At 72.3% G+C, this 57256-nt stretch carries 50 protein-coding genes and 1 riboswitch (1 of these 51 cut by a window edge); of the genes, 17 read left to right on the forward strand and 33 right to left on the reverse strand.

The window, feature by feature from the left end; translation table 11 throughout:
* Window positions 1-100: 100 nt before the first annotated feature.
* Window positions 101-670: a dienelactone hydrolase family protein gene (locus tag IG74_RS0120945; RefSeq protein WP_030679312.1), complete on the reverse strand. Its 570-nt coding sequence runs from the start codon at window positions 668-670 to the stop codon at window positions 101-103.
* Window positions 671-747: 77 nt separating this feature from the next.
* Between IG74_RS0120945 and IG74_RS0120950 the strand changes: the two genes are divergently transcribed.
* A complete protein-coding gene (locus tag IG74_RS0120950; protein ID WP_030679315.1) occupies window positions 748-1839 on the forward strand; it encodes a mechanosensitive ion channel family protein in 1092 nt (363 codons plus the stop codon).
* A 12-nt stretch (window positions 1840-1851) separates the two neighbouring features.
* Here IG74_RS0120950 and IG74_RS0120955 read toward each other — a convergent pair whose 3' ends face one another.
* The 5 genes from IG74_RS0120955 to IG74_RS0120975 all read right to left on the reverse strand — a co-directional run bounded on the left by IG74_RS0120955 (window position 1852) and on the right by IG74_RS0120975 (window position 6910).
* On the reverse strand, window positions 1852-3438 hold the full coding sequence (locus IG74_RS0120955) for a Na+/H+ antiporter (protein ID WP_030679318.1): 1587 nt from the start codon (window positions 3436-3438) through the stop codon (window positions 1852-1854).
* 90 nt (window positions 3439-3528) lie between these two features.
* Window positions 3529-4011 (reverse strand): GNAT family N-acetyltransferase, encoded by a 483-nt coding sequence (locus IG74_RS0120960; protein ID WP_234334395.1) that lies wholly within the window; start codon window positions 4009-4011, stop codon window positions 3529-3531.
* Entirely contained in the window at window positions 4008-4949 is a 942-nt protein-coding gene (locus tag IG74_RS0120965) for an RluA family pseudouridine synthase (RefSeq protein ID WP_030679324.1), read from the reverse strand. Before IG74_RS0120965 ends, IG74_RS0120960 begins: the two co-directional genes overlap by 4 nt.
* A 69-nt stretch (window positions 4950-5018) precedes the next feature.
* Window positions 5019-5606: a signal peptidase II gene (gene lspA, locus IG74_RS0120970; RefSeq protein WP_030679327.1), complete on the reverse strand. Its 588-nt coding sequence runs from the start codon at window positions 5604-5606 to the stop codon at window positions 5019-5021.
* Window positions 5607-5683: 77 nt separating this feature from the next.
* Entirely contained in the window at window positions 5684-6910 is a 1227-nt protein-coding gene (locus IG74_RS0120975) for a TraR/DksA family transcriptional regulator (RefSeq protein WP_030679329.1), read from the reverse strand.
* A gap of 599 nt (window positions 6911-7509) precedes the next feature.
* On the opposite strand from IG74_RS0120975, the gene ileS reads away from it, so the two are divergent.
* Window positions 7510-10653 carry an isoleucine--tRNA ligase gene (gene ileS, locus IG74_RS0120980; RefSeq protein WP_030679331.1) on the forward strand — a complete coding sequence of 1048 codons (3144 nt, stop codon included), beginning with the start codon at window positions 7510-7512 and terminating at the stop codon, window positions 10651-10653.
* Window positions 10654-10835: 182 nt separating this feature from the next.
* On the opposite strand, the gene IG74_RS0120985 is transcribed toward ileS, so the two are convergent.
* The 16 genes from IG74_RS0120985 to rsmH form a co-directional block, all read right to left on the reverse strand.
* Window positions 10836-11975, reverse strand: a complete 1140-nt coding sequence (locus IG74_RS0120985) for a DivIVA domain-containing protein (RefSeq protein WP_030679333.1) — start codon at window positions 11973-11975, stop codon at window positions 10836-10838.
* A gap of 46 nt (window positions 11976-12021) precedes the next feature.
* Window positions 12022-12306 carry a YggT family protein gene (locus IG74_RS0120990; RefSeq protein WP_030679335.1) on the reverse strand — a complete coding sequence of 95 codons (285 nt, stop codon included), beginning with the start codon at window positions 12304-12306 and terminating at the stop codon, window positions 12022-12024.
* An 81-nt stretch (window positions 12307-12387) separates the two neighbouring features.
* Window positions 12388-13035: a cell division protein SepF gene (locus tag IG74_RS0120995; protein WP_030679337.1), complete on the reverse strand. Its 648-nt coding sequence runs from the start codon at window positions 13033-13035 to the stop codon at window positions 12388-12390.
* Window positions 13036-13160: 125 nt separating this feature from the next.
* On the reverse strand, window positions 13161-13880 hold the full coding sequence (locus IG74_RS0121000) for a YggS family pyridoxal phosphate-dependent enzyme (RefSeq protein WP_030679340.1): 720 nt from the start codon (window positions 13878-13880) through the stop codon (window positions 13161-13163).
* A 6-nt stretch (window positions 13881-13886) separates the two neighbouring features.
* A complete protein-coding gene (gene pgeF, locus IG74_RS0121005; RefSeq protein ID WP_107058986.1) occupies window positions 13887-14597 on the reverse strand; it encodes a peptidoglycan editing factor PgeF in 711 nt (236 codons plus the stop codon).
* A 26-nt stretch (window positions 14598-14623) separates the two neighbouring features.
* The gene (gene ftsZ / locus IG74_RS0121010) at window positions 14624-15850 is read right to left on the reverse strand and encodes a cell division protein FtsZ (RefSeq protein WP_030679347.1); all 1227 of its coding nucleotides are present in this window, start codon (window positions 15848-15850) and stop codon (window positions 14624-14626) included.
* A gap of 276 nt (window positions 15851-16126) precedes the next feature.
* Window positions 16127-16918, reverse strand: coding sequence for a cell division protein FtsQ/DivIB (locus IG74_RS0121015; RefSeq protein WP_030679350.1), 792 nt, complete (start codon window positions 16916-16918; stop codon window positions 16127-16129).
* Between the two features lie 14 nt (window positions 16919-16932).
* On the reverse strand, window positions 16933-18027 hold the full coding sequence (murG, locus tag IG74_RS0121020; protein WP_030679353.1) for an undecaprenyldiphospho-muramoylpentapeptide beta-N-acetylglucosaminyltransferase: 1095 nt from the start codon (window positions 18025-18027) through the stop codon (window positions 16933-16935).
* 6 nt (window positions 18028-18033) lie between these two features.
* The gene (gene ftsW / locus IG74_RS0121025) at window positions 18034-19356 is read right to left on the reverse strand and encodes a putative lipid II flippase FtsW (protein WP_030679355.1); all 1323 of its coding nucleotides are present in this window, start codon (window positions 19354-19356) and stop codon (window positions 18034-18036) included.
* Window positions 19357-19480: 124 nt separating this feature from the next.
* The gene (gene murD / locus IG74_RS0121030; RefSeq protein ID WP_030679358.1) at window positions 19481-20980 is read right to left on the reverse strand and encodes a UDP-N-acetylmuramoyl-L-alanine--D-glutamate ligase; all 1500 of its coding nucleotides are present in this window, start codon (window positions 20978-20980) and stop codon (window positions 19481-19483) included.
* Window positions 20962-22035, reverse strand: coding sequence for a phospho-N-acetylmuramoyl-pentapeptide-transferase (gene mraY / locus IG74_RS0121035; RefSeq protein WP_030679360.1), 1074 nt, complete (start codon window positions 22033-22035; stop codon window positions 20962-20964). The genes murD and mraY overlap by 19 nt, the downstream gene beginning before the upstream one ends.
* A complete protein-coding gene (locus IG74_RS0121040) occupies window positions 22032-23450 on the reverse strand; it encodes a UDP-N-acetylmuramoyl-tripeptide--D-alanyl-D-alanine ligase (protein WP_030679363.1) in 1419 nt (472 codons plus the stop codon). The genes mraY and IG74_RS0121040 overlap by 4 nt, the downstream gene beginning before the upstream one ends.
* 4 nt (window positions 23451-23454) lie before the next feature.
* Window positions 23455-25119 carry a UDP-N-acetylmuramoyl-L-alanyl-D-glutamate--2,6-diaminopimelate ligase gene (locus tag IG74_RS0121045; protein WP_199818870.1) on the reverse strand — a complete coding sequence of 555 codons (1665 nt, stop codon included), beginning with the start codon at window positions 25117-25119 and terminating at the stop codon, window positions 23455-23457.
* 12 nt (window positions 25120-25131) lie between these two features.
* The gene (locus IG74_RS0121050; RefSeq protein ID WP_051855099.1) at window positions 25132-27144 is read right to left on the reverse strand and encodes a peptidoglycan D,D-transpeptidase FtsI family protein; all 2013 of its coding nucleotides are present in this window, start codon (window positions 27142-27144) and stop codon (window positions 25132-25134) included.
* A 5-nt stretch (window positions 27145-27149) separates the two neighbouring features.
* Window positions 27150-27725, reverse strand: coding sequence for a hypothetical protein (locus tag IG74_RS0121055; protein WP_030679369.1), 576 nt, complete (start codon window positions 27723-27725; stop codon window positions 27150-27152).
* A 98-nt stretch (window positions 27726-27823) separates the two neighbouring features.
* Window positions 27824-28783, reverse strand: coding sequence for a 16S rRNA (cytosine(1402)-N(4))-methyltransferase RsmH (gene rsmH, locus IG74_RS0121060; protein ID WP_078868923.1), 960 nt, complete (start codon window positions 28781-28783; stop codon window positions 27824-27826).
* Window positions 28784-29196: 413 nt separating this feature from the next.
* Here rsmH and IG74_RS0121065 point away from each other — a divergent pair, with 413 nt between their 5' ends.
* From IG74_RS0121065 to IG74_RS0121080, 4 genes are all read left to right on the forward strand, one after another.
* On the forward strand, window positions 29197-29760 hold the full coding sequence (locus IG74_RS0121065; RefSeq protein ID WP_030679374.1) for a beta-class carbonic anhydrase: 564 nt from the start codon (window positions 29197-29199) through the stop codon (window positions 29758-29760).
* A gap of 368 nt (window positions 29761-30128) precedes the next feature.
* Complete coding sequence (locus tag IG74_RS0121070; RefSeq protein ID WP_030679378.1) at window positions 30129-31148, forward strand: AAA family ATPase; 1020 nt, start codon at window positions 30129-30131, stop codon at window positions 31146-31148.
* Window positions 31148-32563 carry a DUF58 domain-containing protein gene (locus IG74_RS0121075; RefSeq protein ID WP_030679379.1) on the forward strand — a complete coding sequence of 472 codons (1416 nt, stop codon included), beginning with the start codon at window positions 31148-31150 and terminating at the stop codon, window positions 32561-32563. Before IG74_RS0121070 ends, IG74_RS0121075 begins: the two co-directional genes overlap by 1 nt.
* Complete coding sequence (locus IG74_RS0121080) at window positions 32560-34971, forward strand: transglutaminase TgpA family protein (protein ID WP_030679382.1); 2412 nt, start codon at window positions 32560-32562, stop codon at window positions 34969-34971. The genes IG74_RS0121075 and IG74_RS0121080 overlap by 4 nt, the downstream gene beginning before the upstream one ends.
* A 365-nt stretch (window positions 34972-35336) precedes the next feature.
* Here the strand turns inward: IG74_RS0121080 and IG74_RS0121085 are convergent, their stop codons facing one another.
* From IG74_RS0121085 to IG74_RS0121095, 3 genes are all read right to left on the reverse strand, one after another.
* The gene (locus tag IG74_RS0121085; RefSeq protein ID WP_030679385.1) at window positions 35337-35756 is read right to left on the reverse strand and encodes a DUF3040 domain-containing protein; all 420 of its coding nucleotides are present in this window, start codon (window positions 35754-35756) and stop codon (window positions 35337-35339) included.
* A gap of 301 nt (window positions 35757-36057) precedes the next feature.
* The gene (locus IG74_RS0121090) at window positions 36058-36894 is read right to left on the reverse strand and encodes a methyltransferase (RefSeq protein ID WP_030679388.1); all 837 of its coding nucleotides are present in this window, start codon (window positions 36892-36894) and stop codon (window positions 36058-36060) included.
* 203 nt (window positions 36895-37097) lie between these two features.
* Window positions 37098-37628 (reverse strand): SAV_6107 family HEPN domain-containing protein, encoded by a 531-nt coding sequence (locus IG74_RS0121095; RefSeq protein ID WP_030679391.1) that lies wholly within the window; start codon window positions 37626-37628, stop codon window positions 37098-37100.
* A gap of 308 nt (window positions 37629-37936) precedes the next feature.
* Between IG74_RS0121095 and IG74_RS0121100 the strand changes: the two genes are divergently transcribed.
* The 5 genes from IG74_RS0121100 to IG74_RS0121120 all read left to right on the forward strand — a co-directional run bounded on the left by IG74_RS0121100 (window position 37937) and on the right by IG74_RS0121120 (window position 44118).
* The gene (locus IG74_RS0121100) at window positions 37937-38755 is read left to right on the forward strand and encodes an ATP-binding cassette domain-containing protein (RefSeq protein ID WP_030679394.1); all 819 of its coding nucleotides are present in this window, start codon (window positions 37937-37939) and stop codon (window positions 38753-38755) included.
* The gene (locus tag IG74_RS0121105; protein WP_030679397.1) at window positions 38727-40811 is read left to right on the forward strand and encodes a YhgE/Pip family protein; all 2085 of its coding nucleotides are present in this window, start codon (window positions 38727-38729) and stop codon (window positions 40809-40811) included. The genes IG74_RS0121100 and IG74_RS0121105 overlap by 29 nt, the downstream gene beginning before the upstream one ends.
* Window positions 40812-40840: 29 nt before the next feature.
* Window positions 40841-41458 carry a TetR/AcrR family transcriptional regulator gene (locus IG74_RS0121110; RefSeq protein ID WP_030679400.1) on the forward strand — a complete coding sequence of 206 codons (618 nt, stop codon included), beginning with the start codon at window positions 40841-40843 and terminating at the stop codon, window positions 41456-41458.
* Window positions 41459-41850: 392 nt separating this feature from the next.
* The gene (locus IG74_RS0121115; RefSeq protein WP_030679402.1) at window positions 41851-42465 is read left to right on the forward strand and encodes a DUF4126 domain-containing protein; all 615 of its coding nucleotides are present in this window, start codon (window positions 41851-41853) and stop codon (window positions 42463-42465) included.
* Between the two features lie 90 nt (window positions 42466-42555).
* The gene (locus IG74_RS0121120; RefSeq protein ID WP_030679409.1) at window positions 42556-44118 is read left to right on the forward strand and encodes a phytoene desaturase family protein; all 1563 of its coding nucleotides are present in this window, start codon (window positions 42556-42558) and stop codon (window positions 44116-44118) included.
* A 4-nt stretch (window positions 44119-44122) separates the two neighbouring features.
* Here IG74_RS0121120 and IG74_RS0121125 read toward each other — a convergent pair whose 3' ends face one another.
* The 5 genes from IG74_RS0121125 to IG74_RS0121145 form a co-directional block, all read right to left on the reverse strand.
* Window positions 44123-45046, reverse strand: a complete 924-nt coding sequence (locus IG74_RS0121125; RefSeq protein WP_030679412.1) for a hypothetical protein — start codon at window positions 45044-45046, stop codon at window positions 44123-44125.
* Between the two features lie 42 nt (window positions 45047-45088).
* Window positions 45089-46009: a methylenetetrahydrofolate reductase [NAD(P)H] gene (gene metF, locus IG74_RS0121130; protein ID WP_051855101.1), complete on the reverse strand. Its 921-nt coding sequence runs from the start codon at window positions 46007-46009 to the stop codon at window positions 45089-45091.
* Window positions 46010-46265: 256 nt separating this feature from the next.
* Entirely contained in the window at window positions 46266-46928 is a 663-nt protein-coding gene (thiE, locus tag IG74_RS0121135; RefSeq protein WP_030679419.1) for a thiamine phosphate synthase, read from the reverse strand.
* Window positions 46929-47003: 75 nt separating this feature from the next.
* The gene (locus IG74_RS0121140) at window positions 47004-47369 is read right to left on the reverse strand and encodes an Rv2175c family DNA-binding protein (RefSeq protein WP_030679421.1); all 366 of its coding nucleotides are present in this window, start codon (window positions 47367-47369) and stop codon (window positions 47004-47006) included.
* A gap of 106 nt (window positions 47370-47475) precedes the next feature.
* Complete coding sequence (locus IG74_RS0121145; RefSeq protein WP_030679424.1) at window positions 47476-48696, reverse strand: NAD(P)/FAD-dependent oxidoreductase; 1221 nt, start codon at window positions 48694-48696, stop codon at window positions 47476-47478.
* Between the two features lie 82 nt (window positions 48697-48778).
* Window positions 48779-48891: riboswitch (TPP riboswitch) on the forward strand.
* A 195-nt stretch (window positions 48892-49086) separates the two neighbouring features.
* Here IG74_RS0121145 and thiO point away from each other — a divergent pair.
* The 5 genes from thiO (at window position 49087) to IG74_RS0121170 (ending at window position 54286) form a co-directional block, all read left to right on the forward strand.
* Window positions 49087-50244: a glycine oxidase ThiO gene (gene thiO / locus IG74_RS0121150; RefSeq protein ID WP_030679426.1), complete on the forward strand. Its 1158-nt coding sequence runs from the start codon at window positions 49087-49089 to the stop codon at window positions 50242-50244.
* Window positions 50241-50462 carry a sulfur carrier protein ThiS gene (gene thiS / locus IG74_RS0121155; RefSeq protein ID WP_030679428.1) on the forward strand — a complete coding sequence of 74 codons (222 nt, stop codon included), beginning with the start codon at window positions 50241-50243 and terminating at the stop codon, window positions 50460-50462. Before thiO ends, thiS begins: the two co-directional genes overlap by 4 nt.
* Window positions 50463-50466: 4 nt before the next feature.
* A complete protein-coding gene (locus IG74_RS0121160) occupies window positions 50467-51261 on the forward strand; it encodes a thiazole synthase (RefSeq protein ID WP_030679429.1) in 795 nt (264 codons plus the stop codon).
* Window positions 51262-51352: 91 nt separating this feature from the next.
* Window positions 51353-53356 (forward strand): Stk1 family PASTA domain-containing Ser/Thr kinase, encoded by a 2004-nt coding sequence (gene pknB / locus IG74_RS0121165; protein ID WP_030679430.1) that lies wholly within the window; start codon window positions 51353-51355, stop codon window positions 53354-53356.
* A 66-nt stretch (window positions 53357-53422) separates the two neighbouring features.
* Window positions 53423-54286, forward strand: coding sequence for a deoxyribonuclease IV (locus IG74_RS0121170; RefSeq protein ID WP_030679431.1), 864 nt, complete (start codon window positions 53423-53425; stop codon window positions 54284-54286).
* Window positions 54287-54318: 32 nt separating this feature from the next.
* Here IG74_RS0121170 and IG74_RS0121175 read toward each other — a convergent pair whose 3' ends face one another.
* Window positions 54319-54951, reverse strand: a complete 633-nt coding sequence (locus IG74_RS0121175; protein ID WP_030679432.1) for a sulfite oxidase-like oxidoreductase — start codon at window positions 54949-54951, stop codon at window positions 54319-54321.
* Window positions 54952-55106: 155 nt separating this feature from the next.
* Between IG74_RS0121175 and bfr the strand changes: the two genes are divergently transcribed.
* Window positions 55107-55586, forward strand: a complete 480-nt coding sequence (gene bfr, locus IG74_RS0121180; protein ID WP_030679434.1) for a bacterioferritin — start codon at window positions 55107-55109, stop codon at window positions 55584-55586.
* On the opposite strand, the gene IG74_RS0121185 is transcribed toward bfr, so the two are convergent.
* Together IG74_RS0121185 and IG74_RS0121190 are read right to left on the reverse strand one after the other, a co-directional pair.
* Window positions 55583-55834 (reverse strand): (2Fe-2S)-binding protein, encoded by a 252-nt coding sequence (locus IG74_RS0121185; RefSeq protein WP_030679435.1) that lies wholly within the window; start codon window positions 55832-55834, stop codon window positions 55583-55585. The two genes, bfr and IG74_RS0121185, sit on opposite strands and share 4 nt — an antisense overlap.
* Before the next feature lie 140 nt (window positions 55835-55974).
* Window positions 55975-57256, reverse strand: partial view of a class II 3-deoxy-7-phosphoheptulonate synthase gene (locus IG74_RS0121190; RefSeq protein ID WP_030679437.1) — the 3' portion only. Its footprint extends 71 nt past the window's final position; 1282 of the gene's 1353 nt are visible here — the last part of the coding sequence; its start codon lies off the right edge, out of view; its stop codon occupies window positions 55975-55977.

Below are 57256 nucleotides of genomic sequence, written 5' to 3' on the forward strand. Positions count from 1 at the left end.
AGGCCTCCGTGCGGTGTAGTCACTAGACAGCTCCACCACACCGGAGGTCTTCGCCATGATCAAGCCCGGCAAGCGTTAACAACGCTCGTGAGCAATACAGCTAGAGCGTCTCCAGGAAGCCGAAGGCCGTGCGCCAGGTGGCGTCGGCCGCGTCGGCGTCGTAGTCGTCCAGGTCCGGATCGGTGTACAGGTGGCCCGCCCCGGCGTAGCGGTAGACCTCCACGTCGGCGCCCACGCGGCCCATCTGCAGGTACCAGGAGCTCAGCCAGTCGTCCGTCTCGAACGGGTCGGGCTCGGCGACGTGCAGCTGCACCGGCAGGCCGTCCACCGCCGCGTTCTCGGCGATGTCGCTGGTGCCGTGCAGGAGCAGCAGGCCGCGCGCCTTGTCGTCACCGAGCGCGAGCGTCTGGGCGACCGAGGCGCCGAACGAGAAGCCCGCGTAGACGAGGCCGCGGTCCGAGTACGGCGCGGCGGCCAGAACCGCACGTTTGAGGAGCTCGTCCCTGCCTACCTCTTCCTGGTGGGCCATGCCTTCCTCGACGGTGTCGAAGACGCGCCCCTCGAAGAGGTCGGGGGTCCACACCTGGTGGCCCGCCTCGCGCAGCCGGTCGGCCGCCGCGCGCACCGCGGGCCGCAGCCCGTACGTCGAATGGAAAAGCACGATGTTCATGGAGCCATCGTGCCACCTGGGCCCACCCGTCCCACCTACCCTCGTCCGTCCCACCCGCTCCACCTACCCTCGGAGACATGGAGAACGTCCTGCGTCCGTTGATCGTGGTCGGCGTCGCGCTCGTGCTCACCCTGGCCGTCGGCTGGCTGGTGGACACGGCGCTGCGCCGTGCCGACGCCCTGCAGCCGCAGCGTCCCCTGTGGGGGCTGCTCCGCCGCTGCCGCCTGCCCTTGCAGGTCGTCCTGTGCACCGCCCTGCTGCGCGGCACGTACGCGCGGGCGAAGGTCGCCGAGGACCACTCGGCGGGCATCGGCAGAGCCTTCACCCTGGTCCTGATCGGCTCGGTGGCCTGGCTCGCGGTGCGGATCTCCACGGCGATAGTGGAAGCGTCGTACGCGCGCTACGCCGCCGCCCACCGCGACCCCGCCCGGGTGCGCCGCGTCCGTACGCAGGTGACGCTGATCCAGCGCGTCGTCGCGGCCCTGATCGGCGTGGTGGCGGTGGCCGCGATGCTGCTCACGTTCCCCGCGATGCAGGCCGCCGGGGCCTCGCTGCTGGCGTCCGCGGGCATCCTCGGCATCGTGGCGGGCGTCGCCGCGCAGTCCACGCTCGGGAACCTCTTCGCCGGGCTGCAGATCGCGTTCGGTGACATGGTGCGGATCGGCGACACCGTCGTCGTGGACGGCGAGTGGGGCACCGTCGAGGAGATCACGCTGACGTTCCTCGCCGTGCGCACCTGGGACGAGCGGCGGATCACCATGCCCGTCTCGTACTTCACGTCGAAGCCGTTCGAGAACTGGTCGCGCGGCGGCTCCCAGATGACCGGCACGGTCTTCTTCCAGCTCGACCACACCGCCCCGATCGCGGCCCTGCGCGAGAAGCTGCACGACGTGCTGCGCGAGTGCGCAGCCTGGGACGGCAGGGACTGGGGCCTCGCGGTCACCGACACCACGGTCAGCACGATCCAGGTGCGCGCGCTCGCCACCGCCAAGGACGCCGACGACATCTGGACGGTCCGGGTCACGGTCCGCGAGCAGCTCGTCGCCTGGCTGGCCGAGCACCATCCGTACGCGCTGCCGCGGGTCAACACCGCCTGGGCGGAGCTGCCGCCCGACCGCACGGACCGGCGCCCGGCGCCGCCGCACGCGCCGCGCACGGGCCGGGGCTGAGCGGCGGGCCCGTCAGCGCAGGCTGCGGACGTCCAGCTGGCGCAGCACCCGGTCCACGATCTCCGGGTCGGAGCCGGGCTCGCTGCGCGCGGCGAGGACCGCGTGCCGGGCGGCCGACATCATCTCGCGCTGGATGCGCTGGACCGCCTTGAAGCGGTCGGCGCGCTTGGCGTACCGCTCGCGCCGCTCGTCGTCGACGATGTCCGGGCTGATCCGGGCGCCGATGTCGAAGGCGCCGCGCAGGAGCCGCTCGGACAGTTCCTCGGGCAGCTCCTCGACCTCCTCGATCTCCCGCAGCCTGGCCTTGGCGGCCTTGGCCGCGCGCAGCGCGAGGGCGCGCTCCAGGGCCCGTTCGGCGTCGGTGTCCGCGCGGACGTCGAGCTTCTTCACCAGCCAGGGCAGCGTCAGGCCCTGGGCGACGAGCGTGGCCATGATGACGCAGAAGGCGATGAAGACGACCTCGTCGCGGCCCGGGAACGGCGCCCCGTCGTCCGTCTTGAGCGGGATGGCGAGGGCGAGCGCGACCGAGGCGACGCCGCGCATCCCGGACCACCACATGACGACGGTCTCGCGCCACGTCATCGGGATTTCCTCGTCGTAGTCGCGCCGCTGGTGCAGCCGCTTGGCGAGCCACGTCGCGGGCAGCAGCCACAGCAGCCGTACGCCGACGACGACGGCCACGACCACGGCGCCCCAGCCGAGCATCTGCCACTCGCGTCCCTCGGAGGTGCCGAAGACGTTGTGCAGTTCGAGCCCGATGAGCCCGAAGGCGACGCCGGTGACCAGGGTGTCGACGATCTGCCAGAAGGACTGGCCGGTGATCCGGCCGAGCACGTCGTCGGCGTCGACGGCGTTCTCGGCGAGGTAGAGCGCGGTGGTCAGGACGGCGAGGACGCCGGAGCCGTGCAGTTCCTCGGCGAGTACGTAGGCGACGAACGGCACGAGCAGGGTCAGGCCCGTCTGCAGCGTCGCGTCGGCGAGCCGGCCCATCAGCTTGTTGCTGAGCCAGCCGAGCGCGAGCCCCACGGCCACGGCGACGACCGCGGAGAGCACCAGCTGACCGGCCGCCGACGGCCAGGAGAAGGTGCCGCTGACGGCGGCGGCGATGGCCACGTGGTAGAGCACGATCGCCGTGACGTCGTTGAACAGGCCCTCGCCCTCCAGGATCGACACGAGGCGCCGCGGCAGTCCGAGCGAACCGGCCACGGCGGTCGCGGCGACCGGGTCGGGCGGGGCGACGAGCGCGCCGAGGGCGAGCGCGGCGGCCAGCGGCAGGCCCGGCACGATCGCGTGCGCGACGGCCGCGACCGCCGCGGTCGTCACGAAGACGAGGGCGACGGCGAGCAGCAGGATGGGGCGGATGTTGGCCGCGAACTGCCGCCAGGACGTGCGCTGCACGGCGGCGTAGAGCAGCGGCGGAAGCACCAGCGGAAGGATGAAGTCCGGCGGGACGTCCACGTTCGGCACGAAGGGCAGGAACGCGAGGACGATGCCCCCGAGGGTCATCAGGACCGGCGCGGGAAGGCCGAGCCGATCCCCCAGCGGCACGGTCACCACGGCCCCCAGCAACAGGACGAGCAACAGCGCCAGTTGATCCACGGGTGCCCTCCGGGGGCCGAGGCCTACACGATCAAGACCTCAACCTTGCCACGGAACGCGGCAAATGACGCAAAAGCGGCATCGGCGGCGCTAGCCGTGCAGCGACTTCCTCATCGCCCGGTGCGGAATCCCCGCGTCCGGGAACTCGGGACCGTACGCCACGTACCCGAGGCGCTCGTAGAACCCGAGGGCCTGCGTCTGCGCGTGCAGGTCGACGGCGGCCAGCCCCCGCTCCCTTGCAGCGTCCTCGATGGCCCGCACCAGCGCGGCACCCGCGCCGAGCCCGCGCGCGGAGCGCAGCACGGCGAGGCGGCCCAGGGCGCCCACGGTGGCGTCCCCGCCGTTCTTGACGGCGGCGGCTTCGCCGGTGAGGAGCCGCCCCGTCCCGAGCGGCGCCCCGTCCTCGCGGCGCACCGCGAGGACGTGCACCGCCCCCGCGTCGTACTCGTCGTACTCCAGGTCCTCGGGCACGCCCTGCTCGGCGACGAAGACCTCCTTGCGGACGGCGAAACAGGCGTCCAGGTCCGCCCGGCCCTCCGCGACCCGGCAGCTCACGCCGCCCGCGGCGGTCACGCGCTCTCCGCCCGGACCCGGTCGAGGGCCAGCTGGAGGTCGTCGGGGTAGCCGCTCTCGTACTCGACCCACTGGCCGTCCCCGGGGTGCTCGAAGCCGAGCCGCACCGCGTGCAGCCACTGCCGGGTCAGGCCCAGGCGCTTGGCGATCGTGGGGTCCGCGCCGTACGTCATGTCGCCCACGCACGGGTGGCGGTGGGCGGCCATGTGGACGCGGATCTGGTGGGTGCGGCCCGTCTCCAGCTTGATGTCGAGCAGCGACGCCGAGCGGAAGGCCTCCATCAGGTCGTAGTGCGTGACGGAGGGCTTGCCCTCGGCGGTGACCGCCCACTTGTAGTCGTGGTTCGGGTGGCGGCCGATGGGGGCGTCGATGGTGCCGCTCATGGGGTCGGGGTGGCCCTGCACGAGCGCGTTGTACCGCTTGTCGACCGTGCGCTCCTTGAACTGGCGCTTCAGCGACGTGTACGCCCGCTCGGACTTGGCGACCACCATCAGGCCGGAGGTGCCCACGTCCAGACGGTGCACGATGCCCTGGCGCTCGGCGGCGCCGGACGTCGAGATGCGGTACCCCGCCGCCGCGAGGCCGCCGATCACGGTGGTGCCGGTCCAGCCGGGGCTCGGGTGCGCGGCGACGCCGATGGGCTTGACAATCACGACGATGTCGTCGTCGTCGTGCACGATCTCCATGCCCTCGACGGGCTCGGCGACGATCTGCACCGGCGCGGGCGCCTGCGGCATCTCCACTTCCAGCCAGGCACCGCCGTGCACGCGCTCGGACTTGCCGGCGACCGCGCCGTCGACCAGCACCTTGCCGGCGGCCGCGAGCTCGGCGGCCTTCGTGCGGGAGAAGCCGAACATGCGCGAGATGGCGGCGTCGACGCGCTCGCCCTCCAGGCCGTCAGGCACGGGCAGGGTACGGATCTCGGGAATCGTGCTCACCCCACGAGTATGCAGGAGGGGGCGGACACTCCCGTACCGAAGGCCCCGCGCGCGGCCTCCGTGAACGGGTCAGTCCTTGTGCACGGTCCCGTCCGGGTCGAGCCCGCGGAAGGAGAGCAGCACGATCAGGATGCCGCCGCAGACGATCGCCGAGTCCGCGAGGTTGAACACCGCGAAGCCCTTGGGCGCGATGAAGTCGACGACCGCGCCCTTGAAGACGCCGGGCGAGCGGAAGATCCGGTCGGTCAGGTTGCCGAGCGCGCCGCCGAGCAGCAGCCCGAGCGCGATCGCCCACGGCAGGCTGTACAGCTTGCGCGCCAGGCGGGCGATCACCACGATCACGCTCGCGGCGATCACCGTGAAGATGATGGTGTAGGCCTCGCCCATGCCGAAGGCGGCGCCCGCGTTGCGGATCGCGTTGAAGCGCAGCAGGTCGCCGACCACGTCGATGGGCTCGTGGTGCTCCAGCTTGGCGACCACGATCATCTTGCTGACGAGGTCCAGGGCGTACGCGACCAGGGCCACGCCGAACAGCACGGCGATCTTGCGCTTGCCCCGGGGCGTCCGCTCGCTCTCGGCGTCCTGCCCGCCGCCGTCGGCGCCGTGCTCTGCCTCAGGGATGTCCGGCGTACCGATGATGCGCTCCGCCTCTGCCACGTGAATCCCTCAACCTAGGTACCTGACTGGGACGAGGGTACGACACACGCGTGCGGCCCCAGGTGTCCAGGCCGCGCTCAGGAACGCCGTTCCTGCTTCTGCTTGCACTCGACGCACAGGGTCGCGCGCGGGAAGGCCTGCATGCGGGCCTTGCCGATCGCGTTGCCGCAGTTCTCGCAGAGCCCGTAGGTGCCCGCGTCGAGGCGCTCCAGGGCGCGCTCGGTCTGCTCCAGCATCTCCCGGGCGTTCGCGGCCAGGGCCATCTCGTGCTCGCGCGTGATGTTCTTGGTGCCGGTGTCCGCCTGGTCGTCGCCCGCCCCGTCCCCGGAGTCCCGCATCAGGCCCGCGAGGGACGTCTCGGACGCCTCGATCTCGGCGCGAAGGCGCAGGGTCTCCGTCATCAGCTCGGTCCGCGCCTCGGCGACCTCCGCCGGGGTCCACGGGTCCTCCCCCGGCCGCACCGCGAGTTCGCCGGGCGTGGCCGCGGCCCGCGCCTTCGGTACCGTTCCCGCCTTCGTCGCGGCTCCCGCCTGCTGCGTCGCCGTCGCCGTGCCCGGAGTCTTCTTCGCAACCACCGTCGTGGCTCCCGTCGTCTCCGCGGCCTGAGCCGCATCCTCGGCCGCGGGCGCGACCGTCTTCTTGGCCGAACGCTTGCTGGTCCCTCGGTCCTCCGCCGTGGCCCCCGTCCCCTTCTTGGACGCACCACGCCCCCCGCTCACCTGCTTGCCGGGGGCAGCACCTCCCGCCTCGCCCTCGCTCCCGGCCGCGACCTTCTTGGCAGCTGTCTTCTTGGCAGCCGCCTTCTTCGCCGCGGCCTTCTTGCCCACGGTCTTCGTAGCCGCCGTCTTCTTGGCCGCCGCCTTCTTCGCCGGTGGCGCCTGCTCGGTAACCGTCTCCTCGGACCCGGCCTTCGCGGCGGCCGTCTTCTTGGTCGCCGTCTTCTTGCTCACGGTCTTCTTGGTCACGGTCTTCTTGGCAGCCATCTTCTTGCTCACGACCTTCTCAGCGGTCGCCTTCTTGCCAGCGGCCTTCGTGGTCGCGGCCCCGGCAGCGGTGGCCTTCTTGGCCGCGGTCCCGGAGGCAGCTGCCTTAGGGACACCCTTCTTGGCCGCGGTCTTCTTGGCCGCAGCCTTCGTCGCGGTCTTCTTCGGCTCCTCGGCGGCGGATCCCACCGCTTTGCCCGCCCGTACGGTCTTCACGGCACGGGACGCCTTGCCGCCCCCTCCTCCGGCCGCCCCGTCGGCCCCCGCGGCTGTGGATCTGCTGGACGCCGACTGCTGTACGGCGGTCTTCTTCGCCACCATGGCCGCGGCCCCTTCACATATTGTGATCTTGCACGCGAATCGTGCTGGGACGATAAATCGACTCCAGGCCCGCGGCAACGGGGCACGCCGCCCGATTCGCCCGCCCCACGGGTGCCGCGCGACGAGCCTTCAAGCGTTGTGCCCAGCTCCCCGCCCCGTAATCCGCCGACCGGGGCGCACCGGGACGCGTTGGCGCACGTCTCGCCATTCGGGTCAGTACGGCCCTCCCGGCCCGCACCGCCCGGAGCCCGCCGAAATCCGGTGGGCCACCCCTCCCCGGGCGCCGTACACTGGCCGGAGCGAAAAGCGTGGATGGGGACGAGTAGCGACGTACGCAGCCATGAGCGACCCGGGGACGGTGAGAGCCCGGGGGCGAGCGCGACGTGAAGATCACCCCGGAGCCGCCGGAGGAAAGCCGCAGCCCACAGCCGTACCGGCCGGGCCGAAGCGAGTAGAACCGGTATCGCGACCCCAATGAGGGGGTCGTCAGCAGCGCCACCGGCGCCACGACGGCCAAGGAGGGTGGTACCGCGGGAGCGCAGACAAGCCTCTCGTCCCTCCGACGGAACGGAACGCACGTCCGCCGGAGGAAGCGCGATATGACGCCGCCGCAGTACCGCCAGGTACCCGCCCAGGTCGACCTGCCCGCCCTCGAGCACGCCGTGCTCGACTTCTGGCGCGAGCAGAAGATCTTCGCCAAGAGCCTGGAGCAGTCCGAGGGCCGCCCCGAGTGGGTGTTCTACGAGGGCCCGCCCACCGCCAACGGCATGCCGGGTGCCCACCACATCGAGGCCCGCGTCTTCAAGGACGTCTTCCCGCGCTTCCGCACCATGCGCGGCTACCACGTGGCCCGCAAGGCCGGCTGGGACTGCCACGGCCTGCCCGTGGAGCTGGCGGTCGAGAAGGAGCTCGGCTTCAACGGCAAGAAGGACATCGAGGCGTACGGCATCGCCGCGTTCAACGCCAAGTGCCGCGAGTCCGTGACCCGCCACACCGACGCCTTCGCCGAGCTCACGACCCGCATGGGCTACTGGGTCGACATGGACGACGCGTACCGCACCATGAACCCGGAGTACGTGGACTCCGTCTGGTGGTCCCTGAAGGAGATCTTCAAGAAGGACCTCCTCGTCCAGGACCACCGCGTCGCCCCCTGGTGCCCCCGCTGCGGCACCGGCCTGTCCGACCACGAGCTGGCGCAGGGCTACGAGACGGTCGTCGACCCGTCCGTCTACGTCCGCTTCCCCGTCACCGGCGGCCCCCTCGCGGGCGAGGCCGCCCTCCTGGTGTGGACGACGACCCCCTGGACCCTGGTGTCCAACACGGCCGTCGCCGCGCACCCGGACGTCACCTACGTGGTGGCCACCGACGGCAAGGAGAAGCTGGTCGTCGCCGAGCCCCTGGTGGAGAAGGCCCTCGGCGAGGGCTGGGAGACCACGGGCGAGAAGTTCACCGGCGCCGAGATGGAGCGCTGGACCTACCAGCGCCCCTTCGAGCTGGTGGAGTTCCCCTCCGAGGCGCACTTCGTCGTCAACGCCGACTACGTGACCACCGAAGACGGCACCGGCCTCGTCCACCAGTCCCCCGCCTTCGGTGAGGACGACCTCAAGGTCTGCCGGTCGTACGGCCTGCCCGTCGTGAACCCGGTCCGCCCGGACGGCACCTTCGAGGAGGACGTCCCGCTGGTCGGCGGCGTCTTCTTCAAGAAGGCCGACGAGACGCTCACCAAGGACCTGGACGACCGCGGTCTGCTCTTCCGGCACATCGCGTACGAGCACAGCTACCCCCACTGCTGGCGCTGCCACACCGCGCTCCTCTACTACGCGCAGCCGTCCTGGTACATCCGCACCACGGCCGTCAAGGACCGCCTCCTCCAGGAGAACGAGAAGACCAACTGGTTCCCCGACTCGGTCAAGCACGGCCGCTTCGGCGACTGGCTGACCAACAACGTCGACTGGGCCCTGTCCCGCAACCGCTACTGGGGCACCCCGCTGCCCATCTGGCGCTGCGAGGAGAACCACCTGACCTGCGTCGGCTCCCGCCAGGAACTGACCGAGCTGACCGGCACCGACCAGTCGGACCTCGACCCGCACCGCCCGTTCATCGACGACGTCACCTTCACCTGCACCCACGAGGGCTGCTCCCTCGAAGCGGTGCGCGTGCCGGAGGTCATCGACGCCTGGTACGACTCGGGCTCGATGCCGTTCGCACAGTGGGGCTACCCGTACAAGAACAAGGAACTGTTCGAGTCCCGCTACCCGGCGCAGTTCATCAGCGAGGCCATCGACCAGACCCGCGGCTGGTTCTACACGCTGATGGCCGTCGGCACGCTCGTCTTCGACAAGTCCTCGTACGAGAACGTGGTCTGCCTCGGCCACATCCTCGCCGAGGACGGCCGCAAGATGTCCAAGCACCTGGGCAACATCCTCCAGCCGATCCCGCTGATGGACCAGCACGGCGCCGACGCCGTGCGCTGGTTCATGGCCGCGGGCGGCTCCCCGTGGGCGGCCCGCCGCGTGGGCCACGGCACGATCCAGGAGGTCGTCCGCAAGACCCTCCTGACGTACTGGAACACGGTCGCCTTCCAGGCGCTGTACGCCCGCACGTCGAAGTGGGCCCCCTCGGACGCCGACCCGGCGCCCGCCGACCGCCCGCTCCTCGACCGCTGGCTGCTCAGCGAGCTGCACGCGCTCACCGACCAGGTGACGCAGGCCCTGGAGTCCTACGACACCCAGCGCGCGGGCAAGCTCCTCTCCGCCTACGTCGACAACCTCTCCAACTGGTACGTACGCCGCTCGCGCCGCCGCTTCTGGCAGGGCGACAAGGCGGCGCTGCGCACCCTGCACGAGGTCGTCGAGACGGTCACGCGGCTGCTCGCCCCGCTGACGCCGTTCATCACCGAGCGCGTCTGGCAGGACCTGATCGTTCCCGTCACCCCGGACGCCCCGGAGTCGGTGCACCTCAGCACCTGGCCCGAGGCCGACCTGTCGGCCGTCGACCCGGAGCTCTCGCGGCAGATGGTCCTGGTCCGCCGCCTGGTGGAGCTCGGCCGCGCCTCGCGCGCGGAGTCGGGCGTCAAGACCCGCCAGCCGCTGTCCCGCGCGCTCGTCGCGGCCACCGGCTTCGAGACGCTGGGCGAGGAACTGCGCGCCCAGATCACCGAAGAGCTGAACGTCTCCTCGCTCGCCTCCCTCTCCGAGGTCGGCGGCTCCCTGGTCGACACGACGGCGAAGGCGAACTTCCGCGCCCTCGGCAAGCGGTTCGGCAAGGGCGTCCAGGCGGTGGCCAAGGCGGTCGCGGAGGCCGACGCGGCCGCGCTGTCGCTGGCGCTGCGCGAGGGCACGGCGTCGGTCGAGGTCGACGGCGAGACCGTCAGCCTCGCCCCGGACGAGGTCATCATCACCGAGACCCCGCGCGAGGGCTGGTCGGTGGCGTCCGACTCCGGCGCCACGGTCGCCCTCGACCTGGAGCTCACGGACGAGCTGCGCCGGGCGGGCCTCGCCCGTGACGCGATCCGCATGATCCAGGAGGCCCGCAAGAACAGCGGCCTGGACGTCGCGGACCGCATCGCGCTGCGCTGGACGTCCACGGACGAGGCCACGGTCACGGCCCTCACGGACCACTCCGCGCTCATCGCCGACGAGGTCCTGGCCACGGACTTCGCCTCCGGCGATGCGGACGACAGCTACGGCGAGCCGTTCGAGGACGACTCCCTGAACCTGACGTTCCGCCTCCGCAAGGCGTAACGGCAACGACGAAGGCCCGGTCCCGCCAAGCTGCTTGGCGGGACCGGGCCTTCGTCATGTCCGCGTCGCGGGCCGCGCCCCCAGCGGGGGCGCGCGCACAGTGAGCGCAAAAGGGCGGAGCCCCCGGGAATCCGGGGGCTCCGCCCTGAACGCTGCCGACGCCTATGGCGTGGTGACGCCCGTCAGTTGTCGTCCTCGTCGATGAGGAAGCCACGCATCGGGGACGGAGCCTGCTGCATCGGCGGCTGGCCCTGCGGCCGCACCGGCGCCATCGGCTGCGTCATCGCGGGCGACATCTGCTGCTGGCCGCCGTACGACGGAGCACCCGCGGGCTGGTTGCCGCCCATCGACTGGTTGCCGCCGTAGGACGGGGCACCCGCGCCGGCCGAGGCCATCGAAGGCGCCGGGGACGGCGGCAGCGAGGCGGTCGCCGGAGTGCGCGGCGGGGCGAGCGAGTCGTCGGCCTGGGTCTCCAGCTGACGCAGCTGCGACTCCAGGTAGGACTTCAGACGCGTGCGGTACTCGCGCTCGAAGCCGCGCAGGTCCTCGACCTTGCGCTCGAGCGTGGCACGGGCGGACTCCAGGGAGCCCATCGCGACGCGGTGCTTCTCCTGCGCGTCCCGCTCCAGGGCGTCGGCCTTGGCACGGGCGTCCCGCTCCAGGCCCTCGGCGCGCGAACGGGCCTCGCCCACGATCTTGTTGGCCTCGGAACGGGCCTCGGCGATCGCCTGGTCGGCGGTCTGCTGCGCGAGCGAGAGCACACGGGCGGCGCTGTCGCCACCGGGGCCCTGGCCGGGCTGGGGCATCTGCGGGCCGTGGCCACCCATGGGACCGCCCATGGGGCCGCCCATCTGACCCTGGCCCATCTGGCCCTGACCCATCGGGCCCTGGCCCATGGGACCCTGACCCATCGGGCCGGGACCCTGCGGACCGCCCTGCGGGCCGTGCCCGCTGGGGCCTGCGGGCAGCTGCGGCGCACCGCCGGGAAGCTGCGGCGGGCCGCCCATCGGGCCGCCCATCTGCTGCTGCGGCGGAACCGGCTGCGGACCCGATATTGCGGCGGGCACGGGCGCACCGGGACCTCGCTGGTCCTGGGGGCCGCCCTCGGGGCCCTTGCGCATGTTGCCCTGCTGCTGGTTCTGCGCGGCCGCGCGCGTGGCCGCGGCCAGCTTGGCGCGCAGGTCCTCGTTCTCGCGGAGCAGGCGGGTCAGTTCGGCTTCGACCTCATCGAGGAAGGCATCGACCTCGTCCTCGTCATAGCCTTCTCGGAGGCGGACGGTCGTGAACTGCTTGTTCCGCACGTCCTCGGGGGTCAACGGCATCTCTTCACCTCAACGTAGTCGTCGGCATTCGGCAAGACCGTATCGTTCACAGCTGGCTCACGACGGTGATCAGGATGTAGACGATGATCATCAGTACGAAGAAGGACAGGTCGAGCGCCACGCCGCCGAGGCGCAACGGCGGAATGAACCGCCGCAGAAGCTTGAGCGGTGGATCGGTGACAGTGTAGGTGGCCTCCAGAACGACCACCATCGCCTTGCCGGGTTGCCATGAGCGGGCGAACTGGAAGACGTAGTCCATGACCAGCCGGAAGATCAGCACGATGAGGAAGCACATCAGCGCGATGTAGATCACTTGCAAGACCACGCCCATGTTCGCGTTTCCCTCTCCCCTGCTTCTGGTCGCATCCGCGCTGTATCGGTCCGGTACTGCTGCTGTCTACTGCACTGCGTCTCAGCTCTGGTTGAAGAACCCGCCCTCTGCGATACGGGCCTTGTCCTCCGCCGTGACATCGACGTTAGCAGGCGACAACAGGAACACCTTCTGCGTCACTCGCTCGATGCTGCCGTGCAGACCGAAGACCAGACCGGCGGCAAAGTCGACAAGTCGCTTCGCGTCGGTGTCGTCCATCTCGGTCAAGTTCATGATCACCGGAGTGCCTTCGCGGAAGTGTTCCCCGATGGTACGGGCTTCGTTGTAGGTCCGGGGGTGAAGCGTGGTGATGCGGTAGGGCTCACGCTCGGACACGACCTTGGGCATGATCACCGGTGCGTTCTTCTCCAGGTTCTGGCGTTCAGGTGTGATAGATGCCACGGGGGCGATTCGCGCCGGTCGTACCGATTCAGCGGCAAGCGAAGCGGCTCGCGGCGCCGGGTCGCGCTGCGCCGGTGGTTGTACCACTCGTACCGATTCGTCCCGTTCCAAGTCCCGGTCCGCGAGGTGGGACTGGTGCGACTGGTGCGGTGGTTCGTGCCGCCGGCGGTCGCGCTCGGGCTCCGGCTCGGGCTCGAAATCGTCATCGGGGTCGAAGCCCCGGCCGTCGTAACCGTCGTCCTCCACGAGGCCGAGGTAGACCGCCATCTTGCGCATCGCGCCGGCCATGCTCTGAGTCCTCCGCTCTGTGGTGGATCGAGAGGTCGTCACCAACTTCCCGCGATCCACGAGCCATCCCCGCTCAGGGGCGGGGATGACCATATTTTCTGCTGTGGTCCGACTTCCTGGCGACGTTACCCGAGCCCGCGTCGGACTCCGAGTACCGCTGTACCGACGCGCACATGTGTCGCACCGGCCGCAACGGCCTGTTCGAGGTCCGCACTCATACCTGCCGAGACCATGTTCGCAGCCGGATGGGCCACGCGCAGGGCAGTCGACAAATCCATCAGCCGCTCGAACGCCGCCTGTTGCCGTCCCGCGTATTCCCCGGTGAGCGGCGCGACCGTCATCAGACCGTCGAGCCGGAGCCCGGGGGCGTCGGCCACGAGACCGGCCAACTCTTCGATTCCGCCGGGACCCACGCCGCCGCGCTCCCCGCGACCGCTCTCCCCGGCGTCAAGGGCGACCTGGAGCAGGCAGCCCACCTCCCGCCCGGCCCGGACGGCCGCGGCCGAGAGCGCGGTGACGAGCTTCGGCCGGTCCACCGACTGCACCACGTCCGCGTAACCGACCACGGAACGCACCTTGTTGGTCTGCAGCTGGCCGACGAAGTGCCAGCTGAGCGGCAGGTCCGCGCAGGCGGCGGCCTTGGGGGCCGCGTCCTGGTCGCGGTTCTCGGCGACATGACGCACACCGAGCCCGGCGAGCGCGCGTACGTCGCTCGCGGGATAGGTCTTGGTGACCACGATGAGGGTCACTTCTTCGCGCTTGCGTCCGGCGGCCGCGCAGGCCGCCTCGATGCGCTGTTCCACATTCGCCAGGTTTGCGGCGAGTTCCGACTTACGGTCCGTCATGCCCCATCAGTCCAGCCAGACATAGCCCGCGAGCCGACCGGTGACGCGGTCGCGGCGGTACGAGAAGTGGTCACCCGACTCCAGCGTGCACACCGGCGACTGCTCCCGGTCGCGCACCCCGAGCCGCTCCAGCTGCGCGTGCACCCCGGCGGTCACGTCGACCGCCGGTGTGCCCCAGCTCGTGACGGCGTACGCCGCGGATTCCACGGCGGCGACGTCGGCGCGCATGTCCGCGGGTACTTCATAACAGCGGCCGCAGACGGCCGGGCCGGTGCGGGCCACGATCCGGCCGGGCTCAGCGCCCAGGCCCACCATGGCCTCGACGGCCGCGGGCACCACTCCGGCGACCATGCCCGGACGGCCCGCGTGCGCCGCGGCGACGACACCGGCCACCGGGTCGGCGAGGAGTACGGGGGTGCAGTCGGCGGTCAGTACGGCGAGGGCCAGGCCGCGCTCGGCGGTGACGACGGCGTCGACCGCCGGAATCTCCTGGTCCGCGGGCCAGGGCCCGTCGACCACGGCGACGTCCCGGCCGTGCACCTGGCGCATCCAGACCACCCGCCCCGGGGCGACGCCCAGGGACTTGGCGGCCAGTTCGCGGTTCCGCAGTACGGCGTCGGGATCGTCGCCGACCGCTCCGCCGAGGTTGAGCTCTTCGTACGGAACGGCGCTCACCCCGCCCCACCTGTCGGTGAAGGCGAAGTGCGCGCCGCTCACAGTGCTCGTTCCGGAGCTTTCGCCTATCACTTCAGGAAGTCCGGCACGTCCAGCTCTTCGGCCTGGCTGTCCTGGTGCAGACGGGTCGGCGGGACCTGCGGGGGCGTCACCGGCGAGGCGGGCGCCTCGTTCACCGGGGCCGGTTCGACCGGCTCCGGGGCCGGGGGCTCCTCGCGCGGAGTGACGCTGCCGAGGCCGCCGAAAGCCGGTGCCGGGCGGGACGATTCAGCGGGACGGCTCGCGGGAGCGGGCTCCTCGCGCTTGCTGGAGGCCGATCCCAGGACGTTGTCCCGCTTGGCCGGCGGCTGGCCGCCGTCGAACCCGGCGGCGATGACGGTGACCCGGACCTCGTCGCCGAGCGCGTCGTCGATGACCGCGCCGAAGATGATGTTGGCCTCCGGGTGGGCCGCCTCGCTGACCAGCTGGGCCGCCTCGTTGATCTCGAAGAGACCGAGGTCGGAGCCGCCGGAGATGGAGAGCAGCACGCCGCGGGCGCCGTCGATGGAGGCTTCCAGGAGCGGCGAGGAGATCGCCATCTCGGCGGCGGCCACCGCGCGGTCGTCGCCGCGGGCCGAGCCGATGCCCATGAGCGCCGAACCGGCCTCGGACATGACCGACTTGACGTCGGCGAAGTCGAGGTTGATCAGGCCGGGCGTGGTGATGAGGTCGGTGATGCCCTGAACGCCGGAGAGCAGGACCTGGTCGGCCGACTTGAAGGCGTCGAGCACGCTGACCTGGCGGTCCGAGATGGAGAGCAGCCGGTCGTTCGGGATGACGATGAGGGTGTCGACCTCTTCGCGGAGCTCGGCGATGCCGTCCTCCGCCTGGTTCGCGCGCCGACGGCCCTCGAAGGTGAACGGCCGGGTGACCACACCGATCGTCAGGGCGCCGAGCGAGCGCGCGATGTTGGCGACCACGGGCGCGCCGCCCGTGCCGGTGCCGCCGCCCTCACCGGCCGTGACGAAGACCATGTCGGCCCCCTTGAGGACCTCCTCGATCTCCTCGCGGTGGTCTTCGGCGGCCTTGCGGCCGACGGCCGGGTTGGCGCCGGCGCCGAGTCCGCGGGTGAGTTCACGGCCGACGTCGAGCTTGACGTCGGCGTCGCTCATCAACAGGGCTTGCGCGTCGGTGTTGATGGCGATGAACTCGACGCCCTTGAGACCGACCTCGATCATCCGGTTGATGGCATTGACACCACCGCCGCCGACACCGATGACTTTGATGACTGCGAGGTAGTTCTGCGGTGCTGCCACGTCGAAGGCCTCTCGCCTCGAGTTACGTGTCGCCGTATCACGCTGCCGCGATACGCCGACTGATGCCGAATGGGACGGTCCGAATCGCCGACCCGAACCCTAACGCTGAAGTTTAGGGTTACCAGTGTGTCTGTTCCCTGGACTCTTCCGAACAGGACACTAAGTCGACAAGTGGCGCGCGTTCAACGAACACGCCGAACCTCCCGTTTTTCTTTTCACCCTATGTGATCAGGCGTAGCAATGCCCATCCAGGGTGCTGGCCTGCGCAGATGTACGTCAACTCGCCGATGACGCGGGGGCGGTGGGGACGGTCACGTCGAAGTGCCGTGCCTTGGGGACGGCTTTCATCAGGGCGCTCAGGGCTTCGGCCTTCATACGGCCGTTCTCGCTGCTCCCCCAGGCGACCGTGCGCCCGTCCGCCAACTCCAGCGAGATGGAGTCGTACGACCGGACCTTGACCACGGTGGTGTCGCCTGCCACGGCGCCGGGCAGGTCCGTGGCCACCCGGACCGCCTCCCGGCGCAGCCGGTCGGGGCCGAAGCGGCGCAGGCTGGCTGCCGCGCCGCCGGACTGATGCGGTGTCAGGACAAGGCGCGGGGTGCCCTTCGGGGCCTTGTCGACCGTGGCGAAGCGCACACCCTTGGCGTCCACTTCGACGAACTTCCCGCCCTTCTCGATGAGCAGGGCGGGGGTGCGCTCGGTCACTTTCAGTGTGATTCCGTGGGGCCAGTCGCGGATGACGTCAACCGAGTCAATACGGGGCAATTCTCTCCGCAGCCGCTCCTCGACGGCGTCGGAGTCGACCGAAATCAGCGGTCCGCCGCCGCGGATGCCCGCCACCTCGCGCACCCGATCCGGCTTGAGGACCACGGTCCCGGTCGCCGTGACCCGCTCCACGCGCAGCCAGGGCGAGCCGTAGAGCACCCAGATCGTGGCCCCGCCGATGACGCACAGCAGGGCCGCGAGCAGGATCAGGGTGCGCGACTTCGGCAGCCGGGGGCGGCGCGAGCGCGGGCGGGGCGGGCCGGACTTGGGCCCCTGCCGTTCGGCGGTCTTCTGTCCGGCCACTCTCCCCTGCCTTCTCACGCGCTGCGGCGTGACGCAATCGCCTCGTGCACCATGTTGACCAGGAGGTCGTCGGCGTCCCTGCGCCCGAACTCCGAGGCCGCACGGGACATCTCGTACAGGCGGTGCGGGTCGGCGAGCACGGGAAGGACCTGGGACTGGACCCATTCGGGCGTCAGTTCCGCGTCGTCGACCAGCAGTCCGCCGCCCGCCTTGACCACCGGCTGGGCGTTGAGCCGCTGTTCGCCGTTGCCGATGGGCAGCGGGACGTAGGCGGCCGGGAGCCCGACGGCGGAGAGTTCGGCGACGGTCATCGCGCCCGCGCGGCAGAGCATCATGTCCGCCGCCGCGTACGCGAGGTCCATCCGGTCCACGTACGGTACCGGGATGTAGGGCGGCATTCCGGGCATGTTCTCGACGTACGGCAATTCGTTCTTCGGGCCGACGGCGTGCAGGATCTGGATGCCCGCGCGCTGCAGGACCGGGGCCACCTGCTGGACGACCTCGTTCAGGCGCCGGGCGCCCTGGGAGCCGCCGGAGACCAGGAGGGTGGGCAGGTTCGGGTCGAGGCCGAAGGCGTCCCTGGCCTCCGGGCGCACCCGCGCGCGGTCCAGCATGGCGATGGCGCGGCGCAGCGGGATGCCGATGTAGCGCGAGCCGCGCAGCTTGCTGTCGGGCGTGGAGACCGCGACGGCCGCCGCGTACCGGGAGCCGATCTTGTTGGCGAGGCCGGGGCGCGCGTTGGCCTCGTGCACCACGATCGGCACGCCGCGGCGCTTGGCCGCGAGGTAGGCGGGCAGCGCCACGTAGCCGCCGAAGCCGACGACGCAGTCCGCCTTGGTGCGCTCCAGGACCTGCTCGGCCGCCTTGATGGTGCCGCGCAGCCGCCCGGGCACCGTGATCAGCTCAGGTGTGGGCTTGCGCGGCAGGGGGACGGCGGGGATCAGGGCGAGTTCGTAACCGCGCTCGGGTACGAGTCGGGTCTCGAGGCCGCGCTCCGTGCCGAGGGCCGTGATGCCCACGGTCGGGTCCTGCCTGCGCAGGGCGTCTGCGAGGGCAAGCGCGGGCTCGATGTGGCCGGCGGTCCCCCCGCCGGCGAGTACGACATGCACCGAAATTCACCGCTCTCCGGACGAACGCGCCTTGACGCGCCGTCGCATCGTGTTCCATCTCACCCGAGGTTGCCGCATGGCCAGGGCCGCCTTCGCCGCGGGATCCTGTCGCGCGAAGGCGATGAGGAGTCCGACGGCGAACATGGTCGGCAGCAGGGCTGAGCCTCCGTAGGAGAACAGCGGGAGCGGGACACCGGCGATCGGCAGCAGGCCGAGCACCGCACCGATGTTGACCACGGCCTGGGCCGTGATCCAGGTGGTCACACCTCCCGCGGCGTACCTCACGAAGGGGTCCTCCGTGCGTCCGGCCACGCGGATACCCGCATAGCCTAGAGCCGCGAACAGGGCGAGCACCGACAGAGTCCCCGCGAGACCGAGTTCCTCGCCGGTGATGGCGAAGATGAAGTCGGTGTGCGGTTCGGGTAGTTGACCCCATTTTTCCACACTCGCGCCCAGTCCGGAACCGAAGAATCCGCCCGAGGCGAGGGCGTAGATGCCGTGCACGGCCTGCCAGCAGGAGTCGCCGGGTCCCGGCTCGGTCGCGCCGATGCACTCCAGGCGCGCCATGCGGTTGGGGCTCGTCTTGATGAGGATCACACCGAGGAGGGCCGCGATGCTCAGCACGCCCGCGAACAGCCGTGTGGGCGCACCGGCCAGCCAGAGCAGGCCGAACAGGATCGCGGTGAGGATGATCGCCGTGCCCATGTCGCCGCCCAGCATGATCAGGCCGAGCAGCATGAAGGTGACGGGCACGAGCGGCACCAGCATGTGCTTCCACTGGGTGAGCAGCCGCTTGTCCTGTTTGCGCGCCAGCAGGTCGGCGCCCCAGAGCACGAGGGCGAGCTTGCCGAACTCACTGGGCTGGAGCTGGAACGGACCCCCCAAATAGATCCAGTTCTGATTGCCGTTGACGCTGCGCCCTATCCCCGGGATCTGGACGAGGACCATCAGGAAGACGGACCCCGCGAGGATCGGGTAGGACAGCGCCCGGTGCAGCTTCACCGGCATCCGCATGGCGGCGAGCAGCAGCGTGCCGCCGAGGACCGCGGCGACGAACTGCTTGCGGAAGAAATAGGAGGCGGGCAGGTTCAGCTGCAGCGCCTGGATCATGGACGCCGAGTAGACCATCACCAGGCCGAGGGCGGTGATGAGCAGCGCCGCGCCGAAGATCAGGTAGTACGCGGTCAGCGGCCGGTCCCAGGCCCGCCGGGCCCTGGTGTAGAGCCGTCGCACGGGGCTCTCGCGCGGCACGGGGGTGCTGCGCGGGCGGGGCGGTCGTTTCGGCGTACGCGGGACACGGGGCGTACGGACCGGGGCGCGCCCGGCCATCAGCGCCGCCCCAGACCGGCGCGCGGCCGTACCCGAGAACGCCCCCACACCCACAACGCCGACGCTTTCACGTGCCCTCCTCACGGTGCCGGGTGCCTGACGGCGGCGCCCTCCCGGGCCCGTGTCAGGCGTTCGCGCCGAGTTCGCGAACCGCTTCCGCGAACGCGTCACCACGCTTGTTGTAGTTGGTGAACATGTCCATCGACGCACAGGCCGGAGCCATCAGGACGGTGTCCCCCGGCGCTGCGAGCCGTGCCGCCTGGCGTACCGCCTCGGCCATCGCCCCAGTGTCGGTCCGGTCGAGGTCGACGACCGGCACTTCCGGCGCGTGTCGCGCGAGGGCTTCCCTGATCAGGGCGCGGTCGGCGCCGATCAGGACGGCGCCGCGCAGCCGCTTCGCCGACGCGGCGACCAGCTCGTCGAAGGTCGCGCCCTTGGCGAGGCCGCCCGCGATCCACACGATCGACTCGTACGCCGCCAACGAGGCCTGGGCCGCGTGGGTGTTGGTGGCCTTGGAGTCGTCGACGTAGGCGACACCGGCCACGTCGGCGACGTGCTCGATGCGGTGGGCGTCGGGGCGGAAGGCCCGCAGCCCGTCGCGGACGGCCTGCGGGGCCACGCCGAAGGCGCGGGCGAGCGCCGCCGCCGCGAGGGCGTTGGCGATGTTGTGCGGGGCCGGCGGGCTGACGTCGGAGACCTCGGCGAGCTCCTGGGCCTGCTTCTGGCGGTCCGGTACGAAGGCACGGTCGACCAGGATGCCCTCCACGACGCCGAGTTGCGAGGGGGCGGGCGCGCTCAGCGTGAAGCCGATGGCGCGGCAGCCCTCCTCGACGTCGGCCTCGCGGACCAGATCCTCGGTGGACGGCTTGTCGGTGGCGTCGGCGTTGTAGACGCACGCCACCTGGTTGCCTTCGTAGATCCGGCCCTTGTCGGCGGCGTACGCCTCCATGGAGCCGTGCCAGTCGAGGTGGTCGGGGGCCAGGTTCAGGACGGCGGCGGAGTGCGCGCGCAAGGAGGGCGCCCAGTGCAGCTGATAGCTGGACAGCTCGACGGCGAGTACGTCGTAGGCCCCGTCGCCCTCCCGTCGCCCACCACCCTCGACCGAACGCGCTGCGCGCGCCGCCTCGTCTTCCAGCACGACGTCGACGATCGGCGTACCGATGTTGCCGACGGCGGCGGTGCGCAGGCCCGCGGCGCGCAGGATCGACGCCAGCATCCGGGTGGTCGTGGTCTTGCCGTTGGTGCCGGTGACGGCCAGCCAGGGGGCGGCACCGGGGCCGCGCAGGCGCCAGGCGACCTCCACGTCGCCGACGACGTCGACGCCCGCTTCGGCGGCGGCGAGGAACAGCGGGCTCTGCGGCTGCCAGCCCGGCGAGGTGACGACGAGGCCGGTCCCCTCGGGCAGCGTCTCCGCGTCCCCGAGGCGCACGGTGACGCCCGCCCCGGCGAGCTCCGCGGCCCGCGCCTCGAGCGCGGGGCCCGAGCCGCCGTCCACGACGGTCACCACGGCGCCCAGGCCCGCGAGCGCGCGGGCGGCGCTGACACCGCTGACGCCGAGCCCGGCGACGGTGACGCGCAGACCCTTCCAGGAGTCCTGCCAGTCGCTCACTTCTTGGCTGCCCATCCGGCGTAGAAGAGGCCGAGTCCGACGATGACGCACATGCCCTGGATGATCCAGAAGCGGACCACGACCAGGACTTCGGACCAGCCCTTGAGTTCGAAGTGGTGCTGCAACGGTGCCATCCGGAAGACCCGCTTACCGGTCAGTCGGAAGGAGCCGACCTGGATGACCACCGACATGGTGATGAGGACGAAGAGGCCGCCGAGGAGCGCGAGCAGCATCTCCGTGCGGGAGCAGATGGCGAGGCCGGCGAGCGCGCCGCCGAGGGCCAGCGAGCCGGTGTCGCCCATGAAGATCTTGGCGGGCGAGGTGTTCCACCACAGGAAGCCGAAGCAGGCGCCCATCAGCGCGGAGGCCACGACGGCCAGGTCGAGCGGGTCCCTGACCTCGAAACAGGCGGCCGGGTTGGTGAGGTCCTGGGCGTTGGCGCAGGACTCCTGGAACTGCCAGACACCGATGAACGTGTACGCGCCGAAGACCATCACGGAGGCGCCGGTGGCGAGGCCGTCGAGGCCGTCGGTGAGGTTCACGCCGTTCGACATCGCCAGGATCATGAACAGCGCCCAGACGACGAACAGGACCGGGCCGATCGACCAGCCGAAGTCCTCCACGAACGACAGCTTCGTGGACGCCGGGGTCTGGCCCCGGCCGTCGGCGAACTGCAGCGAGATGACGGCGAAGGCGATGCCGACGATCAGCTGTCCGGCCATCTTCGCCTTGGCACGCAGACCGAGCGAGCGGCGCTTGACGATCTTGATGTAGTCGTCGAGGAAGCCGACCAGGCCCATGCCCGCCATCAGGCCGAGCACGAGCAGACCCGAGATGGTGGGCTCGGCACCCGTGATGATCTTGCTCAGGAAGTACGCGATGAGGGTCGCCAGGATGAAGGCGATGCCACCCATGGTCGGCGTACCGCGCTTGCTGTGGTGCTCGCGCGGGCCGTCGTCGCGGATGTACTGGCCATAGCCCTTGCGTGCCAGGAGCTTGATCAGCAGGGGCGTCCCGACCAGGGTCAGGAAGAGCCCGATCACACCCGCGAAGAGAACTTGCTTCATCATCGGGCGTCAACTCCGCCCGTCGCGGTGCCGGCGGCGGTGTCCGCCACGAGCGTCTGCGCGACGCTCTCGAGGCCCACCGATCTGGACGCCTTCACCAGCACGACGTCTCCTGGGCGCAGCTCGCTGCGCAGCAGGTCGATCGCCGCCTGTGCGTCGGACACGTGCACCGACTCCTCACCCCACGAACCCTCGTTGTATGCGCCCAGTTGGAGCCAGGACGCTTCCCTGCCCCCGACTGCCACGAGCTTGTTCACGTTCAGCCGGACGGCAAGGCGTCCGACCGCGTCGTGCTCGGCGAGCCCCTCGTCCCCGAGCTCGGCCATGTGGCCGAGCACCGCCCACGTGCGGCGCCCCTTGCCCATGGCGGCCAGCGCACGCAGGGCCGCGCGCATGGACTCGGGGTTCGCGTTGTAGGCGTCGTTGACGACCGTCACGCCGTCCGGGCGCTCGGTGACCTCCATACGCCAGCGGGACAGCGTGCCCGCCTCGGAGAGCGCGAGGGCGATCTCGTCCACGGGCATGCCAAGGTCATGGGCGACGGCGGCCGCGGCGAGCGCGTTCGACACGTGGTGCTCACCGTACAGGCGCAGTCGCACGTCGCTGCACCCGGAGGGTGTGTGCAGCGTGAAGGCCGGCTGTCCGTTCTCCGTGAGCCGGACATTCTCGGCGCGTACGTCGGCGTCGGCGGCCTCTCCGAAGAGCAGCACGCGCGCCTGCGTGCGCGAGGCCATCGCGCGCACCAGCGGATCGTCGGCGTTGAGGATCGCGGTGCCGTCCGCCGGGAGGCTCTCGACCAGCTCGCCCTTTGCTTCCGCGATCTGCTCGCGGCCGCCGAACTCGCCGATGTGGGCGGTGCCGACGTTCAGGACGAGACCGACCTTGGGCGGCGTGAGCCCGGTCAGATAGCGGATGTGGCCCTTGCCGCGCGCGCCCATCTCCAGGACCAGGAACCTGGTCTCCTCGGTGGCGGACAGCGCGGTCAGCGGCAGCCCGATCTCGTTGTTGAACGAGCCGGGCGTCCACACCGTCGGCGCCTCGCGCTGGAGCACCTGCGCGATCAGGTCCTTGGTGCTGGTCTTGCCCGCGGAGCCGGTGAGGGCCACGAGGGTGGCGCCGAGCCGGGCGACGACGTGCCGGGCGAGCGCGCCGAGCGCCGTCTGCACGTCCTCGACGACGATGGCGGGCACGCCGACGGGCCGCTGCGCGAGGACGGCCACGGCACCCGCCGCAACGACCTGCGCCGCGTAGTCGTGGCCGTCGACGCGCTCGCCGACGAACGCGGCGAACAGGCTGCCGGGCTCCACCTCACGGGAGTCCCGGACGACCGGCGCGGTGACCCGGACCGACGGATCCGGTATGTCGTACGTCTGCCCGCCGACGACGGTGGCGATCTCGGCGAGGGAGAGGGCGATCACAACTTCATCCCTGGGTTTGCTGGATAGCTTCGCGAAGCACCTGGCGGTCGTCGAAGGGACGGACCACCCCGGCGATGTCCTGGCCCTGCTCGTGGCCCTTGCCCGCGACGAGGACGGTGTCGCCGGGCTCTGCGCGGGCGACGGCCGCGGCGATCGCGGCGGCCCTGTCCTCGAAGACGGCGACCTCGCCGCGCTCGTGGGCGGGCACCTCGGCGGCGCCCGCGAGCATGGCGGCGAGGATCGCGAGGGGGTCCTCGGAGCGGGGGTTGTCGGAGGTCAGTACGGCGGTGTCGGCGAGCCGGGCGGCGGCGGCGCCCATCGGCATCCGCTTGGTCTGGTCGCGGTCGCCGCCGCAGCCGAGCACGATGTGCAGCTTGCCCTCGGTGACCTTGCGCAGCGCGCGCAGGACCGATTCGACGGCGTCCGTCTTGTGGGCGTAGTCGACGACCGCGAGGTAGTCCTGGCCGGCGTCGACGCGCTCCAGGCGGCCCGGGACCCCGGGTACCGCGCCGATGCCGTCGGCCGCGGTCTGCGGGTCGATCCCGGCGACGGCGAGCGCGACGATCGCGGCGAGCGTGTTGGCGACGTTGAACGGGCCCGCCAGCGGCGACTTCGCGGAGACCCGCTCACCCTTGGGGCCGACGGCGGTGAACGTGGAGTCCAGCGGACCCACTTGGACGTCCTCGGCGCGCCAGTCGGCGTCCGGGTGGCCCTCGGCGGAGAAGCTGGTGACCGGCACCTCGGACTCGGCCAGGAGTCTGCGGCCGTACTCGTCGTCGTAGTTGACGACGCCGAGCCGCGCGCGGCGCTCCGTGAACAGCTGCGCCTTGGCCCGGAAGTAGTCCTCCATGTCGGAGTGGAACTCCATGTGCTCCGGGCTCAGGTTGTTGAACACGGCCACGTCGAACACGCAGCCGTCCACGCGCCCGAGTACCAGGGCGTGGCTGGAGACCTCCATCGCGACCGCTTGGACGCCGCGCTCGCGCATCACCGCGAACAGCGCCTGCAGGTCGGTGGCTTCGGGCGTGGTGCGCTCGGACTTGATCCGCTCGTCGCCGATGCGCATCTCGACGGTGCCGATCAGGCCGGTGCTGCGGACCTGCCGCAGCCCGCCCTCCATGAGGTACGCGGTCGTCGTCTTGCCGGACGTCCCGGTGATGCCGATCTGGAGCAGGTCGCGGCCCGGGTGGCCGTACACCGTGGCGGCCAGCTCGCCCATGCGGCCGCGCGGGTCCTCGACGACGAGGACCGGCAGGCCCGTGGCGGCGGCGCGCTCGGCGCCCGTCGGGTCGGTGAGGATGGCGGCGGCGCCGTGGTCGGCGGCCTGGGCGACGAAGTCGGCGCCGTGCATGCGGGCGCCGGGCAGCGCGACGTACAGGTCGCCGGGGCGCACGGCGCGCGAGTCGTGGGTGATGCCGGTGACGCCGGTGGCGCCCGGCGCGGTGCCCGGGACCGCGGCCCCCAGCTGATCGGCGAGCTCCGCGAGAGGGGTGGCGGAGACCTGGGCCGGCCTCGGCGGTCCCGGATAGTTCACGGGAGCGTCCTTCTGGGTGGTTTGGGACTGATCAGCGTGTGGCACGGCGGTGAGCGTACCGGGCGTACCCCCGCTGGGGCCAAAAGGGAGGGGCCCTGGTGTGCGGTTCCCCGGATCCGGGGTGATCGTCGTCACGGCGGATCCCGCTCAGCGGCCCGGCTTGTCGGCGGCCGGGGGACGGCCGGGGGTCTCGGTCTTCCCCGGGGTGAAGGTGACCGGGAGGCGGGCGGGCGTGTGGCCGGTGGGCGGCACCTGGAGGGTCTTCAGGGAGAACTGCATGACCTTCTTGTAGATGGGTCCGCAGATCTGGCCGCCGAAGTAGCTGCCCTTCTTGGCGTTCTGGATGACGCAGTACACGGTGACGCGCGGCTTGTCGGCGGGCGCGAACCCGGCGAAGGACGAGGTGTAGCCGCGGTAGCGGCCGGTCTGCGGGTCGACGCGGTTGGCCGTGCCGGTCTTGCCCGCGACGCGGTAGCCGGGGATGCGCGCCTTCGTACCGGTGCCTTCCTCGTCGTCGACGACGGACTCCAGCATCCGCGCGACGGTGTTCGCGGTCTTCTTGCTGACGACGCGGTTCTTCCCGGGCGCGGACGCGGGCGTGAAGCGGCCGTCGGGCCCCTTGGTGCCGCGCACGAGCGTGGGCTCGATCCGTACGCCGTCGTTGGCGATGGTCGAGTACACGGAGGCCGCCTGCATGGCGTTGATGGACACGCCCTGGCCGAACGGGATGGTGAACTGCTGCGAGGTCGACCACTTGTCGGGCGGCGCGAGGATGCCCTTGGTCTCGCCCGGGAAGCCGAGTCCGCTGGGCTTGCCGATGCCGAACTTCCGCAGGTACGCGTAGAGGGTCCGGTTCACCTGCCGCTGGGTGTTCCCCAGCTCGCCGGTGGCGAGGATCGTGCCGATGTTGCTGGACTTGGCGAGCACGCCGTTGAGCGTGAGGTACCAGGTCGGGTGGTCGATGTCGTCCTGGAAGAGCCGGTCGCCGCGGTGCAGCCGGTTGGGGACGGTGACCCGGGTGTGCGGCGTCGCCGCGTTCTCCTCCAGGACGGCGGCCATCGACATGACCTTGGCGGTGGAACCCGGTTCGTAGGCGTCCTGCACCGCCGCGTTGCCGAGGCTGCCGCTCGCGGCCCGCGACAGGTCGTTGGGGTCAAAGCCGGGCGCGTTGGCCATGGCGAGGACCTCGCCGGTGCGGGTGTCCTGCACGACCACGTAGCCGCGGTCCGCCCGGGACTTCCTGACCTGCTCGGTGATGGCGTCCTGCGCGGCCCACTGGATGTCGCGGTCGATGGTCAGCTCGACGTCCGAGCCGGGCACGGCGGGCTTCTCGTTGGTGCCCGCGGTCGGGACTTGGCGGCCGCCGGACTGGGCGTAGCGGATCTCGCCGCGCTTGCCCGCGAGGTCCTTCTCGAGCTGCTGCTCGATGCCGCCGCCGCCCTTGCCGTCGGCGTTGACCCAGCCCAGTATCCCGGCGGCCAGGTCGTCGTTCGGGTACACGCGCTTGCTGGTGGGCACGGCGAAGACGCCGGCGAGGACGTTGACCGCCTCGGCGTCGGCGTTCGCCTTGTCGGCGAGCGTGGCGCGCAGGTCCTTGATCTGCTTCCACACCTGCGGGGTCTCGCGGCGGGCGAGCAGCGTGAAGCGGGTGTCGGGCGTCCTGAGCTTCTTGGCGAGGACGTCGGTGTCCTCGTCGACGATCGGCGCGAGCAGGGCCGCGGCCTGCTCGGGCGCGTCCTTGATCTTCGTCTCCTCGGCCGTGAAGAGCGTGGGGTCGGCCGTGATGTCGTACGCGTCCACGCTGGTGGCGAGCTCGACGCCCCTGCGGTCGGTGATGGCCCCGCGCTCGGCGGCGATCTTGTGGCTGGAGTACCGGTTCTTCTCCGCCTTGGCGGCGTACGCGTCGGCGTCGACGGCCTGCACCTGGAGGAGCCGCACCACGAACGCCAGCATCACCAGGGTCAGGGCGAGGCTGACCAGGCGGAGCCGCGGCCGGGGGCTGCCCAGGCGCAGCGGCTTGGCCCGGGCCGCGGCCGGGCGCGGGCCGCGGCCCTGCCGCGGGCCCTGCTGGGGGCGGCGCGGCCCGCCGCCGCGCGCGGGCCGGACGGGGCGGGCCGGTCCGGGGACGCGGCGCCGGGGCGGCGGTTGACGGTCCGTCACTTACGTCACCTGCCGGAGGTCGTGGGGGCGGGCTTCGCGGAAGGGGGCGGCACCGCGCCCGGCGCGGTGCCGCTCGCGGGCGGTACGGCGGCGGGGCTGGGCGCCGGGGACGGCACGGCCCCGGGGGTGGGCAGCGCCTCGGGGGCCTGGGGCGCCGGGGCCGCAGGGGGCAGCGGCGCGGGCGGGCGGGCCGCGGACTCGCGCAGGGCGGACGGCCCCGGCGCGGCGCCGGGCACCCCGCGGACGGTGCCGTCGGGGTTCAGGAAGGCCGGGTCGCCGCCGGGGACCATGCCGAGCTCACGGGCGCGGCGCTGGAGCGCCTCCGGGGCGGCATGCTCGTCGACGTCCCGTTGGAGCTGCTGCTCCTCGTCGGTGAGCTCCTGGGTCTCCTTCTTCAACTTGCTGAGCTGGAAGGACCCTTCGTTGAGCGAGGAGTTGAGCAGCAGGAGCGTGATCAGGCCGCCGCCGAGCAGCAGTACGACCAGGAGCATGAAAGGGGTGCGGGCGGCCTGGCTCGGGCCCGCGGGCAGCAGCCGCGCGAGCCGCGCCGCCCTCCCCCGCAGCTGCGGTCTCTTGCTCACGGAGCCACCTCCTTCACGAAGCCACCTCGGTCATGCGGACCCTTCGCCACCGCGGTCCGCGCGGGCGCTCTCTCCCGCGGGCACCTCGTGGACGCCTCTCACCGAGTGACGTCCTCGCGGATGCGCTGCGCCCCGCGCAGCCGCGCGGGCGCGGCTCTGCGGTTCTCCGCGATCTCCTCCTCGGTGGGCAGTTCGGCACCGCGCGTGAGCAGCTTGAGCCGCGGCTGGTACTCCTCGGGCACGACCGGCAGGCCGGCCGGCGCCGTCGTCGCGGCACCGGCCGCGAACACCTGCTTGACCAGGCGGTCCTCAAGGGAGTGGTACGACAGGACGGCGATGCGGCCGTCCACGGCGAGCGCCTTCACGGCCGCGGGGATGGCCCGCTCCAGGACGCTCAGCTCGCCGTTGACCTCGATGCGCAGGGCCTGGAAGGTGCGCTTGGCGGGGTTGCCGCCGGTGCGCTTGGCGGCCTGCGGCAGCGCGTCCCGGATCAGCTCGACGAGCCGGGCGCTGTTGCTGAAGGGCTCCTTGTCGCGCTCGCGCACGACGGCGGACACGATCCGCTTGGCCTGCTTCTCCTCGCCGTACGCGCGCAGGATGCGGACCAGCTCGCCCGGGGGGTAGGTGTTGAGGACCTCGGCGGCGCTCATGCCCGTCGTCTGGTCCATGCGCATGTCGAGGGGCGCGTCCTGGGCGTAGGCGAAGCCGCGGTCCGCCTCGTCGAGCTGCATGGAGGAGACGCCGAGGTCGAACAGGACGCCCTGCACGCGCGGGACGCCGAGCCGGTCGAGCACCTCGGGCAGCTCGTCGTAGACCGCGTGGACGAGGGTCGCGCGCTCGCCGTAGGGCGCGAGCCGCTCGCCGGACAGGCGCAGCGCCTCCTTGTCGCGGTCCAGGGCGATGAGGCGGGCCTCGGGGAAGGCGGCGAGGAGGGCCTCGCTGTGGCCGCCGAGGCCGAGGGTGCAGTCGACGACGACGGCCCCCGGCCGTGCGAGTGCCGGGGCCAGCAGGTCAAGACACCGCTGGAGCATCACCGGGACATGTCGACTGCTGCTCAAGGGGCCCTCTCAGGTCCGGCGGGCGCCGTACGCACCGCCGGGTCCCCGCCCGCTCGACGAAGGGGAACCGGTGTGCCGGCGCCGGGGGGCGGCGTCAGCCGACCGGGAGCGGGAGGAGGCCGAGCCGTACGTACGCGCCACGCACGTGGGGAATTCTGCGAATCTCCGGATGTACCAGCGGGGAGCAGGTCTCCGCTCCCGCTTCGCGTCACTTTAGTCCACCCTGTCTCGCGGTCAATCAACCGGCCTGCGCGGCGCGGCCCGACCGGAATCCCGTCGGCGATCCGCGCGGTTTCACCCGTTCGGCCGCCGCGCGCCCACTCCTGTGGGTTACCTCACAACAACGTTCAATGATGTTCTTTGTCCCCTCTCACAACGGGCCCGCACCCGCTGTGACCACTACCGTCATAGTCATGACGACTTCCGCATCCCTCCCCACTGAGCCCGAAGGCGCCATACCCACCGGCGGTGCGCACGAGGGCGGCACCGTCACCGACCGCCTGGTCGACGCGAACACGCGCTACGCGGCGCGCTTCACCGACCCCGGCATGGACGCCCGGCCCGTCCTCCGGGTCGCGGTCGTGGCCTGCATGGACGCCCGCCTCGACCTGCACGCCGCACTCGGGCTCGAACTCGGCGACTGCCACACCATCCGCAACGCCGGCGGCGTCGTCACCGACGACGTCATCCGCTCGCTGACGATCAGCCAGCGCGCGCTCGGCACCCGCAGCGTGGCCCTCATCCACCACACGGGCTGCGGCCTCGAGTCCCTCACCGAGGAGTTCCGGCACGACCTCGAGATGGAGGTCGGACAGCGGCCGTCGTGGGCCGTGGAGTCCTTCCGCGACGTCGACCAGGACGTGCGCCAGTCGATGCAGCGGGTGCGCACCTCGCCGTTCCTGCTGCACGCCGACGACGTGCGCGGATTCGTCTTCGACGTGCACACGGGCCTGCTGCGCGAGATCGACCCCGCCTGACGCGCTGACGCGTCCGTCCGCCCGAGCGGGACGGTGCCGCCCGGGAGCGGTGCCGCCCCGCCGGTGCGCGGCTCGGTGAGCCGCGTGACCAAAGCGACAGTGTGTGACGCAGAGGTACCGGGTACCGGACAATTTCCGGCACCTGAAACACCGCAAGATCCGACATAACGGCGCCAGTTATCCACAGGCAAGTGACACGAACCGGTATGCCCAACAAGAATGCCTGTGTGGCACCGCGCTGAACCATTCACGCGTGGTGTCCGTGTTTCGGGGTGGGCCGGTCCGCACGCGAGTGTCGGCCCGGGGAACCATGAAAAGAGGTGTCCCTTGCTCCTTGCCGAGCGTGGGGAAGGGCCGAGGAGGGCCGGGTGACGACCTATGACGATCGAGCGAGCCTGACAGATCTGACCGCCACGGCGGAGCGTGTCCGCGGGTCGGTCGAGGGTGTGATCGAGGGCAAGCCGGAGGTCGTACGGCTTTCGCTGACCGTGCTCCTCGCCGAGGGGCACTTGCTCATCGAGGATGTTCCGGGCGTGGGCAAGACCATGCTCGCCAAGGCGCTCGCGCGGTCCATCGACTGCTCGGTGCGGCGTATCCAGTTCACGCCGGACCTGCTGCCGTCGGACATCACGGGTGTGTCCATCTGGGACCAGCAGCGCCGTGACTTCGAGTTCAAGCCGGGAGCGATCTTCGCGCAGATCGTGATCGGCGACGAGATCAACCGCGCGTCCCCGAAGACGCAGTCCGCGCTCCTGGAGTCCATGGAGGAGCGCCAGGTCACCATCGACGGGCAGACGTACGAACTGCCCAGCCCGTTCATGGTGGTGGCCACGCAGAACCCGGTGGAGATGGAGGGCACCTATCCGCTGCCCGAGGCGCAGCGCGACCGCTTCATGGCGCGCGTCTCGATCGGCTATCCGGGCCCCGAGGCCGAGCTGCAGATGCTGGACGTGCACGGCGGCGTCTCCCCGCTGGACGACCTCCAGCCGGTGGCGCACGCGCACGACATCGTGAAGCTCATCGACGCGGTCCGCACGGTCCACGTCGCCGAGGCCGTGCGGCGGTACGCGGTCGACCTGGTCGGCGCCACGCGCAACCACCCCGACCTGAGACTCGGCGCCTCGCCGCGCGCGACCCTGCACCTGCTGCGGGCCGCCAAGGCGTCCGCGGCGCTCAGCGGCCGTGACTTCGCGCTGCCGGACGACGTGCAGGCGCTGGCCGTCGCCGTCCTCGCCCACCGGCTGCTGCCCACGGCCCAGGCCCAGCTGAACCGCCGCACGGCCGAATCGGTCGTCCTGGAGATCCTCCAGCGCACCCCGGTCCCGGCGGCCCAGCAGCCCGGCCAGGGGTTCTTCGGTCAGCAGCCGCCCGGCGCCCGGAGGCTGTGATGACGGCCGGGGGGAGGCCGTCGGAGCGCCCCGACGGCCCCGGCGGCTCAGGGGACGGGGGAGACAGGGGCGAGCGGGGCGGGCTGCGCACGGCGCTCGCCGGGCTCACCACCCGGGGCCGCTCCTTCTTCGCGGCGGGCATCGCCGCCGCCGTCTGCGCCTACGTGCTCGGCCAGGGCGATCTGCTGCGGGTCGGACTGCTGCTCGCGGCCCTGCCGCTGGTGTGCTCCGCCGTGCTGTACCGCACGCGCTACCGCGTCGCGGGCAGCCGCCGGCTCTCCCCCGCGCGCGTGCCCGCCGGTTCGGAGGCGCGCGTGCACCTGCGGATGGAGAACGTCTCGCGGCTGCCCACGGGCCTGCTGATGCTCCAGGACCGCGTTCCGTACGTGCTCGGGCCGCGGCCGCGGTTCGTGCTCGACCGGGTGGAGCCGGGCGGCCGCCGCGAGGTGTCCTACCGCGTCCGCTCGGACCTGCGCGGCCGCTATCCGCTGGGCCCGCTCCAGCTGCGCCTCACCGACCCCTTCGGGATGTGCGAGCTGACCAGGTCCTTCTCCACGTACGACACGCTGACGGTGGTCCCGCGCGTGGAGGCGCTCCCGGCGGTGCGGCTGACCGGCGAGGCCAAGGGGTACGGCGACGGACGGCACCGGTCGCTCGCCCTCGCGGGCGAGGACGACGTCATTCCGCGCGGCTACCGCTACGGCGACGACCTGCGCCGCGTCCACTGGCGCTCCACCGCGCGCTACGGCGAGCTGATGGTGCGCCGCGAGGAGCAGCCGCAGCGCTCCCGCTGCACGGTGCTCCTGGACACCCGCGCGGTGGCCTACCAGGGCGCGGGCCCGGACTCGGCCTTCGAGTGGGCCGTCTCGGGCGCCGCCTCCACGCTGGTGCACATGCTCGAACGGGGCTTTTCCGTACGTCTGTTGACGGACACGGGCAACTCGCTGCCCGGTGAGGGCGCCGACGGCTTCGCGGGCGCGAGCCAGGAGTCGGCGGACTCGGCCGGGCTGATGATGGACACGCTCGCCGTGATCGACCACTCGGACGGCGCGGGCCTCTCGCGCGCGTACGACGTGCTCCGCGGCGGCAACGAAGGCCTCCTCGTGGCCTTCATCGGCGACCTGGACGAGGAGCAGGCCACGGTGATCGCCAAGATGCGCCAGCGCAGCGGCGCGGCGGTCGCCTTCCTCACGGACAGCCACGCCTGGCTGCGGGGCGCGGGCGCACCGCCGTCCGCGCAGGCCGCGGACCGGCTGCGGCTGCTGCACGAGGCGGGCTGGACGGCGGTCGTCGTGCCACCCGGGGTGCCACTGGTCGACCTGTGGCGCCAGGCGGACCACCTGCGCACCAGCGCGGGCGCGGCCCCGGCGGCGGGCACGGCCCCGACGGCGGGCGGAACAGGGGGATGGTCATGAGCGGGCGTACGCGACTCGCGCTGTGCGCGGCCGCCGCGACGCTGATGGCGTCGGGCGCGATGCTGCCGCTCGTCGACGAGTCGGGCTGGCTGGTGCAGGCGGCGATCCTGCTCGCGCTGCAGAGCGGCGTGGGCGGCCTGGCCCGGCGGGTGCCGCTCGCCCGGCCGCTGACGGTGGCCGTGCAGGCCCTGGTCACCCTGCTGCTCCTGACGCTGGTCTTCGGCCGGGAGCAGGCGCTCGCCGGGGTGGTCCCCACCCCCGAGGTGTTCCGGCACTTCGGCCTGCTCCTGGAGGCGGGCGGCGACGACGTCGGACGGTACGCGATCCCGGCGCCGCTCACCGACGGCATCCGGCTGATGCTGGTCGGCGGCGTGCTCGTGGTCGGGCTCCTGGTGGACGCCCTCGCGGTGACGTTCCGCACGGCGGCACCGGCGGGACTGCCGCTGCTCGCCCTGTACTCGATCGCGGCGGGCCTCGCCGAGGACGGCGCCGGGTGGCTGTGGTTCCTGCTCGCGGCCGCCGGGTATCTGCTGCTGCTCCTCGCGGAGGGCCGGGACCGGCTCTCGCAGTGGGGGCGGGTCTTCGGCGGGGCGGCCCGGCCGCCCGGCCGGGTCTCGGCGGGCCTGGACGGCGACGGCGGCGCCCTCGCCCCGGTGCGCACGGGCCGCCGCATCGGCGCGGTCGCCCTGGGCGTCGCCCTGGTGGTGCCGCTCGCGCTGCCCGCCCTCGACGGCGGCCTCCTGGACGACTCGAACGGGCCGGGGGGCGGCGGCCGCGGCGGAGGCGGCACGATCTCCGCGGTGAACCCGCTGGTCGCGCTGCAGGACAGCCTGAACCAGCCGGAGGACCGCGAGGTCATCTCGTACCGCACGAATGCGAAGAACTCGCAGGAGATGTATCTGCGGATCGTCTCGCTCGACCAGTTCGACGGGACGACGTGGAAGACCACCGTCCGGGACATCGAGGACATCCCCTCGCGCCTGCCGGACCCGCCGGGCCTGTCCCCCACAGTCCGCAGGACCGAGATCCAGACGAACATCTCGGCGGCGGAGGGCTACGCGCAGAACTGGCTGCCCATGCCGTACCCGGCGAGCCAGGTCCGCATCGACGGGCGCTGGCGGTACGAGCCCGTGGGCCGCGCCGTGGTCGGCGACCGCGGGCAGACCACGCGGGGCGTGCAGTACTCCGTCAACAGCCTGGTCGTGGAGCCCACGGCCGAGCAGCTCGCGGCCGCGCCCCCGCCGCCCGACGCCGTGAAGCGGGAGTTCACCAAGGTGCCGGACACGCTGCCCGCGGTGGTGGGCGAGACGGCCCGCAGGATCACCCGGGGCACGGCGAACGACCACGAGCGGGCGGTGAAGCTCCAGGACTGGTTCGCCTCCGACGGCGGCTTCACGTACAACACGCAGGTCCGCGCGGGCAGCGGTCCCTCGGCGATCGCGCGCTTCCTGGACCAGAAGGAGGGCTTCTGCGTCCACTTCTCCTTCGCCATGGCGTCGATGGCGCGCACGCTGGGCATTCCGGCGCGCGTGGCCGTGGGCTTCACGCCGGGCTCCGCGCAGGCGGACGGCACCATGTCGGTGGGGCTCCGGGACGCGCACGCCTGGCCCGAGCTGTACTTCGAAGGCGTGGGCTGGACCCGCTTCGAGCCGACGCCGTCCCGCGGTTCCGTGCCGGACTACGCCCGTGACCAGGCGCCGACCGACGACGCCGACGACCCGGCGGCGCCCGAGCCGTCCACGTCGGCGGCTGAGTCCCCGCAGCCCTCGCAGTCCTCGGACTGCCCGCGCGACCAGCGTCAGGCGGGCGGCTGCAACAGCGCGCTGCCGCTGCTCGCGACGGGCTCCGACGACGGCGGGCCGCCGATCGGGATGATCGTGGGCGGCTCGTTGGCGGGCCTGGCCGTGCTCCTGGTGCCCCTGTTGCCGCTGCTGTGGCGGACGCGGGTGCGCGCGGTGCGGCTCGGCGTCGGCGGGCGCACGGAGACGGACGCGGCGACGCGGACCCTCGCGGCCTGGCTGGAGGTCACGGACACCGCGTGGGACCACGGCATCCCGCCGGACGAGTCCCAGACACCGCGGAAGGCGGCGGCCCGGATCGTCCGCGTCGGCGGCCTTGAAGCGGGCGCCGCGGCGTCCGTGCACCGGGTCGCGGCGGCGGTGGAGCAGGTCCTGTACGCGCCGCAGCCGCGGTTGACGACGGGGCTGCCCGACGACGTGCGGCGGCTGCGGGAGGGGCTGCGCGCCTCGGCGAGCCGTTCGGCCCGGCTGCGGGCGACGCTCGCGCCGCGTTCGGCCGCGCGGGTGATGTGGTCCCTCTCGGAGCGCTGGACGGCGCTGCGCGCCCGGTGCCAGCGCCGTCTGGCCAAGCGGTGGCCCGCCCGCCCCGCGGCGCGCGAAGGGGGCTGAGCCCCCGGGTCCGGCCGTCCTGGCCTGGCCCGAAACATGTGTGGGGTGACCGCGTTCCTGCGGTCACCCCACACATGTGTGTGGACCCTTCACCATCAACCGATGTGCGAGTGCACATGCGCGAGCAAACGCCGGAGGGGGCTGGGTCCCGGGCGGGGCCACCAGTGCGCCCACTGGATCTTCGGGGCGTCCGGGGTGGTGGGGCCGTCCGGATCACGGGGGCGCGGGATCGGCGAGTACGGCGGCTGACAGGACTTCGGGCAGGACTCAGCCAGGACGCGGGCAGCGACAAGGCCCGGCGCGCACGATGCGCGACCGGGCCTTGGGCACGACAGAAGTCAGGCGCGGCGGGGAATCATCGGAGGCTATTGGCCGCCTTGCTGCTCGTCCCTGCGGCGCTGCCAACGCTGCTCGATGCGGTCCATCATGGACCGCCGCTGCCTGGGCTGATGCTGCCGCCGCCCGTGCGGGGCAGCGGTTGCACTGGGGGTGCCGGGGGCCTGCTCGCCCGGCTTGGGCGCCTTGCGCCAACCGGTGACGGCGAGCACCGCGCATCCCAGCATGACGAGGAATCCCACCACGCTCACCCAGATCAGCTGGGCGACCATTCCGGCCATGAGAAGGGCGATACCCACCAGGAAGCCCGCGACCGCTTGGTAGACCCGCTTCCGGGTGTACGTACGCAGCCCGCTTCCCTCAAGCGCTGTCGCGAACTTGGGATCTTCGGCGTACAGCGCTCGCTCCATTTGCTCGAGCATGCGCTGCTCGTGCTCCGAGAGCGGCACGGAGTCCTCCTCATCGTGCAGTCGCCGGGGCGACCGGGGGGTCCCCTTCAGGATAGGCAGGGAATCGCCCCCGTGAAACCCGCCCCTCTGCGCCAACTTCGCCAAACCGGACCGTCAGGTCGCTCCGGCTCGCTGAAGCCTGCATTCCCCAGCGGCCGGTCTGTCATGCCGGACGGTGTCCCTCGATCATACGGCGCCCGTAGCCCGTTCGGGGGGCCTGTGGCGTACTCCATGCGCTGCTGCGTCCCTGATCAGCGTGGTAGCCCCAGGTATCACAGGAGTCCCAGCGGCCGGTCGGAGCTCAGGCCCCGCTCGCCTCGGGCGTCTCGCCGAGCACATGCAGCTGGGTGGCCACGGAGTGGAACGCGGACAGCTCGGCGGCCGCCGCCTCCAGCTTCAGGAGGGCTTCCAGGGCGCCGGGCTCGGTGTCGACGAGGACGCCGGGCACGAGGTCGGCGAAGACCCGCACGCCGTGCACGCCGCCCACCCGCAGGCCCGCGCCCTCGACCAGCTCGGTGAGCTGCTCGGCGGTGAAGCGCCGCGGCACCGGGTCGCCCTCGCCCCAGCGCCCGGCCGGGTCCTCGAGCGCCTTGTGGGCCTCGGTGAAGTGACCGGCGAGGGCCCGGGCGATGACGGCGCCGCCGAGGCCCGCGGCGAGCAGGCTCAGGACGCCGGCGGGGCGCAGCGCGCCGACGGCGTTGCGCACGCCTTCGGCCGGGTCGTCCACGTACTCCAGGACGCCGTGACAGAGCACCGCGTCGTAGCCGCCGCGCTCGACGACGTCGAAGAGGCCGTGCACGTCGCCCTGGACGCCGCGCACGCGGTCGGCCACGCCCGCCTCGGCGGCGCGGCGCTCCAGCGCGAAGAGCGCGTTGGGGCTGGGGTCGACGACCGTGACGCGGTGGCCGAGGCGGGCCACGGGCACCGCGAAGTTGCCGCTGCCGCCGCCGGTGTCCAGGACCTCGAGGCCCCCGGGGGCGTCGCCCGCGGTGGCCTTGACCCGGCGGTCGAGGGCGTCCTTCAGGACGTCCCAGACCACGGCGGTACGGAGGGAAGCGCGCGGGCGAGGGGGGTCGGAGCGCAGCGACGCCGTCTGCGGGTGACGGGGGGAGGCGGGCGGGCGCATCGGGTCCGACACGGCAGTTGACTCCTCGGCGCGGCTCCGCCTGGGTGTCGGCGGGCTGTTCGGGTACGGGCGGTCCCACCCTATTGCCTTCGGAGCCGTGCCCCGGCATCCACGGGGGCGGGCGGCGCGGGCGGCCGCTCGCGTCGGCACCCGGGCGCGCCCGGGCCGGGCGCGCGCCGCGGGGCCGCTCACGGGCCGCGTGGCGCACGCCCAGGTCAGCCCGCATCCGGTGACTCCTGGCGCGCTTGCGGAAGGACCGGCTGGAGGACCAGCATCCGCTCGACGATGCGCAGGAACATCGCCGCGTCGCGCAGCAGGTCGTCGGCGTCGCGGACGCTGGCCGCACCCTGGATGCCCGCTTCCGCGCGGGCCCTGCGGGCGGCTCCGGAGGCGAACAGGGCGCTCCACTCGGTCAGCTCGGGGGCTATCTCGGGCAGCACTTCCCAGGCGCTGCGGATGCGCTGCCTGCGCCGGGGGTTGAGCTCGGGGCGGCCGCGGGCGGCGAGGACCGCGGCCGCGGTGCGCAGGGCGGCCAGGTGGGCCGTGGCATAGCGCTCGTTCGGAGGGTCCAGGCGGGCGGCCTCGTCGAGTCCGGCGCGGGCCTGGGCGAGCAGTTCGAGGGCGGCGGGCGGGGCCGTGGCGCGGCGCAGGACGGGGTGCACGTCGCTCGCCGGACCGGTCAGTGAGGGGGCAGGGCCTGCGGCGCGGCGCCGGTGTGCGGCGGCCGCTGCGTGCGAACGGGCCATGACGAACCTCCTGTCGTCTGTGTGACGGCGCAGTGGCCGTATGTGCCCATCGTGGGGTACGCCACTGACAATCGCGCTGACCTGGCCCTTTGCCTCGATCGGGGGTTCGGGCTACCTTTTGTACTGACTGGTCAGTTCAAAAACTCTCGGCTCGGCTCGACTCGGCTCGACGACTCGGCTCGGCCCGGCCCGGCGGCCCGGCCCGGCGTCTCGGCCCGGCGGCTCGGCTCGCCGACTTGCCCGGCCTTTGGGCTTGCCCGGCTTTTCGGCTCACACGCTTCGGACGACGTGGAAAGGCGAGGAAGACCGTGAACGGTTCGCACGGCGCCGCCGTCAGTGCGGCGGACTTCGGACTCCAGGGACCACGGGGCTGGGCGTTCCGTGGCATCGGCTTCACGGCGGAGCCGGGCGCGCTCATCGCCGTCGAAGGCCCCTCCGGGTCCGGCCGCACCTGTCTGCTGCTCGCCCTCACGGGGCGCATGCGGACCACCGAGGGCACGGCGTCCGTGGGCCGCGCCCGGCTGCCCGGGCAGCTCGCCGCGGTGCGCCGGATCAGCGCGCTCGGCCCGGTCCCCGGCGTCAACGACCTCGACCCCGCGCTGACCGTCGCCGAGCACCTGCGGGAGCGCGCGCTCCTGGAGCGGCGGTACGAGGGCTCGCTGCGCGGGCTGCTGCGCCCGCACAGCGAGCGGGCGACCGAGTCCCGGCTGCGGATCGACACCGCGCTCAGGGCCGCCGGGCTCGACGCCGGCGCGCTCCCCAAGGGCTCGCGGACGTCGGTGCGGGACCTGGAGCGCCTCGACGCGCTGCGGCTCTCGGTGGCGCTCGCGCTCATCGGGCGCCCCCGGCTGCTCGGCGTCGACGACACCGACCTCAAGCTGTCGGACGCCGAGCGGGACGCCGCCTGGGACCTGCTGCGGTCCGTCGCCGCGCGCGGGACGACGGTCGTGGCCGTGTGCAGCGAGGCCCCCGAGGGCGCGGTCGTCGTATCGACGGTGGCGGGCAGCACGTCCGGCACCGCGCCCTCCCCCGCCGAGCGGACCGCCCCCTCCAGCCCTACTGACTCCACTGACCCCACCGACGACAAGGAGACGGCGGATGCGCTCCCCGAAGCTCGCCGCGCTTGAGCTCAAGCGCTTCGGCAGGGGCAGGCTCCCGCGCGCGGCACTCGTCGCGCTCCTGCTGCTCCCCCTGCTGTACGGCGCGCTGTACCTGTGCTCGTTCTGGGATCCCTACGGCCGCCTCGACCGGATCCCCGTGGCCCTCGTGAACGACGACAAGGGCGCCACGGTCGACGGCAAGAAGCTCGCGGCGGGCGACGGCATCGTCAAGAAGCTGCGCGACAGCGAGACCTTCGACTGGCGCGAGGTGAGCTCCGCCGAGGCCCGCGAGGGCGTCGAGGACGGCACGTACTACCTCTCGCTGACCATGCCGTCGGACTTCAGCGAGCGCGTCGCGTCGAGCTCGGGCGCCTCTCCGGCGGCGGGGGCCCTCCAGGTCCGCACGAACGACGCGAACAACTACATCGTCGGGCAGATCTCCCGCACGGTGTTCTCGGAGGTCCGCACGGCGGCCTCCACGAAGGCCTCGCGCGGCTTCCTCGACAAGATCTTCATCTCGTTCTCCGACATCCACGGGGCGACGGCGAAGGCGGCCAAGGGCGCCGACAAGCTCGAAGGCGGCATCGGAAAGGCGAAGAAGGGCTCCAAGGACCTCGTCGACGGCCTGAAGAACGCCAAGGACGGCAGCGGGGACCTCGCCTCGGGCATCGGGAAGCTGCACACCGGCGCGGGCGACCTGGAGGACGGCTCGCGCCGCGTCGCGGACGGCACGCGGAAGCTGGCCGACCGCGTCAACGGCGAGGCGGCCAAGGTGCGGCCGTATCTGAAGGACAACGGCAAGACCCTCGGCGACAGCGCGCAGCTCGTCGCCGACTCCTCCAAGGCGGTCCGCCACAACCTGGCCACCCTGGTCGAGCGGGCCCCCAAGGCGGCCGCCGACGCCAAGGAGGCGTCGGCCGCCCTGGACGGCCTCTACGAAGAGCAGTGCCGGCAAGCCCCCGAGGCCCCTTCCTGGTGCCCGAAGCTGAAGAAGGCCAAGGAGGTCGCGGCCGACGTCTCGACCGTCGCCGGGGACGTCGACACGCTGGTCGAGGACCAGAACGGCGACCTGAAGCGGCTCGACACGAGCCTCGCCACGCTCCAGAAGAAGGCCCAGGGCCTCGCCGACCGCGCCCCGCACCTGGACGAGGAGCTGGACAAGACCGTCAGGGACGTCAACGCGCTCAACAAGGGCGCCGGAGACGTCGCCAAGGGCGCCAAGAAGCTGCACACGGGCCTCGGCACCGCCAGGACCGGCGCCACGGACCTGGACACGGGCGTCGGCAAGCTGAAGACGGGCGCGAGCGACCTCGACGGCGGCATGTTCAAACTGGCCGACGGCTCCGAGAAGTTGGCGGGCGGCCTGCACGACGGCGTCAAGAAGATCCCCGACTACGACAAGAAGGACCGCGACCAGCGCACCGATGTCATGGCCGACCCGGTGCAGCTCGCCTCCCAGTCGCTGCACAAGGCGCCCAACTACGGCACCGGCTTCGCCCCGTACTTCATCCCGCTGTCCCTGTGGGTCGGCGCGATGGTGGCGTACATGCTGATCCAGCCGCTCAACCGGCGGGCGCTCGCCGCGGGCGCCGCCGCGTGGCGCGTCGCGCTCGCGGGCTGGCTGCCGGTCGCGGCCCTGGGGGTGCTGCAAGTGGCCGCGCTGATGTCCGTGCTGCACTGGGGCCTCGGCCTCCAGATGACGCGGGCGGCCGGGACCATCGGCTTCCTGACCCTGGTGACGGCCTGCTTCGCGGCCATCGTGCAGTGGCTGAACGCCCGCTTCGGGGCGGCCGGGCGCATCCTCGTCCTCGCGGTCCTGATGCTCCAGCTGACGTCGGCGGGCGGCACGTACCCCGTGCAGACGAGCCCGGGCTTCTTCCGCGCGATCCACCCCTACTTGCCGATGAGTTACGTCGTCGACGCCCTCAGGAGGCTCATCACGGGCGGCGGCCTGGGCCCGGTATGGCAGGCGTGCGCGGTCCTGGCGGCGTTCACGGCGGGCGCCCTCGCGCTCACCGCCGTCACCGCGCGCCGCAAGCAGGTGTGGACACTCGACCGGCTGCATCCGGAGCTGAGCCTGTGAACGGGACGGAACCTGTGAAAATCAGGCACATGGAAAGCAGCGCGAGCAGCACGCGGCGTGAGGCCACCCGGCAGAAGTTGTACGAAGCCGCCGTCACCCTCATAGCGGAACAGGGGTTCTCCGCCACGACAGTTGACGAGATCGCCGAACGGGCGGGTGTCGCGAAAGGCACGGTCTACTACAACTTCGCCAGCAAGTCCGTCCTCTTCGAAGAGCTGCTGCGGCACGGCGTCGGCCTGCTCACCGCCTCCCTGAAGGACGCCGCCGAGCGGACCGTCCTGGAGGGCGGCAGCAAGGTCGACGCCCTGGACGCGATGATCCGCGCGGGCCTCCTCTTCATCGACCGCTACCCGGCCTTCACCCAGCTGTACGTCGCCGAGCTGTGGCGGACGAACCGGGCCTGGCAGTCCACGCTGATGGTCGTCCGCCAGCAGGCCGTCGCCGTGGTCGAGGACGTCCTGCGCGCGGGCGTCGCCAACGGCGAGCTCAGCGAGGAGATCGACATCCCCCTGACGGCGGCGGCGCTCGTCGGCATGGTCCTGGTGGCCGCGCTCGACTGGCAGTCCTTCCAGCCGGAGCGCTCGCTCGATGACGTGCACGCGGCGCTGTCCCGGCTGCTCCAGGGGCGGGTGAGCGGCAGCCGCTGACCCGGGCGGGCCACCGGCCGGCACACGGCCTCCGGTTCACCCGTTCGTACGCGTCCCCGTCGCGCGGCGCCGGTCCGGTGCGGCCTGGCACAGGCACACCGGACCGGCGCTTTCTCGGTCCCCCGCGCGACCCCCGTGGTCGTTCCCCCGGTCGCCCCCGTGACCTCGCTCCCGCCCTGTGCAGGCAGGAGGAGCGGCCAAGGGCGCCGCCCCGTTCCGCCGCCCCGTGTCGGCGGTGCCGGTGCCGCGCCCTTCTCCGTGTCATCACTCTCCCGTCCGCGCACGTCGGACCCCATCCGCGCGCGTACTCATCTCCGCCCCTAGGTACGGATACTCAGACCCGGGTGCTCAAGCGCAGGCCGGAACGTCGCTTGCTAGTTACGATCACGTCCGTGTCCGTACTTCCCCTGGTGTTCACCAGCGGCTGGGCCAGCGGGATCAACGCCTACGCGGTGGTCCTGCTGCTCGGCGTCTTCGGCGCCACGGGGCTCTCCGACGACGTGCCCGAGTCGCTGCAGAGCCCGGGGGTGCTGATCGCCGCGGGCGTGCTCTTCGCCTGCGAGGCTGTCGCCGACAAGATCCCGTACGTGGACTCGGTGTGGGACGCCGTGCACACCGTCATCAGACCGCTGTCCGGCGCCTGGGTGGGCGCGCTGCTCGCCGGGCAGAGCGGTTCGCTGTCGGACGTGGCGGCGGGCGCCATCGGCGGCTCCACGGCCCTGGCGAGCCACGCCGTGAAGGCCGGGACGCGGATGGCGGTCAACACCTCGCCGGAGCCGTTCAGCAACGCGATCCTGAGCACGGCGGAGGACCTCGGCGTCGGCGGGGTGGTCAGCTTCGCGATGTTCCACCCCGAGGCCGCGGCGATCATCGCGGGCGTGCTGCTGCTCCTCGGCGTGCTGCTGCTTGCCTTCCTCGCCTCGCGCATCCGCCGGTTCCTGCGGCGCAGGGCGCAGCGCCGCGAGGAGCGCCGCCTCGCGGCCGCGGCGGACCGGCCACCGGACTGAACCGCTCCCGGTCCGCGCCGCCGCCGGGGCGGGGGCCGTAGGGGCGGGCGGCCGACGGCGTTGTCAGTGGCGGCGGATAAAGTCCCTGGCATGGCACGGATTGTGGTGATCGGCGCCGGGATGGGCGCGATGACGGCCGCCGCCCGGCTGGCCGTCGCGGGCCACCGGGTGGTGGTGCACGAGCGCTCGCGGACGTACGGCGGCGCGGTCGGCCGCGTGGAGCGCGACGGCTTCGGCTTCGACACGGGCCCGGCCCTGCTGCACCTGCCCGCGGTCTACCGCGACCTGTTCGTGAAGACGGGCAAGCAGTCCCTTGAAGACTGCGTCGAGCTGTCGCAGGTCGAGCCCGCGGTCCGGCACGTCTTCGCGGACGGCACGACGACGGACCTGCCGAACGCCTCGCGGGCGGGCGTCAGCGAGGCCCTGGACGCGGCCCTCGGCTCCGGCGCGGGCGACCTGTGGTCGGCGTTCATGAACCGCGCGCGGGAGGCCTGGGACCGCACCCGCCGCCCCCTCCTGGAAGAGCCCCTGTGGCCGAACTGGCAGGTGCTCGCCGACCGCGAGCCCTACCCCTCGGTCGCCCGCCGCAGGCTGCTGCGCAAGGAGCGGCGCGCGGTCACGCTCGCCGAGATCGGCGCCTTCGAGCTGGACGGCGAGCCCCGGCTGTGCGCCCTCCTTGAGCACTTCGCCCTCGCCCACGGCCTCGACCCGCGGACGGCGCCCGCGAGCGCGGCCGTCCTGCCCTATCTGGAGCAGACCTTCGGCTCGTGGTCGGTGCGCGGCGGCCTGCACGCCCTCGCCGGGGCGGTGTACGAGCGGTGCCGCGCCCGCAGGGTCGAGTTCGCCTTCGGCTCGGCCGTGACGCGGATCGTGGTCAAGGACGGCCGCGCGGCGGGCGTCGAGCTGGCGGACGGCACCGTGGTCGACGCGGACTTCGTGGTGGCGGGCATCCCGCCGCGCGCCCTCGACGCCCTGCTGTCCGACACGACCGGCCCGGACACGGGCACAGGTACGGACACAGGCACCGGCATCGGCACCGGCACGGGGACACCGGCCCGCGCCTCCGGCGACGTCCCCGCGCAGTCCGGCCTCCCCAGCCGTCTCACCGTCCTGCTGGCCCTGCGCGGAGCCCGCCCCGACGGCACCCCGCATCGCACGGTGCTGCACACCCCGGACCGCGCGGACGAGCTCGACCGGGTCTTCGGGCCGCGCCCCGGGCTCCCCGCCGCCCCGACCCTCGCCGTCCTGCGCCCGGACGACCCGGCGAGCAGGCCGGACGCGGACCACGAGGCCGTGACCCTTACCGCCACGGTCCCCGCGGGCGCCACCGTCACGGACGCGGACGTACGAGGGCTCTTGGAGCGCGCCGAGTCCGCCGTCCCCGGCCTGCGCGACCGCCTCCTGTGGCACGAGGTCCGCACCCCGGCCGATGTTGAGGAGGCCACCGGCGCCGTCGGCGGCGCGGTCCCCGCGCCCGCTCTCGCGGCGGCCGGAGGGCGCCTGCTGCACCCCGCCAACAGCACGGCCGTGGCGGGCCTGTTCGCGGCCGGAGGCTGGGCGCACCCCGGCGGCGGGCTGCCGCACGCGGGCATGTCCGGCACGCTGGTCGCCGGGCTGATCGTGGAGGGGCCGGAGTTCCGCGGCTCCCAGTGAGCCGTCAGTAGCGGTACTGCTGCTCGCCGTTGTACCCCGGCTCGTAGCCGAAGACGTTCCCGTGCTCCGGCTCGCCCTCCGCGGGGTCGAACGGCGGGTACGGGGGCTGCTCGGGCGGCGGTTCGGAGCCATAGGGCGCGGCGTCGCCAGTGCGCTGGTGCGGCACCCAGACGCCGCCGGGCGGGGTGTCCTGGAAGCCCGCGCTGTAGGTGTCCCCGCCGTAGGGCGCGTAGGCGGCCTTGTCGGCGTACGCGTCGTAGCTCGGCTGGGCGCCGTACGTCTGCGGGCCGATGTACGGGTCGGAGTAGGCGGCGTACCGCTGCTCCCCGGTGTCGCCGTAGGCGAAGTTCAGGGGGTCCTGCTGGGCCGGTGCGCCCTGCTGGTCGTACGGGGCGTAGGTGTCGAAGGCGTAGCCGTCGGCGGGGGCGGGCGGGGCCTGCGGGGCGCCTCCGTAGACGCCGTACTGGCCGGTGTCGTCGGGCATCGGCTCGGGTGCGTACACGCCGGGCCCTGCGGTCTGCACCTCCATCATGGCCGTCGACTCCAGCGCGTCCGGCTCGGCGGACGCGCCCGGAGCGGCGGCGTCCGCCTCGTACTCCAGGTCGGAGACCTGGAGCGTGGGCTGCTGGGCGGCGGCGCCGGAACCCGCCTTGCGGCGCTTGCTAGCGCCGGGCTTCCCGCCGATCGCCCAGCCGCTGGCGAAGCCGCGGCGGAACGACAGCGTCACATAGGTCTGCCCGACGGCGAAGGCAACGGCGCCCGCCGCGATCACGAGGACGGACGACAGCAGCACGCCGACGACCACGCCGAGGAAGCCGCCGAACGCGAGGATCCGCCAGCGCAGCCGCGCCTTGTACTGCAGCAACACCTCGCCGAGCAGCCACAGCGCGACCGCGCCGAACGCGATGTAGAGGACCGTCAAGCCCATGTACGCCCCTCTCCCCTGCGGTCGCCGCGCGGGTACGACCGGTCAGGCCTGCTGGTGGTGCAGGCCCAGGTTCTCGTAGATCTCCAGTGTCGCCGTGGAGTTGTTCAGCGTGATGAAGTGCAGCCCCGGGACGCCCTCGGCGAGGAGCCGCGCGCAGAACTCCGTCGCGAACTCGATACCAATGGAGCGTACAGCGGCGGGATCGTCCTGCGCCGAGAGGATCCGCTCTTTGAGCGCGGGCGGGAAGTCCGCGTTGCTGAGCTGCGGAAGCCGCTCCAGCTGGCGCACGTTCGTGACCGGCATGATCTCGGGGATGATCGGCGTCTCGCAGCCCGCCGCGGCGACGCGGTCGCGCAGCCGCAGGTACTCCTCGGGGTGGAAGAACATCTGCGTGATCGCGTAGTCCGCGCCCGCGCGGCACTTGTCGACGAAGTGCCGGACGTCGGAGTCCCAGTCGGCCGAGCGCGGGTGCCTCGCGGGGAAGGCCGCGACGCCCACGCAGAAGTCGCCGGACTCCTTGATGAGCTGGACCAGTTCGGCGGCGTATGTCAGGCCTTCGGGGTGTTTGACCCATTCGCCCATCGGGTCGCCGGGCGGGTCACCGCGGAGCGCGAGCATGTTGCGGATCCCGGCGTCCGCGTACTGCCCGATGATGTTGCGCAGCTCGGCGACCGAGTGGTCGACGGCGGTGAGGTGGGCGACCGGGGTGAGCGTCGAGTCGGCGACGATCTGCTGGGTCTCCTTGACCGTGCCCGCGCGCGTGGAGCCACCGGCTCCGTACGTCACGGACACGAAGCTCGGCGCGACCGCCTCGACCCTGCGCAGCGAGTTCCACAGGTTCCGCTCACCCTTGGGGGTCTTCGGCGCAGAGAACTCGAAGGAGTACGTGGTCTTGCCGGTCGCGAGCATGTCGCGCACGGTGCGTGCGCGGTCCGTCCTGGTGGAAGCAGTGCCTAGGGCCATACCGGCAGGTTAGCCAGGCCACGCCGGTCGCCCAACCAAAGGCAGGTGATATGTCCATTTGGTCAGCTTGTTGTCCGCTCCTCGGACACCCACAAGCTATTGATCAGACGGGTGTACGTACATATTGATGCGATCGGCGTACCTCTCAGGCGCACGCCTCGGGCGCGTGCCGCCGTCGTATGCCAGTCGGCCGCGCACGACGGCCGCCACCGTCCTGTCAGACCGTACGGAGCCGCTTCAGCCGTACGGAGCCGCTTCAGGCCGTGCGGAGCCGCTTCGCGAAGTCCGCCGCGGCGGCGCCGGGGTCGTCCGCCTCCGTGATCGCACGGACGACGACCACCCGACGGGCGCCCGCTTCGAGAACTTCATCCAGATTGCCCGCGTCGATGCCGCCGATCGCGAACCAGGGGCGGTCCGTGCCGAGCCCGGCCGTGTAGCGCACGAGGTCCAGACCAGGAGCGTGCCGGCCCGGCTTCGTGGGCGTCGGCCAGCAGGGCCCTGTGCAGAAGTAGTCCACGCCCTCCTGGACGGCGGCCGCGGCGGCCTCGTCCTCGGCGTGCGTGGAGCGGCCGACGAGGACGTCCGCGCCGAGGATCGCGCGGGCCCCGGGCACCGGCAGGTCGCCCTGGCCCAGGTGCAGCACGTCGGAGCCGATGGCGTGCGCGACGTCCGCGCGGTCGTTGACCGCGAGGAGCTTGCCGTGGCGGCGGCAGGCGTCGGCGAAGACCTGGAGGTGCTCCAGCTCCTCCGCGGCCTCCATGCCCTTGTCGCGCAGCTGCACGATGTCGACGCCGCCCGCGAGGACGGCGTCCAGGAACTGCGGGAGGTCCCCCTGGCGCTTGCGCGCGTCCACGCACAGATAGAGCCGCGCGTCCGCGAGCCGGGCGCGTGCGGAGCCGCCCGCCGTGTCGGTGGCCATGGAGCGTTCCCCCCGGATGTCGGTGGCGTACGGGCCGGGCCGTTGCCCGCGCCCGTACGCCAGATGGTGGTCAGGTCAGACGGCGAGCGCCTGCGCGCGGCGCTTCACCTCCGTGCCGCGATTCTCGCTCAGTGCCTGCGCGGGGGTGCCGGGCAGGGTCGGGTCGGGGGTGAAGAGCCACTCGAGCGCCTCTTCGTCGGAGAAACCGTCGTCCCGCAGGAGCGTCAGCGTTCCGGACAGGCCCTTGACGACTTTGTCGCCGTCGATGAAGGCCGCCGGCACCTGAAGCGTCCTGTTCTCACCGCGTCGCACGGCGATCAGCTGGCCCTCCTTGACCAGCTGCCGCACGCGCGTCACCTCGATGTCGAGCATCTCTGCGATGTCGGGGAGGTGGAGCCAGGCGGGGACGAGAGCATCGGTCTTTGCGTCAATCTCGGTCACGGATCAAGCGTGCCACCTCCGGCCGGGTGCCGGTAGCGGGGGGCCGTGGCTTCGGCCCCGGGCCCGTGTGCTCTAGGACACCGCCGCGGTCCGCCGCGCACCGGGCCTAGGCGCGGATCGCCTTCTTCAGCGGAATCGCCGGGTCCGCGACCAGGGCCGGGTCCATCGGGGTGGCGGCGTCGATCAGCTTCCTGGACTGCGCCAGGTCACGGGGGCGGCCCACCGCGAGGACGGCCACGAGGGCGCCGTCGCGGAGCCAGCAGACCGTCCAGGACGGGGTCGCGGGGTCGCCGCGCCAGATCAGCTCGTCGGCGGCCGCGTGGTGGCCCGCGTACTGGACGAAGCGGCCGAACTGCTCGGACCAGAAGTACGGGACCGGGTCGTACGCCTCCGGTGCCTCGCCGACGAGGGCGGCGGCCACCGTGCGCGGACCCTGCACGGCGTTGTCCCAGTGGTGGACGAGGAGCCGCTCGCCGTACCGGCCCGAAGGGAAGGACGCGCAGTCGCCGACCGCGTACACGTCGGGCGCGGAGGTGCGGAGGCGGTCGTCGGCCACGACCTCGTGGTGGACACCGAGCTCGATGCCGGAGCCGGCGAGCCAGGCCGTCGCGGGCCGCGCGCCGATGCCGACGACGACGGCGCCCGCGGGCAGCCGGCTGCCGTCGTCGAGGAGGACCGCGCCCGGCTCGACGCGCGCCACGCGCGTGTGGGTGCGCAGTTCGGCGCCCGCCTCGGCGTACCAGGCCGCCATCGGGGCCGCGACCTCGGCGGGCAGCGCGCCCGCCAGCGGACGCCCGGAGGCCTCCACGACCGTCACCGCGCAGCCCGCGTCCCGCGCGGCCGTGGCGAACTCCGCGCCGATCCAGCCCGCCCCGACGACCACGACGTCGTGCTGCTCGGCGAGCACGGGCCGCAGCCGCTCGGCGTCGTCGAGCGTGCGCAGCAGATGGACTCCGGGAACGCCGTCGGAGCCGGGCAGGCGCATCGGTTCGGCACCGGTGGCGAGCACCAGGCTGTCGTATCCGACCGGGCCCGCCGCCGTGTCCAGCTCGTGGTCCGCGGGGCGGACGCCTGTGACCTCGACGCCGAGGCGCAGCTCGATGCCGAGGGCCTCGAAGTCGATGTCGAAGGCGGAGCCCTCGGCCTTGCCGAGCAGCACCGCCTTGGACAGCGGCGGCCTGTCGTACGGCTGGTGGGGCTCCGCGCCGATCAAGGTGACCGAGCCGGTGAACCCCTGCTCGCGCAGCGCCACGGCCGTCTGCACCCCGGCCATGCCCGCGCCCACGACGACGACCCGCTGTCCCGCCCGCTTCCGCTCTTCGCTCACCCGATCAACTGTAGGACGGGCCCCGGCGCGTGCACACGACGGGCTTACCGGCCCGGCGGGCGACGGGCTAGGGTGGCCGGTGCAGAGCACTCGCGGGAGCCCGGACGACCGGGCTGAGAGGGAGGCTGGGACGGCCTCCGACCGTACGAACCTGATCCGGGTCATGCCGGCGAAGGGAGGGGCTGGACGCCCATGCGTTCCCGTACGAATCCACCGAACGCGTCCGTTTCCCGTACGTCACCTTCTCGTACGTCATCTTCTTGTTCGTCACCGCCGACGTCACCATCACAGTCGCCGCCGACGTCACCATCACAGTCGACGTCGCCGTCGACGTCGCCTTCTCGTACGTCACCACCGCCGTCGCCACCGACCGGCCGCACGGCGGACGTCGTGGTCGTCGGCGGTGGCGTCATCGGTCTCGTCACGGCCTGGCGGGCCGCGCGGCGCGGCCTGTCCGTCACGGTCGTCGACCCCGAGCCCGGCGGCGGCGCCGCGCAGGTCGCGGCGGGCATGCTGGCCGCCGTCACCGAGCTGCACCACGGCGAACAGACGCTGCTCGGCCTGAACCTGGCCTCCGCCCGGCGCTATCCGGACTTCGCCGCCGAGCTGACGGAGGCGTCCGGCGAGGACATCGGCTACCGCGCGTGCGGCACGCTGGCCGTCGCGCTCGACGCCGACGACCGTGCCCACCTGCGCGAACTGCACCTCCTCCAGCAGCAGTCGGGCCTGCGGTCGGAGTGGCTGAGCGGCCGCGAGTGCCGCCGCCTCGAACCGATGCTCGCCCCCGGGGTGCGCGGCGGCCTCCGCGTCGACGGCGACCACCAGGTCGACCCGCGCAGGCTCACCGCGGCCCTCCTCGTGGCGTGCGAGCGGGCCGGAGTGGCCTTCACGCGCGCGTGGGCACGGGAACTCGTCGTCGTACGGGACCGCGCCACCGGTGTCGTCCTCGCCGACGGCACCACGCTCGCCGCCGGGCAGACCGTCCTCGCCGCGGGCAGCCTCAGCGGGCGCCTCACCGGTGTCCCGGACCACGTGCTGCCGCCGGTGCGGCCGGTGAAGGGCCAGGTCCTGCGGCTCACCGTGCCGAAGCGGTACGCGCCGTTCCTGAGCCGCACCGTGCGCGCCGTCGTCCGCGGCAGCCACGTCTACCTGGTGCCGCGGCTGAGCGGCGAGCTCGTCGTGGGCGCGACGAGCGAGGAGCTCGGCTGGGACACCACGGTCACCGCGGGCGGCGTGTACGAGCTGCTGCGCGACGCCCACGAGCTGGTCCCGGGCATCACGGAGCTGCCGCTCGTCGAGACCCGGGCCGGGCTGCGGCCGGGTTCGCCCGACAACGCGCCGCTGCTCGGGCCCACCGCCCTGCCCGGCCTGCACCTGGCCACCGGCCACTACCGCAACGGCGTGCTCCTGGCCCCCGTCACGGGCGACGTCATGGCGCACGTCCTGACCACCGGCGAACTGCCGCAGGAGGCCCGGCCGTTCACGCCGCGGCGCTTCGCCGCGGCCGTTCACGCCACCTCCCAGCACCTCTCGGAGCTGCCCGTATGACCACGCCCTCCGCCGTCTCCGCCATCTCGGTCAACGGCGCGGCGCACGCCGTCGCCGCGGGCACCACGCTCGACGCCGTCGTCGCCGAGCTGACCGCCGCGCCGTCCGGCGTCGCCGCGGCCCTCAACGAAACCGTCGTCCCGCGCGCGCAGTGGGCCACCACCGCGCTCCGGGACGGCGACCGCGTCGAAGTCCTCACCGCCGTCCAAGGAGGCTGACGACATGGCGGACGACCCCCTCGTCATCGGCGGCCTCACGCTGTCCTCCCGGCTGATCATGGGCACGGGCGGAGCGCCGAGCCTCGACGTCCTCGAACGGTCCCTGGTGGCCTCGGGGACGGAGCTGACCACCGTCGCGATGCGACGCGTCGACCCGGGTACGCACGGCTCCGTCCTGTCCGTCCTGGAGCGCCTCGGCATCCGCGTCCTGCCCAACACGGCGGGCTGCTTCACCGCGGGCGAGGCCGTGCTCACCGCGCGCCTCGCGCGCGAGGCGCTCGGCACGGACCTGGTGAAGCTGGAGGTGATCGCCGACGAGCGCACGCTCCTGCCCGACCCGGTGGAGCTGCTCGACGCCGCGGAGACACTCGTCGACGACGGCTTCACCGTCCTTCCGTACACGAACGACGACCCCGTCCTCGCCCGGAAGCTGGAGGACGTCGGCTGCGCGGCCGTGATGCCGCTCGGCTCCCCCATCGGCTCCGGGCTCGGCATCCGCAACCCGCACAACTTCCAGCTCATCGTGGAGCACGCGCGCGTGCCGGTGATCCTGGACGCGGGCGCGGGGACGGCGTCCGACGTGGCGCTCGCGATGGAGCTGGGGTGTGCCGGGGTGATGCTGGCCTCCGCGGTCACGCGGGCGCGGGAGCCGGTCCTCATGGCGGAGGCCATGAGCCACGCGGTCGTCGCCGGGCGCCTCGCCCGGCGGGCCGGGCGGATCCCCCGGCGGCACTTCGCCGAGGCGTCGTCCCCCGCGGACGGCCTCGCGGCCCTGGACCCGGAGCGGCCCGCCTTCTGAGCCGTGGGCTCGGTCACAGGTCCGCTGCAGTCTGCCCCGGGCGGGGCCCGGGGCGGTCCGGGCGTCAGTGGCGGCTCGTAGACTCCCCTGCGTGGACACGACCCTTAAGGACCCCCTCGTCGGGCAGGTGCTCGACGGGCGGTATCGCGTGGACGGGCGGATCGCGGTCGGCGGGATGGCCACGGTCTACCGGGCCGTGGACACCCGCCTGGACCGCGTGCTCGCGCTCAAGGTGATGCACCCGACGCTGGCCGCCGACGCGTCGTTCGTCGAGCGCTTCATCCGGGAGGCCAAGTCGGTCGCCCGCCTCGCCCACCCGAACGTGGTCGGGGTCTTCGACCAGGGCACCGACGGCCCGTACGTGTACCTGGCGATGGAGTACATCGCGGGCTGCACCCTGCGCGACGTGCTCCGCGAGCGCGGCGCCCTGCGGCCGCGGGCCGCCCTCGACATCCTGGAGCCGGTCCTCGCCGCCCTCGGCGCCGCGCACCGCGCCGGGTTCGTGCACCGCGACATGAAGCCGGAGAACGTCCTCATAGGGGACGACGGCCGCGTGAAGGTCGCCGACTTCGGCCTGGTCCGCGCGGTGGACTCGGTGACGAACACCACGGGCACCGTCCTCGGCACGGTGTCGTACCTGGCCCCCGAGCAGATCGAGCACGGCACCGCGGACACCCGCGTGGACGTGTACGCGTCCGGGGTCGTCCTGTACGAGATGCTGACCGGCGCCAAGCCGCACTCCGGCGACTCCGCCGCACAGGTCCTGTTCCAGCACCTGAACGAGGACGTGCCCCCGCCGTCCGCGGCCGTGCCGGGCCTCGCCTACGAACTGGACGAGCTGGTCGCGACGGCCACCGCCCGCAACCCCGACCTCCGCCCGTACGACGCGGTGGCCCTGCTCGCGCAGCTGCGCGAGGCCCGCTTCGCGCTCACCGACGAGCAGTTGGACACGGTGCCGCCGCTGGCCCGCTCCGCGGAGCACGACGCCTCCGAGGACCGTACGAGCGTCATCCCGCGCGCGGTGGGCGCGGTGCAGCTGCCGCTGCCCGCCACCCGGGACGTCGGGAACCCGGGCCAGGTCGGGCAGAACGGGCAGGACGGGCTGAACCGGACCAGCGTCCTGCGCACCCCGCCGCCCCCGCCGCGCCCCGCCGGGGCACCGGCCGCCCGCCCCGCCTCCGTCAAGGAGCGCATCCGGCAGCGGCTGCTCGCCCGGCGCGGGATAACCGTGGCGATAGCGGCCGTCCTGCTCGTCCTGGGCGTCGGCGCGGGCGTCTGGTACATCAACTCCGGCCAGTTCACGACGGTCCCCGCGGTGCTCGCCAAGACCGAGAAGGAGGCCCGCGCGCGGCTCGACGACGTCGGGCTCGACGTGCGCAAGGTCCAGGGCAAGTACAGCGACACCGACAAGCGCGGCACGGTCATCGCCACCGACCCCGACGTGGGCGACCGCATCCGGCAGAACGGCAAGGTGACCCTGACCGTCTCACTGGGCCCGCAGACCGTGAAGGTCCCCGACCTGGAGGGCACGCCGCTCTCCGAGGCGAAGGACAAGCTGGACGACGCCGGGCTCGGCGCCGGAATGGTCACCAAGACCTTCAGCGAGGACGTGGCCAGGGGCTCCGTGATCAGCGCCGACCCGAAGCCCGGCACGGTCCGCAGGACGGGCACCGCCGTCGCCCTCCTGGTGAGCAAGGGCAGCCCCATCGACGTGCCGGACGTCACCGGCGACTCGGAGAGCGACGCGCGCGAGGAGCTCGAAGAGGCGGGCCTCAAGGTGAAGATCGAGCCGAAGCGGGTCTTCTCCGACGAGGACAAGGGAACCGTGGCCGAGCAGTCCCCCGAGGAGGGCAAGCGGCTCGCCGGGGGCGACACGGTGACGCTGACGCTGTCCAAGGGCCCGGAGATGATCGAGGTCCCCGACGTCGAGGGGATGAAGGTCGACGAGGCCGAGGACACGCTGAAGGCCGCGGGGTTCGACGTCGAGAAGGACCGGGGCCTGCTCGGGCTCTTCGGCGACACGGTCAAGGACCAGTCGGTGGACCCGGGCGACACCGCCCCCAAGGGGTCGACCGTCACGATCACGATTCGCTGAGCGGGTGGCCCTCGCGGGGGCGCCCCCGCGAGGGACCAGTCCCCGCGGCATGCCACCCTGGATCCAATGAGCAGCAAGAAGTCCCTCATCGGCAGCCACGTCCCCGTCGCCGGCGGCCTCGCCCGCATCGGCCTCGCCTACGCCCGCGACCTCGCGGCGGAGACCGTCCAGGTCTTCGTCGCCAACCCGCGCGGCTGGGCGACGCCCCCCGGCAACCCCGAGCAGGACGAGGCGTTCCGCGCGGCCTGCGCCGCCGAGGGGATCCCGGCGTACGTCCACGCCCCGTACCTCATCAACTTCGGCTCGCACACCGAGGCCACGGTCGAGAAGTCCGTGGAGTCGCTGCGGCACTCGCTGCGCCGCGGGCGCGAGATCGGCGCGCTCGGCGTGGTCGTGCACACCGGCTCGGCCACCGGCGGCCGCCACCGCGACGTGGCGCTGCGCCAGGTGCGCGAGCACATGCTGCCGCTGCTCGACGAGCTGACGCACGACGACGACCCGTTCCTGCTCCTGGAGTCGACCGCGGGCCAGGGCGCGTCGCTGTGCTCCCGCACCTGGGACTTCGGCCCGTACTTCGAGGCCCTGGACGCCCATCCGAAGCTCGGCGTCTGCCTGGACACCTGCCACATCTTCGCGGCCGGGCACGACCTGGCCGGCCCCGGTGGCGTGAAGCAGACGCTCGACCTGCTCGTCGACACCGTCGGCGAGGGCCGTCTGAAGCTGGTGCACGCCAACGACTCCAAGGACGTCGTCGGCGCGCACAAGGACCGGCACGAGAACATCGGCACCGGCCACATCGGCGCCGAGGCGTTCCGCGAGCTGATGGCCCACCCGGCCACGGACGGCGTCCCGCTGGTCATCGAGACGCCCGGCGGCAAGGAGGGGCACGCGGCGGACGTGGCCCGCCTCAAGGAGCTCCGCGACTCCTGACCCCGGACCTCGGACCCCGGACCCCGCCGGGATCAGAGCTCGGGGCCGTCCCCGGGCTCTTCCTGGTACGAGTAGCGCTGCTCGCGCCAGGGGTCGCCGATGTTGTGGTAGCCGCGCTCCTCCCAGAAGCCGCGGCGGTCAGCGGTCATGTACTCGATGCCGCGGACCCACTTGGGGCCCTTCCAGGCGTACAGGTGCGGCACCACGAGCCGGAGCGGGAAACCGTGCTCGGCGGTGAGCAGCTCGCCGCCCTTGTGCGTGGCGAAAATCGTGCGGTCGCTGAGGAAGTCCGCCAGGCGCAGGTTCGAGCTGAAGCCGTACTCGGCCCAGACCATCACATGGGTCGCGTTCGGCGCGGGCGGCGCGAGGGCGGTCAGATCGCGGGCGAGCACACCGCCCCACTCGGCGCCGAGCATGCTGAACTTCGTGACGCAGTGCAGGTCCGCGACCACCGTCGCGTACGGAAGGGCCGAGAACTCCTCGTGCGTCCAGGCGTGCTTCTCACCGTCGGCGGTGGCGCCGAAGACCCTGAAGTCCCAGCGCTCCGGGCGGAACTTGGGAACCGGGCCGTAGTGCGTGACCGGCCAGCCGCGCTGCAGTCGCTGCCCCGGCGGAAGGTCCGGCTCCACTACGTCTCGAGATGTGCGACCCACCGGCTGACCCATGGCTCCATCCTGACAGACCGGAAGCAGTGGACGTGACCAGGTATACGCGGATTCGGGCAACTCCTACTAAGCGTGCACTTACTGGACGTCTCTCGGACGCCAGTGCAAGGATGCGCGCTACCTGCCAGTCCCCCCGCTTGGAAGGAGCCTCTGCGATGCAGGGCGACCCCGAGGTCATCGAATTCCTCAACGAGCAGCTGACCGCCGAGCTCACCGCGATCAACCAGTACTTCCTGCACGCCAAGATGCAGGAGAACAACGGCTGGACGAAGCTCGCCAAGTTCACCCGGTCCGAGTCGATCGACGAGATGAAGCACGCCGAGGTGCTCACCGACCGGATCCTGTTCCTCGACGGCCTGCCCAACTACCAGCGGCTGTTCCACGTACGCATCGGCCAGTCCGTCACCGAGATGTTCCAGGCGGACCGCCAGATCGAGGTGGAGGCGATCGACCGCCTCAAGCGCGGGATCGAGGTGATGCGCGCCAAGGGCGACATCACGTCCGCGAACATCTTCGAGTCGATCCTCGAGGACGAGGAGCACCACATCGACTATCTCGACACCCAGCTGGAGCTGGTCGAGAAGCTCGGCGAGGCGCTGTACATCGCGCAGCTCATCGAGCAGCCGGAGAGCTAGGCGGCCTCGTCCAGGTCGAAGAGCACCGGCTCTCCCTGGTCCACGAGCTCACGGCGCGGGCACGCGCCCCGGCCGAGCAGCGCCTGGATGCGTCGTACGCACGAACCACAGTCCGTGCCCGCCTTGCAGGCCGACGCTATCTGGCGGGGGGTACAGGCGCCGTCCGCCGCGTGCTTCTTCACCTGCGCCTCGGTGACCCCGAAGCAGTTGCAGACGTACACGCGGTTCACCTCCCGGTCAGGACTCATCGGTAACGCCGTCCCGATTGATCGGTGAGGCTAACCTAACCTTACCCGCGACATCGGGCACACAAAAGCCCCGGATACGCCGGTGGGGCACGGATCACACGGATCCGTGCCCCACCGGCGGTTGTCTCTGCGCGCTGTTCCTACTGGTCGCGGTACATCTCCGCCACCAGGAACGCCAGGTCCAGGGACTGGCTGCGGTTCAGCCGCGGGTCGCAGGCCGTCTCGTAGCGCTGGTGCAGGTCGTCGACGAAGATCTCGTCGCCGCCGCCCACGCACTCCGTGACGTCGTCGCCGGTCAGCTCCACGTGGATGCCGCCGGGGTGGGTGCCGAGCGCCTTGTGGACCTCGAAGAAGCCCTTGACCTCGTCGAGCACGTCGTCGAAGCGGCGGGTCTTGTGGCCCGATGCCGCCTCGTAGGTGTTGCCGTGCATCGGGTCGGTGATCCAGGCGACGGTCGCGCCGGACGCCGTGACCTTCTCGACCAGCTCGGGGAGCTTGTCGCGGACCTTGTCCGCGCCCATGCGGGCGATGAAGGTCAGCCGGCCGGGCTCGCGGTCGGGGTCGAGGCGCTCGATGTACTGGAGCGCCTCCTCGGCCGTCGTCGTCGGGCCGAGCTTGATCCCGATCGGGTTGCGGATCCTGGACGCGAACTCGATGTGCGCGCCGTCCAGCTGGCGGGTGCGCTCGCCGATCCACACCATGTGGCCGGAGACGTCGTACAGGTCGCCGGTGCGGGAGTCGACGCGGGTCAGCGCCGACTCGTAGTCGAGGAGCAGCGCCTCGTGGGACGAGAAGAACTCGACCGTCTTGAACTCCTCCGGGTCCGTGCCGCAGGCCCGCATGAAGTTCAGCGCGTTGTCGATCTCGCGGGCGAGCTGCTCGTAGCGCTGGCCGGAGGGGGAGGACTTCACGAAGTCCTGGTTCCAGGCGTGCACCTGGCGCAGGTCGGCGTAGCCGCCGGTGGTGAAGGCGCGCACCAGGTTGAGCGTCGACGCGGAGGCGTTGTACATCCGCTTCAGGCGCTCGGGGTCCGGGACGCGGGCCTCCTCGGTGAAGGCGAAGCCGTTCACCGAGTCGCCGCGGTAGGTCGGCAGCGTCACGCCGTCGCGGGTCTCGGTCGGCTTGGAGCGCGGCTTGGAGTACTGACCGGCGATCCGGCCGACCTTCACGACGGGCACGGAGGCGGCGTACGTGAGCACGGCGCCCATCTGGAGGAGGGTCTTGAGCTTGTTGCGGATGTGGTCGGCGGACACGGCGTCGAAGGCCTCGGCGCAGTCGCCGCCCTGGAGGAGGAACGCCTCGCCCTTGGCGACGGCTCCCAGCCGGGCGCGCAGCTGGTCGCACTCGCCCGCGAAAACGAGCGGCGGATACGACTCGAGGTCCGCGATCACATCGCGCAGAGCCTCGGCATCGGGGTACTCG

Source organism: Streptomyces sp. NRRL B-1347, from assembly GCF_000720325.1.
Lineage (GTDB): Bacteria > Actinomycetota > Actinomycetes > Streptomycetales > Streptomycetaceae > Streptomyces.

What these genes read in the sequence shown, in the direction of transcription:
- mraY (WP_030679360.1), bottom strand. Translation starts at nt 22,035, where the DNA reads ATGATGAAGCAAGTTCTCTTCGCGGGTGTGATCGGGCTCTTCCTGACC.
- IG74_RS0121170 (WP_030679431.1), top strand. Translation starts at nt 53,423, where the DNA reads ATGAGCAGCAAGAAGTCCCTCATCGGCAGCCACGTCCCCGTCGCCGGC.
- IG74_RS0121095 (WP_030679391.1), bottom strand. Translation starts at nt 37,628, where the DNA reads ATGGCCCGTTCGCACGCAGCGGCCGCCGCACACCGGCGCCGCGCCGCA.
- IG74_RS0121185 (WP_030679435.1), bottom strand. Translation starts at nt 55,834, where the DNA reads ATGAGTCCTGACCGGGAGGTGAACCGCGTGTACGTCTGCAACTGCTTC.
- IG74_RS0120945 (WP_030679312.1), bottom strand. Translation starts at nt 670, where the DNA reads ATGAACATCGTGCTTTTCCATTCGACGTACGGGCTGCGGCCCGCGGTG.
- IG74_RS0121080 (WP_030679382.1), top strand. Translation starts at nt 32,560, where the DNA reads ATGAGCGGGCGTACGCGACTCGCGCTGTGCGCGGCCGCCGCGACGCTG.
- murD (WP_030679358.1), bottom strand. Translation starts at nt 20,980, where the DNA reads ATGGGCAGCCAAGAAGTGAGCGACTGGCAGGACTCCTGGAAGGGTCTG.
- IG74_RS0121110 (WP_030679400.1), top strand. Translation starts at nt 40,841, where the DNA reads ATGGAAAGCAGCGCGAGCAGCACGCGGCGTGAGGCCACCCGGCAGAAG.
- IG74_RS0120985 (WP_030679333.1), bottom strand. Translation starts at nt 11,975, where the DNA reads ATGCCGTTGACCCCCGAGGACGTGCGGAACAAGCAGTTCACGACCGTC.
- IG74_RS0120990 (WP_030679335.1), bottom strand. Translation starts at nt 12,306, where the DNA reads ATGGGCGTGGTCTTGCAAGTGATCTACATCGCGCTGATGTGCTTCCTC.
- IG74_RS0120950 (WP_030679315.1), top strand. Translation starts at nt 748, where the DNA reads ATGGAGAACGTCCTGCGTCCGTTGATCGTGGTCGGCGTCGCGCTCGTG.
- IG74_RS0121065 (WP_030679374.1), top strand. Translation starts at nt 29,197, where the DNA reads ATGACGACTTCCGCATCCCTCCCCACTGAGCCCGAAGGCGCCATACCC.
- ftsW (WP_030679355.1), bottom strand. Translation starts at nt 19,356, where the DNA reads ATGGCCGGGCGCGCCCCGGTCCGTACGCCCCGTGTCCCGCGTACGCCG.
- IG74_RS0121160 (WP_030679429.1), top strand. Translation starts at nt 50,467, where the DNA reads ATGGCGGACGACCCCCTCGTCATCGGCGGCCTCACGCTGTCCTCCCGG.
- IG74_RS0120975 (WP_030679329.1), bottom strand. Translation starts at nt 6,910, where the DNA reads ATGGTGGCGAAGAAGACCGCCGTACAGCAGTCGGCGTCCAGCAGATCC.
- ileS (WP_030679331.1), top strand. Translation starts at nt 7,510, where the DNA reads ATGACGCCGCCGCAGTACCGCCAGGTACCCGCCCAGGTCGACCTGCCC.
- IG74_RS0120995 (WP_030679337.1), bottom strand. Translation starts at nt 13,035, where the DNA reads ATGGCCGGCGCGATGCGCAAGATGGCGGTCTACCTCGGCCTCGTGGAG.
- bfr (WP_030679434.1), top strand. Translation starts at nt 55,107, where the DNA reads ATGCAGGGCGACCCCGAGGTCATCGAATTCCTCAACGAGCAGCTGACC.
- IG74_RS0121075 (WP_030679379.1), top strand. Translation starts at nt 31,148, where the DNA reads ATGACGGCCGGGGGGAGGCCGTCGGAGCGCCCCGACGGCCCCGGCGGC.
- metF (WP_051855101.1), bottom strand. Translation starts at nt 46,009, where the DNA reads ATGGCCCTAGGCACTGCTTCCACCAGGACGGACCGCGCACGCACCGTG.
- IG74_RS0121120 (WP_030679409.1), top strand. Translation starts at nt 42,556, where the DNA reads ATGGCACGGATTGTGGTGATCGGCGCCGGGATGGGCGCGATGACGGCC.
- IG74_RS0121105 (WP_030679397.1), top strand. Translation starts at nt 38,727, where the DNA reads ATGCGCTCCCCGAAGCTCGCCGCGCTTGAGCTCAAGCGCTTCGGCAGG.
- IG74_RS0121125 (WP_030679412.1), bottom strand. Translation starts at nt 45,046, where the DNA reads ATGGGCTTGACGGTCCTCTACATCGCGTTCGGCGCGGTCGCGCTGTGG.
- IG74_RS0121175 (WP_030679432.1), bottom strand. Translation starts at nt 54,951, where the DNA reads ATGGGTCAGCCGGTGGGTCGCACATCTCGAGACGTAGTGGAGCCGGAC.
- thiE (WP_030679419.1), bottom strand. Translation starts at nt 46,928, where the DNA reads ATGGCCACCGACACGGCGGGCGGCTCCGCACGCGCCCGGCTCGCGGAC.
- thiS (WP_030679428.1), top strand. Translation starts at nt 50,241, where the DNA reads ATGACCACGCCCTCCGCCGTCTCCGCCATCTCGGTCAACGGCGCGGCG.
- IG74_RS0121000 (WP_030679340.1), bottom strand. Translation starts at nt 13,880, where the DNA reads ATGACGGACCGTAAGTCGGAACTCGCCGCAAACCTGGCGAATGTGGAA.